The organism is Sinobacterium norvegicum, assembly GCF_923077115.1.
GTDB lineage: Bacteria > Pseudomonadota > Gammaproteobacteria > Pseudomonadales > Sinobacteriaceae > Sinobacterium > Sinobacterium norvegicum.
Map to the genome: position 1 here is coordinate 230,220 of NZ_CAKLPX010000004.1, position 57,671 is coordinate 287,890.

General features: G+C 48.7%; 52 protein-coding genes (2 of these 52 cut by a window edge). 37 read left to right on the top strand and 15 right to left on the bottom strand.

What is annotated here, in order from left to right:
- Together gmhB and L9P87_RS15645 are read left to right on the top strand one after the other, a co-directional pair.
- Window positions 1–397: the 3' portion of a D-glycero-beta-D-manno-heptose 1,7-bisphosphate 7-phosphatase gene (gene gmhB / locus L9P87_RS15640; RefSeq protein WP_237445697.1), read on the top strand. The gene continues 209 nt to the left of window position 1, outside the view; only the last 397 of its 606 coding nucleotides appear in the window; the start codon falls outside the window, past its left edge; the stop codon is at window positions 395–397.
- Window positions 369–1,103 carry a lysophospholipid acyltransferase family protein gene (locus L9P87_RS15645; RefSeq protein WP_237445698.1) on the top strand — a complete coding sequence of 245 codons (735 nt, stop codon included), beginning with the start codon at window positions 369–371 and terminating at the stop codon, window positions 1,101–1,103. Before gmhB ends, L9P87_RS15645 begins: the two co-directional genes overlap by 29 nt.
- A gap of 46 nt (window positions 1,104–1,149) precedes the next feature.
- Here the strand turns inward: L9P87_RS15645 and L9P87_RS15650 are convergent, their stop codons facing one another.
- A complete protein-coding gene (locus tag L9P87_RS15650) occupies window positions 1,150–1,611 on the bottom strand; it encodes an Lrp/AsnC family transcriptional regulator (RefSeq protein WP_237445699.1) in 462 nt (153 codons plus the stop codon).
- Between the two features lie 140 nt (window positions 1,612–1,751).
- Here L9P87_RS15650 and L9P87_RS15655 point away from each other — a divergent pair, with 140 nt between their 5' ends.
- A complete protein-coding gene (locus L9P87_RS15655; protein ID WP_237445700.1) occupies window positions 1,752–2,372 on the top strand; it encodes a LysE family translocator in 621 nt (206 codons plus the stop codon).
- Between the two features lie 63 nt (window positions 2,373–2,435).
- On the opposite strand, the gene gyrB is transcribed toward L9P87_RS15655, so the two are convergent.
- From gyrB to dnaA, 4 genes are read right to left on the bottom strand one after another with little or no spacing between them, the layout of a single operon-like run.
- On the bottom strand, window positions 2,436–4,850 hold the full coding sequence (gyrB, locus tag L9P87_RS15660) for a DNA topoisomerase (ATP-hydrolyzing) subunit B (RefSeq protein WP_237445701.1): 2,415 nt from the start codon (window positions 4,848–4,850) through the stop codon (window positions 2,436–2,438).
- On the bottom strand, window positions 4,843–5,967 hold the full coding sequence (recF, locus tag L9P87_RS15665) for a DNA replication/repair protein RecF (RefSeq protein WP_237445702.1): 1,125 nt from the start codon (window positions 5,965–5,967) through the stop codon (window positions 4,843–4,845). The genes gyrB and recF overlap by 8 nt, the downstream gene beginning before the upstream one ends.
- A gap of 49 nt (window positions 5,968–6,016) precedes the next feature.
- Window positions 6,017–7,129 carry a DNA polymerase III subunit beta gene (gene dnaN / locus L9P87_RS15670; RefSeq protein WP_237445703.1) on the bottom strand — a complete coding sequence of 371 codons (1,113 nt, stop codon included), beginning with the start codon at window positions 7,127–7,129 and terminating at the stop codon, window positions 6,017–6,019.
- Between the two features lie 34 nt (window positions 7,130–7,163).
- Window positions 7,164–8,783 (bottom strand): chromosomal replication initiator protein DnaA, encoded by a 1,620-nt coding sequence (gene dnaA, locus L9P87_RS15675; protein WP_237445704.1) that lies wholly within the window; start codon window positions 8,781–8,783, stop codon window positions 7,164–7,166.
- Window positions 8,784–9,220: 437 nt separating this feature from the next.
- On the opposite strand from dnaA, the gene rpmH reads away from it, so the two are divergent.
- The 20 genes from rpmH to glmS all read left to right on the top strand — a co-directional run bounded on the left by rpmH (window position 9,221) and on the right by glmS (window position 28,881).
- On the top strand, window positions 9,221–9,355 hold the full coding sequence (gene rpmH / locus L9P87_RS15680; protein ID WP_083795524.1) for a 50S ribosomal protein L34: 135 nt from the start codon (window positions 9,221–9,223) through the stop codon (window positions 9,353–9,355).
- Between the two features lie 23 nt (window positions 9,356–9,378).
- Complete coding sequence (gene rnpA, locus L9P87_RS15685; protein WP_237445705.1) at window positions 9,379–9,759, top strand: ribonuclease P protein component; 381 nt, start codon at window positions 9,379–9,381, stop codon at window positions 9,757–9,759.
- 23 nt (window positions 9,760–9,782) lie between these two features.
- Complete coding sequence (gene yidD, locus L9P87_RS15690; RefSeq protein ID WP_237445706.1) at window positions 9,783–10,070, top strand: membrane protein insertion efficiency factor YidD; 288 nt, start codon at window positions 9,783–9,785, stop codon at window positions 10,068–10,070.
- A 2-nt stretch (window positions 10,071–10,072) separates the two neighbouring features.
- The gene (yidC, locus tag L9P87_RS15695) at window positions 10,073–11,764 is read left to right on the top strand and encodes a membrane protein insertase YidC (protein WP_237445707.1); all 1,692 of its coding nucleotides are present in this window, start codon (window positions 10,073–10,075) and stop codon (window positions 11,762–11,764) included.
- A gap of 128 nt (window positions 11,765–11,892) precedes the next feature.
- Window positions 11,893–13,269, top strand: coding sequence for a tRNA uridine-5-carboxymethylaminomethyl(34) synthesis GTPase MnmE (mnmE, locus tag L9P87_RS15700; protein WP_237445708.1), 1,377 nt, complete (start codon window positions 11,893–11,895; stop codon window positions 13,267–13,269).
- 605 nt (window positions 13,270–13,874) lie between these two features.
- Window positions 13,875–15,779 carry a tRNA uridine-5-carboxymethylaminomethyl(34) synthesis enzyme MnmG gene (gene mnmG, locus L9P87_RS15705; protein WP_237445709.1) on the top strand — a complete coding sequence of 635 codons (1,905 nt, stop codon included), beginning with the start codon at window positions 13,875–13,877 and terminating at the stop codon, window positions 15,777–15,779.
- Window positions 15,772–16,401, top strand: a complete 630-nt coding sequence (gene rsmG / locus L9P87_RS15710) for a 16S rRNA (guanine(527)-N(7))-methyltransferase RsmG (RefSeq protein ID WP_237445710.1) — start codon at window positions 15,772–15,774, stop codon at window positions 16,399–16,401. Before mnmG ends, rsmG begins: the two co-directional genes overlap by 8 nt.
- Window positions 16,402–16,445: 44 nt before the next feature.
- Window positions 16,446–17,225 carry a ParA family protein gene (locus L9P87_RS15715; RefSeq protein WP_237445711.1) on the top strand — a complete coding sequence of 260 codons (780 nt, stop codon included), beginning with the start codon at window positions 16,446–16,448 and terminating at the stop codon, window positions 17,223–17,225.
- 38 nt (window positions 17,226–17,263) lie between these two features.
- A complete protein-coding gene (locus tag L9P87_RS15720) occupies window positions 17,264–18,160 on the top strand; it encodes a ParB/RepB/Spo0J family partition protein (protein ID WP_237445712.1) in 897 nt (298 codons plus the stop codon).
- Window positions 18,161–18,391: 231 nt separating this feature from the next.
- On the top strand, window positions 18,392–18,799 hold the full coding sequence (locus L9P87_RS15725; protein WP_237445713.1) for an ATP synthase subunit I: 408 nt from the start codon (window positions 18,392–18,394) through the stop codon (window positions 18,797–18,799).
- Between the two features lie 18 nt (window positions 18,800–18,817).
- Window positions 18,818–19,744 carry a F0F1 ATP synthase subunit A gene (gene atpB / locus L9P87_RS15730; RefSeq protein WP_237445714.1) on the top strand — a complete coding sequence of 309 codons (927 nt, stop codon included), beginning with the start codon at window positions 18,818–18,820 and terminating at the stop codon, window positions 19,742–19,744.
- 53 nt (window positions 19,745–19,797) lie between these two features.
- On the top strand, window positions 19,798–20,037 hold the full coding sequence (atpE, locus tag L9P87_RS15735; protein ID WP_237445715.1) for a F0F1 ATP synthase subunit C: 240 nt from the start codon (window positions 19,798–19,800) through the stop codon (window positions 20,035–20,037).
- A gap of 60 nt (window positions 20,038–20,097) precedes the next feature.
- Complete coding sequence (locus L9P87_RS15740; RefSeq protein WP_237445716.1) at window positions 20,098–20,568, top strand: F0F1 ATP synthase subunit B; 471 nt, start codon at window positions 20,098–20,100, stop codon at window positions 20,566–20,568.
- Window positions 20,569–20,576: 8 nt separating this feature from the next.
- Window positions 20,577–21,113, top strand: a complete 537-nt coding sequence (locus tag L9P87_RS15745) for a F0F1 ATP synthase subunit delta (protein WP_237445717.1) — start codon at window positions 20,577–20,579, stop codon at window positions 21,111–21,113.
- 17 nt (window positions 21,114–21,130) lie between these two features.
- A complete protein-coding gene (gene atpA, locus L9P87_RS15750) occupies window positions 21,131–22,675 on the top strand; it encodes a F0F1 ATP synthase subunit alpha (protein ID WP_237445718.1) in 1,545 nt (514 codons plus the stop codon).
- 76 nt (window positions 22,676–22,751) lie between these two features.
- Window positions 22,752–23,612, top strand: a complete 861-nt coding sequence (gene atpG / locus L9P87_RS15755) for a F0F1 ATP synthase subunit gamma (RefSeq protein ID WP_237445719.1) — start codon at window positions 22,752–22,754, stop codon at window positions 23,610–23,612.
- A 48-nt stretch (window positions 23,613–23,660) separates the two neighbouring features.
- Window positions 23,661–25,058 (top strand): F0F1 ATP synthase subunit beta, encoded by a 1,398-nt coding sequence (gene atpD, locus L9P87_RS15760; protein ID WP_237445720.1) that lies wholly within the window; start codon window positions 23,661–23,663, stop codon window positions 25,056–25,058.
- A 31-nt stretch (window positions 25,059–25,089) separates the two neighbouring features.
- Complete coding sequence (locus L9P87_RS15765) at window positions 25,090–25,515, top strand: F0F1 ATP synthase subunit epsilon (protein ID WP_237445721.1); 426 nt, start codon at window positions 25,090–25,092, stop codon at window positions 25,513–25,515.
- Between the two features lie 127 nt (window positions 25,516–25,642).
- Window positions 25,643–27,010, top strand: coding sequence for a bifunctional UDP-N-acetylglucosamine diphosphorylase/glucosamine-1-phosphate N-acetyltransferase GlmU (glmU, locus tag L9P87_RS15770; protein WP_290368523.1), 1,368 nt, complete (start codon window positions 25,643–25,645; stop codon window positions 27,008–27,010).
- Window positions 27,011–27,051: 41 nt separating this feature from the next.
- On the top strand, window positions 27,052–28,881 hold the full coding sequence (glmS, locus tag L9P87_RS15775; protein WP_237445722.1) for a glutamine--fructose-6-phosphate transaminase (isomerizing): 1,830 nt from the start codon (window positions 27,052–27,054) through the stop codon (window positions 28,879–28,881).
- A gap of 56 nt (window positions 28,882–28,937) precedes the next feature.
- On the opposite strand, the gene elbB is transcribed toward glmS, so the two are convergent.
- Window positions 28,938–29,597, bottom strand: a complete 660-nt coding sequence (gene elbB, locus L9P87_RS15780; RefSeq protein ID WP_237445723.1) for an isoprenoid biosynthesis glyoxalase ElbB — start codon at window positions 29,595–29,597, stop codon at window positions 28,938–28,940.
- A 265-nt stretch (window positions 29,598–29,862) separates the two neighbouring features.
- On the opposite strand from elbB, the gene L9P87_RS15785 reads away from it, so the two are divergent.
- The 10 genes from L9P87_RS15785 to L9P87_RS15830 all read left to right on the top strand — a co-directional run bounded on the left by L9P87_RS15785 (window position 29,863) and on the right by L9P87_RS15830 (window position 42,229).
- Window positions 29,863–30,357 (top strand): GNAT family N-acetyltransferase, encoded by a 495-nt coding sequence (locus L9P87_RS15785; protein WP_237445724.1) that lies wholly within the window; start codon window positions 29,863–29,865, stop codon window positions 30,355–30,357.
- 19 nt (window positions 30,358–30,376) lie between these two features.
- Window positions 30,377–31,384: a DUF2860 family protein gene (locus L9P87_RS15790; protein WP_237445725.1), complete on the top strand. Its 1,008-nt coding sequence runs from the start codon at window positions 30,377–30,379 to the stop codon at window positions 31,382–31,384.
- Between the two features lie 114 nt (window positions 31,385–31,498).
- The gene (locus L9P87_RS15795) at window positions 31,499–32,623 is read left to right on the top strand and encodes an efflux RND transporter periplasmic adaptor subunit (RefSeq protein WP_237445726.1); all 1,125 of its coding nucleotides are present in this window, start codon (window positions 31,499–31,501) and stop codon (window positions 32,621–32,623) included.
- A gap of 7 nt (window positions 32,624–32,630) precedes the next feature.
- Window positions 32,631–35,684: an efflux RND transporter permease subunit gene (locus tag L9P87_RS15800; protein WP_237445727.1), complete on the top strand. Its 3,054-nt coding sequence runs from the start codon at window positions 32,631–32,633 to the stop codon at window positions 35,682–35,684.
- Between the two features lie 108 nt (window positions 35,685–35,792).
- Complete coding sequence (locus L9P87_RS15805) at window positions 35,793–37,268, top strand: ATP-binding protein (protein ID WP_237445728.1); 1,476 nt, start codon at window positions 35,793–35,795, stop codon at window positions 37,266–37,268.
- A 2-nt stretch (window positions 37,269–37,270) separates the two neighbouring features.
- The gene (locus L9P87_RS15810; protein WP_237445729.1) at window positions 37,271–37,948 is read left to right on the top strand and encodes a response regulator; all 678 of its coding nucleotides are present in this window, start codon (window positions 37,271–37,273) and stop codon (window positions 37,946–37,948) included.
- Between the two features lie 118 nt (window positions 37,949–38,066).
- The gene (locus tag L9P87_RS15815) at window positions 38,067–38,612 is read left to right on the top strand and encodes a hypothetical protein (protein ID WP_237445730.1); all 546 of its coding nucleotides are present in this window, start codon (window positions 38,067–38,069) and stop codon (window positions 38,610–38,612) included.
- A 247-nt stretch (window positions 38,613–38,859) separates the two neighbouring features.
- On the top strand, window positions 38,860–39,876 hold the full coding sequence (locus tag L9P87_RS15820; protein WP_237445731.1) for a TIGR03617 family F420-dependent LLM class oxidoreductase: 1,017 nt from the start codon (window positions 38,860–38,862) through the stop codon (window positions 39,874–39,876).
- Between the two features lie 92 nt (window positions 39,877–39,968).
- A complete protein-coding gene (locus tag L9P87_RS15825) occupies window positions 39,969–41,423 on the top strand; it encodes a coniferyl aldehyde dehydrogenase (RefSeq protein WP_237445732.1) in 1,455 nt (484 codons plus the stop codon).
- A gap of 23 nt (window positions 41,424–41,446) precedes the next feature.
- Window positions 41,447–42,229: a DUF2889 domain-containing protein gene (locus tag L9P87_RS15830; RefSeq protein WP_237445733.1), complete on the top strand. Its 783-nt coding sequence runs from the start codon at window positions 41,447–41,449 to the stop codon at window positions 42,227–42,229.
- Between the two features lie 23 nt (window positions 42,230–42,252).
- On the opposite strand, the gene L9P87_RS15835 is transcribed toward L9P87_RS15830, so the two are convergent.
- Window positions 42,253–42,873, bottom strand: a complete 621-nt coding sequence (locus tag L9P87_RS15835) for a class I SAM-dependent methyltransferase (protein ID WP_237445734.1) — start codon at window positions 42,871–42,873, stop codon at window positions 42,253–42,255.
- Between the two features lie 149 nt (window positions 42,874–43,022).
- Between L9P87_RS15835 and L9P87_RS15840 the strand changes: the two genes are divergently transcribed.
- Window positions 43,023–44,180: a helix-turn-helix domain-containing protein gene (locus tag L9P87_RS15840; RefSeq protein ID WP_237445735.1), complete on the top strand. Its 1,158-nt coding sequence runs from the start codon at window positions 43,023–43,025 to the stop codon at window positions 44,178–44,180.
- A 25-nt stretch (window positions 44,181–44,205) separates the two neighbouring features.
- Here the strand turns inward: L9P87_RS15840 and L9P87_RS15845 are convergent, their stop codons facing one another.
- The 4 genes from L9P87_RS15845 to L9P87_RS15860 form a co-directional block, all read right to left on the bottom strand.
- On the bottom strand, window positions 44,206–44,961 hold the full coding sequence (locus L9P87_RS15845; protein WP_237445736.1) for a secretin N-terminal domain-containing protein: 756 nt from the start codon (window positions 44,959–44,961) through the stop codon (window positions 44,206–44,208).
- A gap of 38 nt (window positions 44,962–44,999) precedes the next feature.
- Complete coding sequence (locus tag L9P87_RS15850) at window positions 45,000–45,269, bottom strand: hypothetical protein (protein ID WP_237445737.1); 270 nt, start codon at window positions 45,267–45,269, stop codon at window positions 45,000–45,002.
- 365 nt (window positions 45,270–45,634) lie between these two features.
- On the bottom strand, window positions 45,635–47,260 hold the full coding sequence (locus L9P87_RS15855; protein WP_237445738.1) for a sulfatase-like hydrolase/transferase: 1,626 nt from the start codon (window positions 47,258–47,260) through the stop codon (window positions 45,635–45,637).
- 14 nt (window positions 47,261–47,274) lie between these two features.
- On the bottom strand, window positions 47,275–48,705 hold the full coding sequence (locus L9P87_RS15860) for an MBL fold metallo-hydrolase (protein WP_237445739.1): 1,431 nt from the start codon (window positions 48,703–48,705) through the stop codon (window positions 47,275–47,277).
- 497 nt (window positions 48,706–49,202) lie between these two features.
- On the opposite strand from L9P87_RS15860, the gene L9P87_RS15865 reads away from it, so the two are divergent.
- Together L9P87_RS15865 and L9P87_RS15870 are read left to right on the top strand one after the other, a co-directional pair.
- Entirely contained in the window at window positions 49,203–49,649 is a 447-nt protein-coding gene (locus L9P87_RS15865; protein WP_237445740.1) for a GNAT family N-acetyltransferase, read from the top strand.
- A gap of 25 nt (window positions 49,650–49,674) precedes the next feature.
- On the top strand, window positions 49,675–50,115 hold the full coding sequence (locus tag L9P87_RS15870; RefSeq protein WP_237445741.1) for a GNAT family N-acetyltransferase: 441 nt from the start codon (window positions 49,675–49,677) through the stop codon (window positions 50,113–50,115).
- 283 nt (window positions 50,116–50,398) lie between these two features.
- Here the strand turns inward: L9P87_RS15870 and L9P87_RS15875 are convergent, their stop codons facing one another.
- Complete coding sequence (locus L9P87_RS15875) at window positions 50,399–50,857, bottom strand: hypothetical protein (RefSeq protein WP_237445742.1); 459 nt, start codon at window positions 50,855–50,857, stop codon at window positions 50,399–50,401.
- Window positions 50,858–51,193: 336 nt separating this feature from the next.
- Between L9P87_RS15875 and L9P87_RS15880 the strand changes: the two genes are divergently transcribed.
- Window positions 51,194–51,655: a hypothetical protein gene (locus tag L9P87_RS15880; RefSeq protein WP_237445743.1), complete on the top strand. Its 462-nt coding sequence runs from the start codon at window positions 51,194–51,196 to the stop codon at window positions 51,653–51,655.
- A 74-nt stretch (window positions 51,656–51,729) separates the two neighbouring features.
- Here the strand turns inward: L9P87_RS15880 and L9P87_RS15885 are convergent, their stop codons facing one another.
- The 3 genes from L9P87_RS15885 to L9P87_RS15895 form a co-directional block, all read right to left on the bottom strand.
- Window positions 51,730–54,282, bottom strand: coding sequence for a hypothetical protein (locus tag L9P87_RS15885; protein WP_237445744.1), 2,553 nt, complete (start codon window positions 54,280–54,282; stop codon window positions 51,730–51,732).
- Between the two features lie 193 nt (window positions 54,283–54,475).
- Window positions 54,476–56,695, bottom strand: coding sequence for a TonB-dependent receptor (locus L9P87_RS15890; RefSeq protein ID WP_237445745.1), 2,220 nt, complete (start codon window positions 56,693–56,695; stop codon window positions 54,476–54,478).
- A 478-nt stretch (window positions 56,696–57,173) separates the two neighbouring features.
- Window positions 57,174–57,671, bottom strand: partial view of an alcohol dehydrogenase catalytic domain-containing protein gene (locus tag L9P87_RS15895; protein WP_237445746.1) — the end only. The gene runs 537 nt beyond the window's last position; 498 of the gene's 1,035 nt are visible here — the last part of the coding sequence; the start codon falls outside the window, past its right edge — the gene reads right to left on this strand; it ends in the stop codon at window positions 57,174–57,176.

The following is a 57,671-nucleotide window of genomic DNA, read 5'->3' on the forward strand; positions in this document are numbered from 1 at the left end:
CCTGACTGAGCTGCAACAGATGCACGATAAGATGCAACAGCTACTGGATGAAGTAGGCGGAAACATTGCCGCCATTGAGTTTTGTCCGCACGGCCCTGATGAGGGCTGCCATTGTCGCAAGCCCCTGGCCGGCATGATCGAGAATATCGAGCAACACATGGGTTGCAGTGCTCATCAGGTACCTCTTATCGGCGACAGCCTGCGTGACCTAGAGGCAGGATTGTTACGTCAGTGTCAGCCCGTACTCGTTAAAACAGGCAAGGGCGACAAAACACTTAAAAAAATAATCAATAATGAGCTGTGGGCAGAGCTCCCTGTGTACGACAACCTCAGCGACGTTGTCGACGCCTTATTAACCGGTGAATTTTATGCATCAACAAATCACGCTGGGGCTTAAGCTTCGGTCGATTATTTTCTATTTGGGCTCAGGCCTCAGCGCCCTCTGGTTTGGTACCACAGGAATGATTTTCTTTGGTCTATTACCCTTTAATATACGCCGTCAATACCTGTTGTTATGGAATCGCTTTGTCTGCTGGTGGCTAAAGATAACCTGCGGCATTGATCACCAAATTATTGGCGCAGAGAATATCAGCCATGACGTTGCTGTCGTTTTATCCAAGCACCAAAGTTCGCTGGAAACCATTTATTTGCAATTGATGTTTCAGCCGCTATCGACCATTTTGAAACGAGAATTATTGCGCATCCCTGGTTTTGGCTGGGGGCTGAGCTTGCTCAAGCCAATCGCCATAGACCGGGGCAATCCACGCCAAGCTTTGCGACAGGTAATGGATACCGGCAAGGAGCGATTGGCTGAGGGTATTTCGGTGCTAATATTTCCCGAGGGTACGCGTACGGCGCCTGGTAGCACGGCCAAACACGCTAAGAGCGGCTCTGCACTTGCCGTTGCCGCCGCTGTGCCAGTCATTCCTGTTGCCCATAATGCCGGTGAATTTTGGCCTAATAATAGCTTTGTTAAATTTCCCGGTACGGTTGTTATCTCGGTCGGTGAGAGAATAGAGAGCACCGGCAAGACGGCAGAGCAGCTAAAGGAAGAGGTTCGTCTATGGATAGACAGTGAAAGCGAGGCCATCGCTCAGCGCTGAAGCCCTTAATCCTGTCAAAACCGGCCCAGGCCGGTTTTTTTGTCGCTTAAACGGGCAGGGCAGTGGTGTACTTGATGGTCTCCATGGCAAAGCTTGAGGTCACCTTGGTTATGCCGTCCACCTTCTCCATCAGCTGCTTATAAAACCGGTCAAAGGCTTGAATATCTTTCACCTGAATCCGCAGCATATAATCGAACTCTCCCGTCATCCGATACACCTCCATCACCTCATCAAAATCGCTGACCACCTCAGTAAAACCATCAATCCAACGGTTGCTATGGTTGACGATTGCCAAGGTCATAAACACCGATGTTGGTAACTGTGCCTTCTCAGGATTTACCAAGGCCACGCGCTTAGCGATGATTTTCTCATCCTCTAAACGCTTCACTCGCTTCCAACAGGGGGTTGTCGACAGGTTGACCTTCTCTGCTAATGCAGCCAAAGAAATGGTCGCATCCTGCTGCAGCAAGTTTAAAATTTTTCTATCTACCTTATCTAGAGCAATCATTTCTCTAATCCATACTTTTTATAGAATATTAATCTCTTTGCTTCTAAATTACACCCATTTTAAGAAAATTAATTCTACGGCATCAATCTTACAATAGCGCTTCTGATTACTGCTTATCATAAGATTGTTGGAACAATATCATGTTGGATTTAACGACTATCACAACGTTGCTGGCCGCAGCCTCGTTCTCTTTTGCCGCCTCTGTCAGCCCTGGCATCAATACTTTGATGCTGGCTAATTGTGGAGCCAACCATGGCTTTAGTCGTACCATTCCTATGTTACTGGGTTGCAACATAGGCCTTTGTCTCATGTTGATTCTTGTTGCCTTTGGCGCGGGGCAATTGTTTGTGTTGTTTCCCTGGTTGGATCGGGCATTGTTGTATTTCTGTACCGCGTACTTATTGTATCTCTGTATTCAACTATTGAAGACCAGCAAACCGCAGACAGAGGAGGGCACCAGCACTTCACCTATTGGCTTCCTACAGGCGACCTCGATACAGGTGATCAACCCTGGTATTTGGATGCTGGCGGTCGCCGCGATGGGCTTTACCACCCAGATAGACAGCGGCTCCACCATGGCTGCTATCATCATCTGTGCCGTTATTACCGCAGTAAACCTGCCTGCCATTGCCATCTGGGCAGTATCCGGCTCGGCAATCAAGAAATGGCTTCATTGCCCGCTAAAACTCAAAACGTTTAATACTGTTTTGTCGTTGCTAACCTTTGCAACCATTCCCATGCTTTGGCTTAATATTCACTGAATTTCAGACACAAAAAAGCCGCTACGGAAGCTTTTCAGTAGCGGCTTTTTTTATTTGAACAATCTACACGTCGAGGTTGGCGACACGCAGAGCATTTTGCTCGATGAACTCACGTCTGGGCTCAACCTGATCCCCCATCAGCGTGGTAAATATCTGATCGGCAGCAATGGCGTCTTCAATATTCACACACAACATACGACGAACATCGGGATCCATGGTGGTTTCCCAAAGCTGCTCTGGGTTCATCTCACCCAACCCTTTATAACGCTGGATGTTATAGCCACGCTTGGCTTCTTTCATCAACCACTCGATAGCGTCTTCGATATTACTCACCTCGAGTAATTTTTCACCGCGTTTTATGTATGCGCCGTCCTCTAACAAGCCATCGAGCTTATTTCCCAGCGCCAGGATTGCCTTGTAGTCGTTCGAGCTAAAGAAGTCCTGATTAAAGCTGTAAGTAGTTGGCAGACCGTGAGCCGTAATAGTGACCTGTGGTAACCACAACTCGCGCTCAGGATCCTTAACAGCCAACACCTCGTAGCGGTTAGCACCACTGCGCGTATCAATATCCAGCTTCGATTTTAGGCCGGTACACCATTGATTGACCAGTGATTGGCTCGATAGGGCTGCGGCTGTCAGCGCATCATATTCAACCAATTCGCGCAGTACTTCAGGCGGATATAACTTAGACAAGCGATCAATCAAGGCTGCCACGCTGCGGAACTCACTGATTAAGTCATTTAACGCAGCCCCTGAGATGCCAGGTGCTTCGGCGTTTACATGAAGACTGGCACTGTCCAAGGCACTCTGTGTCATGAAGCTGCTCATCGCTTCTTCATCTTTGAGATACTGCTCCTGCTTACCCTTGGCGATCTTATACAACGGTGGCTGAGCAATGAAAATGTGACCGTTTTCGATTAACTCAGGCATCTGACGGAAGAAGAAGGTAAGCAATAATGTACGGATATGCGATCCATCCACATCGGCATCGGTCATGATGACGATTGAGTGATAGCGTAGCTTTTCGACATTGAACTCGTCTTTACCGATGCCACAACCTAACGCCGTCACAATGGTGCCAACTTCCGCTGAGGAGAGCATCTTATCAAAGCGCGCTTTTTCAACGTTAAGAATTTTACCTTTTAATGGCAAAATCGCCTGATACTTTCTGTTTCTGCCCTGTTTGGCGCTGCCACCAGCAGAGTCACCCTCCACTAGGTAAACTTCTGATAATGAAGGATCTTTTTCTTGGCAGTCGGCCAACTTACCTGGTAATCCTGCGATATCGAGAGCACCTTTGCGGCGTGTCATCTCGCGTGCTTTACGTGCAGCTTCCCTGGCCCGAGCGGCATCGAGCATCTTTTGCACGACTTGCTTCGCCTCATTGGGGTTTTCTACCAGGTAATCGCCAAACTTATTACTCATGGCGTTTTCAACTGCACCCTTAACTTCTGACGAGACTAATTTGTCCTTGGTCTGCGAGGAGAACTTAGGGTCAGGGACCTTGACGGAGACGATTGCAGTTAAGCCTTCACGCGCATCATCACCAGAGGTACTGACCTTGGCTTTCTTAGCCAAACCTTCACGCTCTATATAAGCATTTAAATTACGGGTGAGGGCGCTTCTGAAGCCCGCTAGGTGGGTACCACCATCACGCTGCGGGATGTTATTGGTGTAACAATGAATACTTTCTTGATAGGAGTCATTCCATTGCAATGCAACCTCAACACCAACGCCCTCTACCTCGTGGGTAAAGTGGAATATTTTGTTAACCGTGGTTTTGTTTTGGTTAAGATAGTCAACAAAGGCACTCAAGCCACCATCGTACTTAAAGGTCTCTTCCTTTGCGCTTCGCTCGTCTCTGAGAACAATACAGACGCCAGAGTTCAGGAAGGACAGTTCTCGTAAACGCTTGGCCAACTGCTCAAACACAAATTCTATATTGGTAAATGTCTCCGAAGAGGCCATAAACGTTACTTCGGTACCCGAGCGCGTAGTTTCACCGACGACTGTTAGTGGCGCCTGTGGCACACCATGTACATATTGTTGTTCGTGTACTTTGCCATTACGGCGAATTGTCATCTTAAGGGATTCTGACAAGGCGTTAACCACCGATACACCAACACCGTGTAAGCCGCCAGAAACCTTGTAAGTATTATCATCAAACTTACCGCCCGCATGCAGCACCGTCATGATAACCTCAGCGGCGGAGACGCCTTCTTCATGGATATCGGTTGGAATACCACGGCCATCATCTTCTACGGTGATCGATTCATCAGGGTGTATTGTGACCGTTATCTGTTCACAGTGTCCGGCCAAGGCTTCATCAATCGAGTTATCGACAATTTCAAACACCATATGATGCAAGCCGCTACCGTCGTCAGTATCACCGATATACATACCTGGACGCTTACGAACGGCATCTAAGCCTTTTAATACCTTAATACTGGACGAATCGTAGTTTGTTTCTTCAGTCATTACTGTCTCCGCATATACCTTCTTCTGAAGGCTCAGGCTTCACGCTTCCTTGTTCCACGTGAAACACTTGTAAATCTTTCGCCTTATCGAAACAACCGACGATACTCGCCTTGTCGATACAGGTTATAAAAACCTGGGCACCTTGTTCTACAAATAAATCACAGACAGCCTGCCTGTGATTACTGTCAATCTCGGCAGGCAGGTCATCTAATAAATAAATACAGTGATGACTCTTGCTCTGCTTGTAGTGCAACCCTTGGGCTATTTTTAACGCCGCCGCCACAATCTTTTGCTGGCCGCGAGAGAGTAAACTTGACGCCTCGACACCTTGATGCCGAATTTTAATATCTGCCCTATGGGGGCCATACTGCGTATAACCAAGCTGTGTATCGCGTTCGACGGTGGTGGTTAGCACATTGGATAAATCGATCTGACTATCCCAACCTCGTCGGTACTCAAGCTGAATATCAGTGCACTCTGTTAACCGTGCCAATACTTGATTAAAAACCAATACAAACTCATTAAAATACCGCTCACGGCAGTTATCTATAGTAACAGCGTAACGCGATAATTCCTCGTTCCAAATAGCCAGTTGTGCGTTATTTATACCAGAGCCCTGTCTTAGCAACGAGTTTCTCTGCTTAAGACAGCGCTGGTAAGCTCGCCAAGCGTCAAAAAACGAGTGTTCCACGTGGAACACTCCCCAGTCTAAAAACTGCCTACGCACCTTAGAGCTACCATCCAGCAAACTGAAAATATTCGCATCCATGACCAACACAGGAAATATACCGGCCAACTGAGACACGGTGCGAACAGTTTCACCATCAATACGGATCAACGGCTCCCCTTTTAGAGAGCGCTGAATACCCACATTGCGGGTTATGCCATCACTGCTATGAAACTGTGCATGGACTGTTAAGCTCTGCTGACCTCTTTTAACAACAGGCCTGACAATATTCTGCCGGAAAGATCGCGCCAACGCGACCATATGTATCGCCTCTAAAACACTGGTTTTACCACTGCCGTTGGCGCCATAAAGCAGATTAATCTGCTTAAAAGGCGCCAATGTCTGTTGCTCAATATTTCGGATATTGTTGATATAAAGCTGATTAAACAACAGTCGCACCCATCAACAAACGACACCGCTTAATAACAATAGCCACGACTTACAAACGCATTGGCATGATGACATAAAGCGCATCACACAATTCGTTGGCCACAGATTCTTCAATCTTGGCCGAGCTATTAGCGTCAACCAACGACAATTTGACATGGGCACAGTTGAGGACGGTTAATACATCCAAGATATAACTGACATTGAAACCGATCTCGATTGGCGCGCCGTTATACTCCAGACTGACAACCTCTTCAGCCTCTTCCTGTTCAGGGTTGTTGGCAACAATATTAACTGTATCAGAGGCCAGTTTTAAACGGACACCGCGATACTTTTCATTTGACAAGATCGCTACACGAGACAACGCTTGCTTGAGCTCAGCTCTGTCAGCATTAGCAATATTAATCGCCCCCTGGGGCAGCACTCGCTGATAATCAGGGAATTTGCCATCAACCAATTTAGTGGTGAAGGTGAAGTCCGCCGTCTTCGCTCGCAGGTGATTATCACCGAGCGTGAGCTCAATCTCGTCATCCTCACTCATGAGCAAACGAGCCATCTCCAGCACCCCCTTACGAGGCAGGATAACTTGCCGATCAATCTCGACATCGAGGCTGCGCTTCAAGGTACACATGGCCAGCCGGTGCCCATCTGTGGAAACAGCCTTGAAAACATTATCCTTTAACTCCCACAGCATGCCATTAAGATAATAGCGAACATCCTGCTGAGCCATGGCAAAAGCTGTTGATTCAATTAACTTTTTCAACTCGCCCTGGGTTAAAGTAAATTGGGTGTTACCCGGCTCATCATCGATAGAGGGAAAATCAGTAGCCGATAGTGTTGATAGGGTGAAACGACTGCGGCCACTCTTAACGATGGCGCGCTGGCCATCAACGGCAAAATCAACCACGGCACCATCTGGCAAAGACTTGCAGATATCCACCAGCTTCTTGGCAGGCACTGTTACCTGTCCATCTACAAAGGCTGCATCGAGATGAACACGACCATCTAACTCAACCTCAAGATCGGTACCGGTTAGGGACAAGACGCCATTTTCGATACGCAGCAATACGTTGGATAAAATAGGTAGAGTTTGACGGCGCTCAACTACACCGGCCACTAAATTCAGTGGCTGCAATAAAGCTTCACGGGTAATAGTAAATTTCATGAGATTTTTATAGTCCTCGTGTCAGTAGGCACAATTAAGTAGTAAGTGAACGTAAAAGGTTTTGATAATCTTCCTGAATATCGTTATCAGCACCACGTAGTTCTTTAATCTTTCTGCAAGCATGCAAAACAGTTGTGTGGTCACGACCACCAAAGCCATCACCTATTTCAGGCAGAGAGTGGTTGGTTAATTCTTTCGATAAAGCCATGGCCATCTGCCTCGGCCTGGCAATAGAGCGAGTGCGACGCTTTGATAGAAGGTCGGCAATTTTTATCTTGTAGTATTCAGCAACAGTGCGCTGAATATTATCGATACTGACCTGCTTATCCTGCAGTGCTAATAAGTCCTTTAAAGACTCCTTGATCAGTGTGATATCTATTTTACGGGCGGTGAAATGCGCGTTAGCAATAACCCGCTTTAAGGCACCTTCAAGCTCTCGTACATTGGAGCGAATACGCTGAGCGATGAAAAACGCTGCCTCTGGTGGCAAATCAACCTTGGCCTGCTCCGCCTTCTTCATTAATATGGCAACCCGCGTTTCCAGCTCAGGTGGCTCTACCGCCACTGTCAGCCCCCAGCCAAAACGAGACTTCAACCTCTCCTCTAAGCCTTTGATTTCTTTCGGGTATCTATCACAGGTCAAAATCATTTGCTGCCCCCCCTCAAGCAGCGCATTAAAGGTATGGAAAAACTCCTCCTGAGAACGGTCTTTACCAGCAAAGAATTGAATATCATCGATCAGCAACGCATCGACGGAGCGATAAAAGCGCTTAAATTCGGTGATTGCATTTAATTGCAGCGCCTTGACCATATCTGCGACAAAACGCTCTGAATTTAGATACACCACCTTGGCATCGGGGTTTTTCTCAATAATGGCATTGCCAACGGCGTGCATCAGGTGAGTCTTACCCAAGCCGACGCCACCGTACAAGAATAATGGGTTGTATGATCCACCCGGGTTCTCTGCCACTTGCGAGGCTGCTGCCCTGGCAAGCTGATTCGATTTACCCTCAACAAAAGTGTCGAAGGTGTAGTGCTCAACCAGATAACTTTTATGTTTTAAGCCGCCCTCAACCTCGACCTTACGACCGCCGGTGCTGATTTTAGGTTGCCCGATAATCGCGGGGGCAACAGGCACAGGAATAGTGTCACCAGACCCTGGCGGCGAGGTAAACAGCTGCCCCTGCTGGGCTGACGCATTAGCTTCAGGCTCTGCTGGCGCGGCCACTGTGTCAGGCTGTCGGCGTCTTGGTGGCGGGGGGGGCATAGGGCTGGGACGATGCTGAGAGTCGGCCTCTGACGATGGGGCACTCGATGTAAAACTCGGCCTCGGGTCAGTCTGCGCATATCGATTAGAGCTTCGTGTTGTTGCCCGACGTCGACGACCGGTAAATTTGGGTATAGCCGCCGCCTGCCCACCAATTTCAACCAAGACATTACCGATGGCTCCATCGCTGATATCGCCAACCAACTGAGTGATTCGTGATAAAAACTTATCGCTGACCCACTCTTTGACAAAACGATTAGGTGCCAATAGACACAATTCGCTACTGGTTGACTCTGCTTGTAATGGTTTTATCCAAGTATGAAACTGTTGCGAGGACAACTCTTCCTCGAGCACAGCTAGACTTTGGTGCCAAACATCTACCGGCAATGTAAATTCCCTTGCGTAAATAACAACCTACGCGACTAAAAAATTAAAATTCAGCCAAATACTTTAGCAGATGACACCCCCCTTATCCACAACATTCACAAGCTATTAACAAGTATTTATTTCCCTTTCTATTCAATAAGTTAAGATATTAAATCATGGCTTGCAATGGTATTAATATCGCGGCCTGCAAAATCAATAATGACGCCGACACAAACACACCGTGTGGATAGATTGTTAACAACCGGATGTTGACAAAAAAATCGGCATTTAGACGTCTTTAACCATAATAATCGTTGTAATCATTGAGCAAATTCAATACAATTCGCCGTCTTTAAATCCGGTCAGATTATCTGATCAATAATTGAACAATATGTTGTTGGCTAAACAATGTTTTTTGTTCGTTTAATTCAGCAACTTAATATAGAAAGGGTGACGTCATGAAACGTACTTTTCAACCTAGCGTACTAAAGCGTAAGCGCACCCACGGTTTCCGTTCACGTATGGCTACTAAAAGCGGTCGCGCTTTGATCAACCGTCGTCGTGCGAAAGGCCGTAAGCGCTTAGCCGCTTAATATAGTAATAGGCACCAGCAATCGTGGCAGCTTGCCCTGAGAAAACCTACGGGTTTGGTAGAGAACTACGATTGCTAACCGCTTTAGACTATAAAACTGTTTTCGACGACGCTCAGTTAAAAGTGGCCTGCCCACAATTGCTGATTCTAGCGCGTCGAAGCAGCTCCCCCCGCCCACGCCTGGGCCTGATCATCGCCAAAAAAAATGTTAAACTTGCCTGCACACGCAACCGCTTGAAACGTTTACTGCGCGAAAGCTTTCGTCATCAACAACACCAACTGCCCGAGCTGGATATTGTCGTCATGGCTAGACGCGGTCTTGCTGATATGGACAACTCACAGGTTCACAAGTTAATCGACAAACAATGGAAACGCCTCTGTAAGCGTACCGCTCAATCCACTTAGAAATTTAACGAAGAAAACATGCTATGAAAAAAATAGCGTTATTATTTATTAAATTTTATCAGTATGTCATCAGCCCAATCATCGGGCCAAGATGTCGTTTCTATCCCACTTGCTCAGAATATGCACAACAGGCCATAGAAGATTATGGTGCAGTGAAGGGATCTTTTTTAGCAATTAAACGGATATTACGTTGCCACCCGTTCCATGAAGGTGGTTGTGACCCCGTCCCACCTGTACAATGTTCTCCATCTGAAGACTCTTGTAGTAAAGAGACGTCATCACCCACTCACTCATCAACGAATCACGACTAGCTATGGATTTTATTCGATACGGTCTTATTGCGGCCATTGCAGCCATAGGCATTATGCTTATGAACGAATGGGTACAATTTTCAGACCAAAAACAAACCGAAGTAGCTTCCGCTCGCAGCAGCCAAGCTATTATTGATACGCCGACAAATGCCAGCGTGCCGACAATTGTGCAACCCAGCAACAGCGAAGAGATCCCCTCTGCTGTTCCCTCAGCGGAACCGCAGGCAGTCGAAGCTGTTACTCTACCGGCACAGCAGCAGAGCCGTTACACCTCAGTAACCACCGATGTCTTTAATGTTGTGATTGATCAGCACGGTGGTGATATTGTCTCGGTCTCCCTGCTCAATCACCTCGAAACACAGGGTGAAAACGGCAAGCCCTTCCTACTACTAGAACGAACAGCGCAGCGTACCTACGTCGCCCAAAGTGGTTTGATCGGTCAAAATGCCACCGATACTAACAAGGGTCGCCCCATGTTTAGCTCTGCACAATCGAGCTACGACCTAGGCAGTGCCGACCAACTGAATGTCGACCTAACCTTGAACCAAGACGGTGTGTTGATCACCAAACGTTTCAGCTTTAACCGTGATAGCTACCTGGTCAATGTCGATTACCTGATTGATAACCAAACTAGCAACAGCTGGAACGCCACGCTTTATGCACAGCTTAAGCGTGACAACTCTGTCGACCCGGGTGCCAACTCTTCAGGCATGGGTATGGCACCATTCCTCGGTGCAGCCACTCGTACCAATGATGACAAGTTCCTCAAGTTTACCTTCAGCAAGATGAAGGACGAGAAATTCAGTGCCGACGTCACCAATGGCTGGTTATCGATTGTTCAACACTACTTCATCAGCGCATGGATTCCACCGGCTGAGGGTGAATTTAAATTCACCACACTGGTTACCCGCGACAATATGAACATCATTCGCTTCAGTGGTGAGAACACAACGGTAGCACCTGGCCAGCAGGGTACTATCAGCTCTTCTTTCTATGCTGGTCCCAAGGATCAACCCACCCTGGCAGCTATTGCCCCCGGCTTAGATCTTACCGTCGATTACGGTTGGTTATGGATGGTAGCGCAGCCGCTGTTCAAGGCGTTGATTTTTATTCATGACATCGTTGGTAACTGGGGCTTTTCAATTATCGTCCTGACTATCTTCATTAAACTGTTGTTCTTTAAACTCTCTGCTGCCAGCTATAAATCGATGGCGCGAATGCGTAAATTTGCCCCTAAAATGGCGCAAATTAAAGAGCAGTACGGTGATGATCGCCAGAAGACATCACAGGCAATGATGGAGCTTTACAAGAAAGAGAAAATAAACCCTCTCGGAGGCTGCTTACCGATATTGATTCAGATGCCGGTATTTATCGCGCTGTATTGGGTTTTGATGGAAAGTGTCGAACTGCGTCACGCACCTTGGATATTGTGGATCCACGATCTCTCGGCGATGGACCCATACTATATATTGCCGGTATTGATGGTCGCCAGTATGTGGTTCCAGCAGACGTTGAATCCACCGCCACCGGATCCGATGCAGGCAAAAATCATGAAAATGATGCCATTTATGTTTGGTATCTTCTTCCTCTGGTTCCCGGCTGGTCTGGTTCTTTACTGGGTGGTAAACAACACCTTGTCGATTGCCCAGCAGTGGTATATAACCAAGAAGATTGAGTCAGGCGAAATCAGCTAGCCTCACTCAGCATAAAAAGCCGCCGTAAAGCGGCTTTTTTTATACAACAAGGAAACAGAGCGGCTGATTTTAACGATGAAAACGACTAATATTCAGCCATTAATATGCCGAACTACCGATGACAGACTATGACTACAGCCCTCGACAACGACACCATTGCAGCACTGGCAACAGCACCAGGACGTGGCGGTGTTGGTATCATTCGCATTTCCGGCCCCAAGGCCAAGGCCATTGCACAACAGATGAGCGATAGTCCGCTGACCCCACGCTATGCACATTACGGCAGTTTTTACGAAGTTATTCACCACACTAAGCAGCCCCTTGATCAAGGGTTAACATTGTATTTTCCCGGGCCAAACTCCTTTACCGGTGAGGATGTCGTCGAACTACAGGGGCATGGCGGCCCCGTCATTCTCGACTGCCTGTTGCGAGAAGTTATTAGCCATGGCGCACGTTTAGCTCGTCCAGGTGAATTTTCTGAACGCGCCTATCTTAACGATAAGATTGACTTAGCCCAGGCCGAGGCCATAGCCGATTTGATTGACTCGGCCTCAGAACAAGCGGCACGTGGCGCTTTAAGATCCCTGCAAGGTGAGTTCTCTCAACGTATCAACACCCTGTTGCAAAGCCTGATCAATCTTCGTATCTATGTCGAAGCAGCCATCGACTTCCCCGAAGAGGAAATTGATTTCCTCGCCGACGGTAAGGTTGCTAACGACTTAGCCTCTGTGCAAAAAAACCTTACCGAGGTTATGCAGCAGGCCAGGCAGGGCAGTTTATTAAGTGAAGGCATGACCGTAGTCATTGCCGGCAAACCCAATGCAGGTAAATCAAGCTTACTCAATAGCTTGTCAGGCAAGGAAAGCGCCATCGTCACCGATATTGCCGGAACCACACGGGACGTGTTACGGGAGCAGATACAGATTGACGGCATGCCTCTTCATATTATCGATACAGCCGGGCTGCGTGAAAGCGCCGATGTGGTTGAGCAAATAGGCATCGACCGCGCCTGGTCAGAAATTGAAAAAGCCGACCGAGTCTTACTCGTTGTCGACAGTACCGACACCGAAGAGACAGACCCTCACCGCCTCTGGCCAGACTTTTTCGACAAGCTACCAGACAGCTTAAAAGTCACGGTGATTCAAAACAAATGCGACCTGAGCAATATGGCGGCAGAGCTTCACAGTGGCGATAATACTGTGATTAGGCTGTCTGCCAAGGACGGCATTGGTATCGAGCTGCTACGAGACCACTTGAAACAAATCATGGGCTTCCAAGCAGGTGGCGAGGGCAGTTTTACTGCCAGACGCCGACACATCACCGCATTAAATACCGCAGAACAATACTTACAAACAGGCGCGGATCAACTGCTTGGCTACGGTGCTGGTGAACTATTAGCAGAAGATTTACGCCTGGCACAGAATGCTATCGGTGAAATCACCGGCCAATTTACCCCTGACGACCTACTGGGGAAAATATTCTCCAGCTTCTGTATCGGTAAATAGTCTTACCGGTAAAGCCCGCCTGCTTGATCCACAGTGCTAACACGGATGTTGTGCACTGACTTATACTCAAAACTGACAACTTACCCTCGCCTTACCCACACACTATCAATAACTTAATGAATTAATATAGATCCCCATTATTAGTACAGACCTTGTTAACAACACAGCTGTGAGTAAACCAAGAACAACATGTATACAAAGAGAGAAAAATACTTATCCTTTTTTTCACTAGGGTTTGCTGTGCACAAGAGGTGATTATTTATAGGATGAAAACAGGCTGAAAATAGAAAAATTAGGGCTGACTGTATAACTCAGGTATTTATCCAGTGCTTATCCGATAACTATAGACCGCTAATACAAGCATTTACGACCGACTTATAAATCACCTAAATATTTGATTTAAATGATTAAAAAACAGTTACCCAGTGAAGTTGGCGCCCTTAATAATAGTAATAATAAAAAGAAAATATATATATAAGATATATGTATAGATATTTAATTAAAGATTAAGAGATTTAATAGAAAGCTAGTTTTGCTCAATAACCAATAACTCCTTATAATTGCCACTCTTTGAAAATCATCGCTAACTAAGCAGGTTAATTACAATGGACTACCCAGAACGTTACGGCGTAATCGTCATCGGTGGCGGGCACGCAGGTACAGAGGCCGCTCTTGCTTCTGCCAGAATGGGTGTCAAAACATTGTTATTAACCCATAACATTGAAACCCTAGGAATGATGTCTTGTAACCCGGCCATTGGTGGGATTGGCAAGAGTCATCTGGTAAAGGAAATTGACGCCCTCGGTGGGGCCATGGCAACGGCAACGGATTTTGGTGGTATTCAGTTTCGTGTATTAAATCAACGCAAAGGCCCGGCAGTAAGGGCTACTCGGGCCCAAGCTGACCGCGCACTGTATCGAGCGGCGATTCGAAACATCCTTGAAAACCAGCCAAACTTACAAATATTTCAACAGTCAGCTGATGATTTAATTGTTGAGGGAGATAACGTTCGTGGTGTTGTCACCAATACTGGTATTCGTTTCCATGGTGACACCGTCGTCTTAACTGCTGGCACCTTTCTCGGCGGAGTGATTCACGTTGGCATGCAAAACAGCAGCGGCGGCCGAGCGGGAGATCCACCGTCAATAGCCTTGGCCCACAGACTGCGTGAACTGCCATTTAGCTTCGACCGATTGAAGACAGGTACGCCACCACGAATCGACGCCAAAACTGTCGATTTTTCTGAATTGCAGGAGCAGTGGGGGGATAAGCCCGATCCGGTAATGTCCTACCTAGGGCATGTCAGTCAGCATCCTGAGCAGGTGTGTTGCTGGATTACTCATACCAATGAGAAAACCCACGATATTATCCGAGGTGGCCTCGATCGCTCGCCGATGTACTCCGGTGTCATCGAAGGTGTTGGACCCCGTTACTGTCCTTCGGTAGAGGATAAGATTCATCGCTTTGCCGATAAGAATTCACATCAAATATTTATCGAACCGGAAGGGCTTAATACCCATGAGTTATACCCCAATGGTATATCTACCAGCCTACCGTTTGATGTACAGATTAACTTAGTTCGCTCGATTAAAGGCTTTGAAAATGCCCATATTACGCGGCCGGGCTACGCCATCGAGTATGACTACTTCAATCCGCAAGAATTGAAATTTAACCTTGAAACCAAACACATGAACGGCCTGTTCTTTGCCGGTCAGATTAACGGTACCACCGGTTATGAAGAGGCCGGTGCGCAGGGCTTGCTAGCCGGTTCTAATGCCGCTTTGATGTCACAGGGGAAGGAGGGCTGGTGCCCACGTCGCGATGAGGCTTATCTCGGTGTGCTGGTCGATGATTTGATCAGTATGGGAACAAAAGAACCCTACCGCATGTTTACCAGTCGTGCGGAATATCGCCTGCTGTTACGTGAGGATAACGCCGACTTACGCCTGACGGAGAAGGGCCGTGAGTTGGGCTTGGTCGACGATGTCCGTTGGGCCGCTTTCTGCGAGAAGCGTGAGGCTATCGAGCGCGAATCTACCCGTCTGAGCCAAACCTGGGTGCATCCCAAGGTCGAGAATATCGAACAGGTCAATAATACCCTAGGTCAGCCACTGACACGGGAATACTCTCTGCTGGAATTATTGCGCCGCCCCAACTTAAGTTATCAACAGGTCGTCGAGCTCGCCGATAACACGGTGGTAGATCCACAGGTTGCTGAGCAGGTTGAAATACAGGTGAAGTATGCCGGTTATATTGAGCGTCAGCAGGAAGAGATTACTCGTCTGCGTCGTTATGAGAACACTGAATTACCTGAATCCTTTGATTATCATGGGGTTGAAGGTCTTTCGAACGAAATGAAGCAGAAGCTGACAGAGGCTAGACCAACCTCTCTGGCGCGGGCCTCGAGAATACCTGGCGTCACACCTGCTGCCCTATCGCTGTTGTTGGTGTACCTAAAAAAACAAGGCCATCTGGTCAAGGCTCAAGCTGGGGATCAGGCGGTTGGATAAACAGTTACGGCAACAGTTAGAGTCAGGTATTAACGGCCTAAATCTCGACTTACCCACAACCACGGTCGATCAGCTGATGGCATATCTGCAGTTACTGATGAAGTGGAATAAGGCCTATAACCTGACGGCTATTAGAAACCCTGTAGAGATGGTGGATAAGCACATCTTAGACAGTCTTTCGATGGTGCCTTTTATCCATAGGCAGCGCAATCTTGATGTCGGTACTGGCGCAGGATTACCCGGCATGATCTTGGCGATAGTCTACCCCGACCTTGACTTCACTCTGCTCGATACCAACGGTAAAAAAACACGTTTTTTGGTGCAGGCCAAGGCCGAGCTAAAACTGGCTAATGTGACGGTAGAGAATCGCCGCGTTGAAACCTGGCATCCCGAGGAGTTATTCGACGTTGTTATGTCTCGAGCTTTTAGCTCGATTGAAGACATGGTCAACTGGAGTCATCACCTGTTATTGCCCGATGGCAGTTTTATGTTGATGAAAGGTGTTCATCCCAGTGATGAACTCGACAGTCTTCCCAAAGGCTTTGAATTGTTAACAAGTGAATATTTAAACGTTCCAGGGCTTGACGGCGAGCGCCACCTATTAGAGATTAAACGTTCGTAAAAATTTGTACCGTATCACCGGTTCTCAATCATAAGGATTTTCACTTGGCTCGAATCATTGCCATTTCCAACCAGAAAGGCGGCGTCGGTAAAACCACGACGACGATTAACTTAGCCGCCTCCTTGGCTGCGAGTCAGCAGCGAGTCTTGCTGGTTGATCTAGACCCTCAGGGCAATGCCACCATGGGTTGTGGTATCGATAAGGCCGAGGTTGAGCACTCTGTTTACGATGTTCTTGTCGATAAAATGCCGATATCACAAGCGAAACGGTTCTCAGAAGCTGCCGAGATGGATATATTGGCATCGAATGCCGATGTTACCGCGGCAGAGGTCGAGCTGTTATCTGTCGATGATAAAGAGAAGCGTTTGTACAATGCGCTGATGGCAGTAAACAACGATTACGACTTCGTGATTATCGATTGCCCACCGAGCTTAAACATGTTGACGCTAAATGGCCTTGTTGCGGCCGATGGTGTCATCATCCCAATGCAGTGCGAATATTATGCCCTAGAAGGGTTGTCTGCACTGTTGCAAACCATTGAGCAGATTCGCGATGTAATCAATCCACGGTTGGCGATAGAAGGGGTTATTCGTACCATGTATGACCCCCGTATGAGCTTAACCACCGATGTGTCTGCGCAGCTTACTGAGCATTTTGGCAGTTTAGTTTATCGTACTGTCATCCCTAGAAACGTGCGGTTAGCCGAGGCTCCCAGCTATGGTCTGCCGGCGCTTAAATATGACCGTTTATCGAAGGGAGCTGTGGCGTATATGGCGATGGCGAGAGAGTTACTGCGACGTCGAGAAAAGCAGCAGGCCGCATAGAGCCAGCCCCCGTGACCAATAACAATTAGGCTTCCCCGATGGCAAAGAAATTTGGTGGTTTAGGTAAAAACCTAAACGCCTTGATGAAAGACAGTAAAACAGCGGCAATTATTCACGCCGACAGTGAGATACCCACAGCGTCGGCGGCGACGGAAATCGTCGACGGTAGTTTGAAAAAATTACCTATTGAGTGGATAGAGCGCGGTAAGTATCAGCCCCGCCGAGACATGAACCCTCAAGCGCTGGAAGAGCTGGCCGAGTCGATTAAGGCGCAGGGTATCATGCAGCCTATTGTGGTTCGCCCCATTGGCACGCAGCGCTATGAAATCATTGCCGGTGAGCGACGCTGGCGTGCCACGCAGTTGGCGGGGTTGGCCACCATCCCGGCGCTGATTCGAGAGGTACCGGACGAGGCCGCCATTGCGATGGCGTTGATCGAGAATATTCAGCGCGAAAACCTGAACCCTGTCGAGGAGGCGGTGGCATTTCAGCGGCTGCGCGATGAATTTGGTCTGACTCAGCAAGAGGTCGCTGACTCGGTGGGTAAATCACGGGCTGCGGTGGCCAATCTATTGCGTCTATTAACCCTTCGCGATGATGTCAAAACCCTGCTTGAGCACGGGGATCTCGAAATGGGGCATGCCCGAGCTATATTGGCCTTAGACAACGAGCAGCAAGCAATAGCCGCCCAGCAAGTTGTCAGCAAGGGGATGAGCGTTAGACAAACGGAAGCCTTGGTTCGCAGTATGTTAGCCGGAAGTAATACCTCGGATACAGCGACGGCTAACGCCGATATTATGCGCCTGGAAGAATCGTTGTCGGAAAAGGTCGGTGTACCTGTCACGATACAGCATGGGGCGAAGGGAAAGGGTAAGTTAGTGTTGAAATATAACAGCCTGGATGAACTCGATGGTATTCTGGCGCACATTAAGTAAAATTACTTACCAATCAATAGATTGTGATGCTATGTAAGTGTTTGTTAAGTATTTATTGGTGTCTCATTTATTAAATGAATAACCGTTAACACGATAAACTACTATCGGGCTAACGGTTTATATTGAACCTAGGGGCGATTGTTTCTATAATCCGACGCCGCTAGTAGTTGGAAAACACGTGGGTGTTAACAACTGTTTGGTATAAAAGAGTCGTTTTTAGAGGGCGTAGTCATGCAATCATCACCCGCACGTCGCGGTGCAGCGATTGCCCGGCCACCCATTCTGAAGATTTTTTTGCTAGAAACAGCGTTTCTTTTACTGCTTACCGCAGCCACATTATGGTTATGGGGAGTTGAAGCGTCTATTTCAATGCTTTTAGGTGGATTAACTGCGATTATCCCGCAGCTGTATTTTGCCTATCAAGCATTCCGCTTTTCTGGAGCAAAGATGACTCGGCAAGTTTCTCAGGCGTTTTATCGCGGTGAAGCAGGTAAATTTAGTTTAAATTTCCTGATGTTTGCCGCGATTTTTATGCTTGTTGATAAAGTGAATGTGTTTGCATTGTTTGCCGGCTTCACATTACTGCAAATAGGCAATTGGGTGGGTGCTGCAGCTATGCTATCGCAGCGCTCTAAATAATGGTTCGAGAGAAGACTCATGGCAGCTGAAGGTCAAAGTAGTTCAGACTATATTATCCACCACCTTACCAATATGACGTATGGCAAATTGCCTGCCGGCTATGTTGGTACTGATGGCGAAACCCTGGCGCAGGACACCTGGACTATGGCACATAGCCCAGCAGAAGCGTCGGCAATGGGGTTTAATGCAATCCACGTCGATTCGATTGGTTGGTCTATCGTATTGGGTGTTTTATTCTGCTGGTTGTTTAAACGTGCAGCAAATAAGGCGACCAGCGGTGTACCCAGTGGCTTTGTAAATTTCGTTGAGATGATCGTCGAGTTTATCGACGGTGCTGTTAAAGATACCTTCCACCACAAGAGCAGGTTTATTGCGCCCTTAGCGCTGACCATTTTTGTGTGGGTATTCTTGATGAACGCAATGGACTTGGTACCTGTCGACTGGTTACCAATGTTGGCAGCTTGGATCAGTGGCGACCCGCACCTGTACTTCAAGGTTGTGCCATCAACAGATCCGAACGTAACGCTAGGTATGGCTTTCACCGTCTTTGGCCTATTGATTTTCTTCTCTGTTCAGCAGAAAGGACTATTAGGTTTCGTTAAAGAGCTTACCTTCCACCCGTTCGCACCACCAACAAAGGGCTGGACCATTATTCTTGCCCCGGTGATGATTGCCATCAACTTTACGCTAGAAATTATTTCCTTGATCAGTAAGCCTATCTCTTTAGGTCTGCGATTGTTCGGAAACATGTATGCCGGTGAAATGATCTTTATCCTAATCGCTATTATGTTCGGCGCTGGTTGGGCTTTGGGTCTGTTTGCAGGTGTTTTACAGTGGGCGTGGGCGGTATTCCACATCCTGGTTATTACGCTACAAGCGTTTGTCTTCATGGTGTTGACGATTGTCTATATGGCAATGGCGTTCGACGTTGATGAAGAGCACTAAAAAATTTTTTAACCCTTTTTAATTTAAATGTTCTAAAACTTAGGAGAAAAACAATGGGCTTAGCTCTAATCGCTGTTTCACTACTTATCGGTCTTGGTGCTCTTGGTACTGCAATCGGTTTCGCTCTACTAGGCGGTAAGCTACTTGAAGGTTCTGCTCGTCAGCCTGAAGTTGCACCAATGCTACAGAGTAAAATGTTCCTTATCGCTGGCCTATTGGATGCTGTTCCAATGATCGGTGTTGGTATCGGTATGTACATCTTGTTCGTAGTTGTTCCTACTCTAGCCGGCTAATCTTTTGTTAATTGTTCACTCAATTAGTAAAAGCCAACCACTGACAACAGAGGTGACGGTGTGAATATAAACGCTACGCTAATAGGTCAATCAATTACCTTTTTGGTCTTTGTGTTCTTTTGCATGAAGTATGTTTGGCCTGTGATCACATCTGCTATGGCAGAGCGTGAAGAAAAAATTAAGAGTGGTCTTGAAGCTGCTGACCGTGCCGATAAAGCTCTTGAGCTGGCACAGGAAGAAGCAGGCCTGAAGTTGCGTGAAGCAAAACAGGAAGCCGCTGCAATCATTGATTCTGCTAATAAGCGTGGATCTCAGATTGTTGAAGAGGCTAAAGACCAGGCGCGTGCAGAAGGTGAACGCCTGAAGGCTTCAGCGGAAGCTGAAGTTGAGCAGGAACTAAACCGTGCGAAAGAAGAGCTTCGCTCTCAAGTCGCCGTACTCGCCATTGCCGGTGCAGAGAAGATCCTTGGATCACAAATCGATGCAGCAGCAAACGAAGAGTTAGTTAATAAGTTAGCGGCAGAGCTATAGGGGGCGTCATGGCAGAATTGACAACCCTAGCTCGACCTTATGCCAAGGCTGCGTTCGAATACGCAGCGGCAAACGGTGAGCTCGACAACTGGTCGAAGATGCTGGGCGTGGCAGCGGCAGTAACAGGTGAAGAACCTGTTGTTAAGCTACTGGGCTCTCCTTCTTTGACAACTGCACAACAGCAGCAGTCATTTGTCGAAGTATGCGGCGACGCGTTATCTGAACAAGCACAGGCTTTTATTGCAGTACTTGCTGAGAACAAACGTCTGGTTTTATTGCCAGAGATCACAGCACTGTTCGACGGTCTCAAAGCCGAACAACAGAAAAGTGTTGATGTTGAAGTCACCAGTGCTTTCGAACTCGATAGCGCTACTACTGAAAAACTGGCTAAAGCTCTGACTTCTACGTTGAATCGTGAAGTATCGGTCTCCACCGCTGTTGATAACAGCTTAATTGGTGGTGTGGTGGTTCGCGCAGGCGACACTGTTATCGATGATTCGATCCGTGGCAAGCTCAGTAAACTAGCCAAAGCAATGAACTCTTAGGAGTTGAGGGATATAGCATGCAGCAATTGAATCCTTCTGAAATCAGCGAAATTATTAAATCTCGCATCGACAGCCTCGATGTGAAATCAGAAGCCCAGAATGAGGGCACTATCGTCAGCGTATCTGACGGTATTATTCGTATACACGGCCTCGCTGACGTGATGTACGGTGAAATGATTGAGTTTGAAGGTGGTGTCTTTGGTATGGCACTTAACCTCGAGCGCGATTCTGTCGGTGCAATCGTTCTTGGTGATTACCAAGACTTGCAGGAAGGTCAGACTTGTAAATGTACAGGTCGTATCTTAGAAGTCCCCGTCGGTCCTGAACTACAAGGCCGTGTGGTTGACACGCTGGGTAACCCAATCGATGGCAAGGGACCAGTAGACACTAAGTTGACTGCTCCTGTTGAAAAAATCGCCCCTGGCGTTATCGAACGTAAGTCAGTAGATGAGCCAGTTCAGACTGGTTATAAGTCTGTTGACTCTATGGTGCCAATCGGCCGTGGTCAGCGTGAGCTAATCATCGGTGACCGTCAAACTGGTAAGACTGCATTGGCTATCGATGCAATCATCAACCAGAAAGGCACAGGCGTAAAGTGCGTCTATGTTGCCATCGGTCAGAAGCAGTCAACTATTGCCAACGTTGTTCGTAAGCTAGAAGAACACGGTGCAATGGAGCACACCATCATTGTTGCCGCTGGCGCATCCGATCCAGCAGCAATGCTGTATTTGGCTCCGTTTGCCGGTTGTGCAATGGGTGAGTATTACCGTGACCGCGGTGAAGATGCACTGATTGTCTATGATGATTTGACCAAGCAGGCTTGGGCATATCGTCAGATTTCCTTGCTTCTTAAGCGTCCACCAGGACGTGAAGCATACCCTGGTGATGTTTTCTATCTACACTCGCGTCTACTTGAGCGCGCCTCACGTGTAAACGCTGAGTACGTAGAGAAGTTCACCAACGGTGAAGTAAAAGGCCAAACTGGTTCTTTGACTGCACTACCAATTATCGAAACTCAAGCGGGTGACGTTTCAGCTTTCGTACCGACCAACGTAATCTCGATTACCGATGGTCAGATCTTCTTGGAAGAGAGCTTGTTTAACGCCGGTATTCGTCCAGCGATGAACGCAGGTATCTCTGTATCTCGAGTCGGTGGTGCCGCTCAGACCAAGATCATCAAGAAGTTGGGCGGTGGTATCCGTCTAGCCTTGGCTTCCTACCGTGAACTTCAGGCTTTCGCCCAGTTCGCCTCGGATCTCGATGATGTAACACGTGCCCAGCTAGAACACGGTACAGCGGTTACTGAATTGATGAAGCAAAAGCAGTATGAGCCACAGTCGCTGGCCGACATGGGTGTCATTCTGTATGCAGCCAACGAAGGTTTCCTCAATGGTTTAGAAGTTACCAAAATTGGTGATTTCGAAGCAGCATTGTTGTCATACATGCGTTCAGAGCACGCCGATCTTATGTCTAAGATCGACGAAACTGGTGCATACAGTGACGACATCGCAGCCACGTTTAAGTCTGCTCTTGAGAAATTCAAGAACACACAAACCTGGTAATGACTATGCGCTGTTACGAGCTAACGCCTAGCGGCGCATATTCTGGCTTCAACATAAACCAAAAAAGGCAAGCATAATGGCTGGCGCAAAAGAGATACGTACTCAGATAGCGAGCATCCAGAGCACTCAGAAAATTACCAGCGCGATGGAAATGGTCGCTGCGAGTAAGATGAAGAGAGCTCAGGATCGTATGGCGGTAGGTAAGCCGTACGCCACTCGTATTCGTGCTGTGGTTGGGCATATTGCCAACTCCACACCTGAGTACCAGCACACTTTTATGACCGAGCGTGATGTAAAGCGAGTCGGATACATTGTTGTATCTTCCGACCGTGGCCTATGTGGTGGTCTGAACATTAACCTGTTCAAGCAAACAATGGCTTCTATGAAGTCGTTCGCTGATCAGAATGTTGAGATTGACCTCTGCGTAATCGGTTCAAAGGCTCAGGCCTTTTTTAACAGCTACGGCGGCAACGTTGTTGCCTCAGTCAAAGACCTCGGTGATGCACCGAAGGCCGGTGACTTAATCGGCGCTGTGAAAGTGATGTTGGACGCCTTCAGCGAAGGCACGATTGACAAACTTTTTGTGGTTTCTAACAAGTTTGTTAACACCATGACCCAGACTCCAGAAGTTGAGCAGTTACTGCCGCTTCAGGCGAGTGATGAAGATGCATATCAACATCTCTGGGATTACATTTATGAGCCCGATGCAAAAGAGCTCCTAGATGGGTTGTTAACTCGCTACCTAGAGTCACAGGTGTACCAAGGTATTGTTGAAAACCTAGCCTGTGAACAGGCGGCACGGATGATTGCGATGAAGGCGGCGACCGATAATGCCGGCGACATCATCGATGACTTGCAGTTGGTTTACAACAAGGCTCGTCAGACAGCAATCACCCAAGAGTTGTCAGAAATCGTTAGTGGTGCGGCGGCTGTATAGGCCCCACATGACTAACACCCGACTTGAGAAATTAAAGAGGATCCGGAAATGAGTAACGGACATATCGTACAAGTAATTGGTGCGGTTATCGACGTTGAGTTCCCTCGCGATTCTGTACCCAAGGTATATGATGCCTTGACAGTAACCGAAGCTAATTTGGTTCTGGAAGTACAGCAGCAGATGGGTGACGGCGTCGTACGCGCAATTGCCATGGGTTCTTCTGAGGGCGTTAAACGCGGCTTAGAAGTATCTAATACAGGCAATCCAGTCCAGGTACCAGTGGGGCAAGAAACTCTTGGCCGTATCATGGACGTACTGGGTAACCCTATTGATGAATGTGGCCCAATCGGCGAACAAGAGCGAGCCTCTATTCACCGTAAAGCACCTTCTTACGCAGAGCAGGCAAGTTCTAACGAATTGCTTGAAACTGGTATCAAGGTTATCGACCTAGTATGCCCGTTCGCTAAGGGTGGTAAGGTTGGTCTGTTCGGTGGTGCCGGTGTTGGTAAAACCGTCAACATGATGGAGTTGATCAACAACATTGCGAAGGCACACTCAGGTTTGTCTGTATTCGCCGGTGTTGGTGAGCGTACTCGTGAAGGTAACGATTTCTACTACGAGATGGAAGAATCAGGTGTTGTTGACCTGAAAGAGCCGACTAACTCGAAAGTAGCAATGGTTTACGGTCAGATGAACGAGCCACCAGGAAACCGCTTACGGGTTGCCCTGACTGGTTTGACCATGGCTGAGAAATTCCGTGACGAAGGTCGTGACGTACTGTTGTTTGTTGACAACATTTACCGTTACACCCTTGCGGGTACTGAGGTATCAGCACTGCTGGGTCGTATGCCTTCAGCGGTTGGTTACCAGCCTACGCTGGCGGAAGAGATGGGTGTTCTTCAGGAACGTATCACCTCAACCAAAGTAGGTTCTATCACATCTATCCAAGCGGTATACGTACCTGCGGATGATATGACTGACCCGAGCCCAGCGACTACCTTCTCACACCTAGATGCTACCGTATCTTTGAGCCGTGATATCGCTTCTAAGGGTATTTACCCTGCGATCGATCCACTGGCGTCTACCTCTCGTCAGTTAGACCCACTGGTTATCGGTCAAGAGCACTACGATGTTGCCCGTGGCGTTCAGTCTATCCTTCAGCGTTACAAAGAGCTGAAAGATATCATCGCCATCCTAGGTATGGACGAACTTTCTGAAGAAGACAAGCAGGCGGTTAACCGCGCTCGTAAGATTGAGAAGTTCATGTCACAGGCGTTCCACGTTGCCGAAGTATTCACCGGTTCTCCTGGTAAGTACGTCGCATTGAAAGATACCATCGCAGGCTTTAAAGCGATTCTTGCAGGTGATTACGATCACTTACCAGAGCAGGCTTTCTACATGGTTGGAACTATCGAAGAAGCAGCAGAAAAGGCCAAGACTTTTTAATTAGAGTCTGAGTCTTATAGAGGCAAAGCATATGACGATGACTATCCATTGCGATATTGTTAGCGCAGAAGAAGAGCTTTTTTCTGGCCTTGCTGAAATGGTAGTGGCGTCAGGTGAAATGGGTAATTTGGGGGTTGGCTATGGCCACTCTCCGTTACTTACTCGCCTGATACCAGGCCCAATTCGTGTTGTTAAGAACGGCGGTGAAGAAGAAGTCTACTACATCTCTGGCGGTTACCTTGAGGTACAGCCTGGTGTGGTATCGGTTCTTGCAGACACGGCAATTCGAGCACACGATGTTGATGAAGCGGCAGCGAATGAGGCTATTAAACAGGCTCAGGAAGCTATCGCTGACCAGGCGGGTGATTTCGATTACTCGCAGGCGGCAACACGCTTAGCTGAAGCAACTGCTCAGTTACGCACAATCGAACAGATTAAGCGTAAGATGGGCAAGTAATTAATTTTACTGCTTTAGGACAAATGAGGTGGCTTAGGCCACCTTTTTTTATGCCTGAAATTCTTATTTAGCCAGTAAACAGTTACACTTAGCAGTTATTAATTTTGTGAATATGGAAGCCAACACCGTGAATCTAGATATAGTTATTCTCGCCGCCGGCCAGGGCACGCGAATGAAGTCGGCACTGCCGAAGATCTTACACCCGGTGGCTGGTAAGCCGATGGTTGGCCATGTTATCGATACCTGCAAGCAGATTGGTGCCCGCAAGCTCAATGTTGTTGTCGGCCATGGCGCCGATAAAGTACGGGCACAGTTCAGTGAAGAGACGTCAATTAACTGGGTTGAGCAACTACAACAGTTGGGCACCGGGCATGCGGTACAGATGACGATGGATCATCTCAGTGATGATTCTGTCGTACTGATCTGCTATGGCGATGGCCCGCTGATCAAGGCTGAAACTTTTAGCGCCTTAGCCAACGATGTGTCAGAGCAATCGATGGCGCTGTTAACGGTGATAATGGATGACCCCACCGGTTATGGCCGTATTATGCGTAACGACAGCAACAGTATCGTGGCCATCGTTGAGCAAAAAGATGGCAATAGCGAGCAGTTAGCAGTTAAAGAGATCAATACCGGTGTGATGGCAGTCCGTGGCAAGCAGTTGAAGCGTTGGCTGCCACAATTATCCGATAATAACGCCCAGGGGGAATATTACCTCACCGATATTATCGCCATGGCCGCCGCCGATGGCATTGAGGTTATTGCCAGTCACCCGGATTCTGTCGATGAGGTTATGGGGGCAAACAACCGTGTTCAGTTGGCCGAATTAGAGCGCTGTTATCAGCGCTTACAAGCAGAGCAGCTGATGATTAATGGTGCGACCTTGTTTGATCCAGCCAGAGTCGATGTCCGCGGTACGGTGACAACAGGCACAGATGTTACCATCGATGTGAACTGTGTATTTGTCGGTACCGTCAGCATTGGCAACAATGTGGTGATTGAGCCCAACTGTTTCATCACCGATAGCACAATTGGTGATAACACGGTAATAAAGGCCAACAGCGTATTGGAGCAGGCCGTGGTTGGTGAACACTGTGATATAGGTCCTTTTGCCCGTCTGCGCCCCGGTACAATACTGGCTAACAAGGCCAAGATAGGCAACTTTGTCGAGACCAAGAAAGCACGAATTGGCGAGGGTTCAAAGGTCAATCATCTGAGTTATATCGGTGATGCAGAAATCGGCAAATCAGCCAATATTGGTGCTGGCACCATCACCTGTAATTACGATGGTGTGAATAAATCGAAAACAGAGATAGGGGATAATGCATTTATCGGCTCAAATTCCTCGTTGGTGGCGCCGGTTAAGATTGGTGCCATGGCCACCGTGGGGGCGGGGGCAACGGTGACCAGCAATGTGGGTGAACAAGAACTAGCCGTGGCCAGGGCCAAGCAGCGTAATATCAGCAATTGGCAACGTCCGGTGAAAAAACCATAAGCAGCCAAGCCCTGTAACAGAAAGTGTGAAAGGAAAAAAGTATGTGTGGAATAGTTGGCGCGGTAGCGAAAAGAGAGGTCAGTGATATTCTTGTCGAGGGTTTACGACGTTTAGAGTATCGCGGCTATGATTCTGCCGGCGTGGCAGTGCTGAATAATGGTCAAATTGGTGTCACCAAGCGTCTTGGCAAGGTGGAGGTATTGTCTCAGGCACTGACTGAATCACCGCTGGGCGGTGGTACCGGTATTGCCCATACACGCTGGGCCACGCACGGTAAGCCGAGTGAAGAGAATGCCCACCCGCATCTGTCGAAAAACAGAATAGCGCTGGTTCATAATGGCATTATTGAAAATCACGAGCAGTTGCGTGAACAGTTAACGGATGCTGGTTATGTGTTTCAATCGCAGACCGATACAGAAACTATTGTTCATCTTGTTGACAGCAAAATAGCAACAGGACTCGATCTATTAGCCGCGGTCAAGGCCTCTATTAATGAGCTGGATGGAGCCTTTGGTCTGGCGGTTATCAGCCTGGCTGAGCCGGACAAAATCATCTGCGCCCGCTCGGGCAGCCCACTGGTCATTGGTGTCGGTATTGGCGAGAATTTTATCGCCTCCGATCAATTGGCGCTACGCCAGGTCACCGACCGCTTTATCTATCTCGAGGAGGGAGATATTGCCTGTGTTAACAGCAATGGCTATCTGATTTGGGATGAGGCCGATGAACCGGTGATTCGCGCCACGGTTTCTATCAGCGATAAGCTCGATGCTGCCGACAAGGGCGAGTACCGACACTATATGCTGAAGGAAATCTATGAGCAGCCGAAGGTGATTAAAAACACTCTACAGGGCCGCATCAGCAAGGATAAGATTTTGGAGCAGGCCTTTGGTACCGAGGCCAAAGCGATTTTGGATCGGGCAGAGCACGTACAAATCGTCGCCTGTGGTACCAGCTATCACTCGGGCCTGGTAGCGCGATACTGGCTGGAAGAAATTGCCGGCGTCCCCTGTAGTGTCGAGGTGGCCTCAGAATTTCGTTACCGCAAGTTTGTCGTGCCTAAAAACAGCCTGTTTGTCACCATCTCGCAGTCTGGAGAAACCGCCGACACCTTGGCTGCCTTACGCCTGGCGAAGACGCTGGGTTACGCCTCGTCGCTGGCGATCTGTAATGTGGCGCAAAGCTCGCTGGTGAGAGAGTCTGACCTGGCCATTATGACCGAGGCCGGCCCAGAGATTGGCGTGGCGTCGACCAAGGCCTTTACCACCCAGCTGGTTGCCTTGTTACTGGTGACCATTGCCCTGGGCAGGCGCCATGGTTTGACCGCCGAAGCCGAGGCCGAAATGGTTGCAGCCCTGCACAGTTTGCCTGAGGCGATAGAGAGTACGCTGACCTTGGACGCCGAAATCAAGCGCAAGTCCGAGCACTTTGCAGACAAAAATCACTCATTATTCCTCGGTCGTGGTGCCCAGTATCCGGTTGCCATGGAGGGGGCGTTAAAGCTCAAAGAGATATCTTATATTCACGCCGAGGCTTACCCTGCGGGTGAGTTGAAGCATGGTCCTTTAGCACTGGTCGATGCCGATATGCCAATTGTCGCGGTGGCGCCGAACAACGAATTGATCGAAAAGCTCAAGTCTAACCTTGAGGAGGTGGCTGCCCGTGGCGGCGAACTCTTTGTCTTTGCCGATGTGAACACAGGCCTGAGCTCTGGCCCAGGCTTGATCAGCGTGCACATGCCGACAGTCGCCTCGGTGATTGAACCGATTATATACACGGTACCACTGCAGCTGCTGTCTTATCATGTTGCCGTGCTAAAAGGCACCGATGTTGATCAACCACGCAATTTGGCTAAATCGGTCACCGTTGAATAGTAGTAATCAACAGGCTTACCCCCAACCTGTTTCAGTGGCTGGGGGTAAATTGGCTATCAAGCCAGGCGGATAACGCCTTGGATAAGCTTAGAGATACCGATATAGACATCCGATAACTTGGCGCTGTCATCCATATAAGCCGGGGTGGTGACAATCTTGTTGGCCTCGTCGATAACACAGTCGGTGGTGGCGCAATGCTGATGTTTGGCGCCGAGTTTCTCTAGCTCTGCGGCGGTTTCCTGATCGTCGCCAATGGTCAGCGTCGGGTTGTGCTCGCCAACCGCGAGGGCGATAAAAGCTGGGGCTATACAGATGGCACCAATAGGCTTGGCCGCGGCTTTGAAGGCTTTGACTATGTCTAACAAGCTGTCATCGACAGACGCGGCGCTGCCGTCGAAGGCAAAAGAGCACATGTTCTTTGCGACGCCGAAGCCGCCGGGCATTACCAGGGCATCAAAATCTTTGATATCTAACTCAGCAATATCCTGAATATCACCGCGGGCGATACGCGCCGACTCCAACAGTACATTTCTGCTTTCTCCCGTGACCTCCTCGCCCTTGAGGTGATCCACCACATGGTGTTGCTGCTTGTTAGGGGCAAAGATCTTATACGGGACGCCAGCGGTATCGAGGGCCAACAGTGCCAGTACTGACTCTCTGATCTCGGCGCCATCGAGATATCCGCAGCCCGATAGTATTACGGCGATATTGTTCATTAAGACTCTCCATTGATTGTTAGGGATGTGACAATATTTGGTCTAAATTATAACCACCGGATAGCCTGAGTACAGCAAACTAAACCCATAAGGATGAGGGAGAATTAGTCGGAATTTCAGCTGGCTATAGCAGTGATACATATCAAACTCAGAAGTGGTTGGAATCTGTTATGGTAGCGTAACAGTACAGCCATACTATAAACAGGCCGCCAGCTTCTGCAATGTTGGTAAACCCGCTTCTTGATGATAACTACCGTGAATGACTATGACTCTGATAACAACTCTGATTGCTGACTACCATAACCCTGACCATGGCAAAGCCATTGTTCAACTATTAAATAACTATGCGCTGGATGAATTTGGCGGAGCAGAGCCGTTGTCTGAATACTGTCAACAAAACCTGCCGGCTAAACTGGCTGAGTATCCATTGGCGTTCACGGTGTTGGCCTATGATGGTAAGACCGCAGTGGGCTTGATTAATTGTTTCCAGACCTTGTCTACTTTTGCCTGCCAACCATTAATCAATATACACGATGTCACTGTTGATCAGAGTGCTCGGGGCAAGGGCATTGCCACGATCATGCTGGAGAAAGTTGAGCAGGTGGCAATTGAGCGCGGTTGCTGCAAGTTAACGCTGGAGGTATTGACCGGCAACCCAATTGCTCAGCGTGCCTATGAAAAATTTGGCTTTGCAGGATATGAGCTCGGTGATGAACACGGTCACGCGTTGTTTTGGCAAAAGAAACTGGCACAAAAGTGACCAACATCGAGGGGGTATAATGAATCAATTGATAACAATTGCCGTCACTCTGTTACCTCTGTCGGTATATGCTTTGGAACCACTGCCGAAAGAAACAGGTACCAGTGGATACCTCATTGTGGGCGCCGGCGCTGTGTCGATGCAAACCAATACGATTGCCGGTACTCGCTTTAATGAAATCGCCGACAGCAGTATTGATGACCTCGGCGCGGCGAGCAGCACCTCCTATGGTCAGGCTATCTTATCCGGTGAGGTGAAATACACCTGGGCGGAGACACAAACGCAGGTCTTCGTGGGTAATATCCTCGAAGATCGCCTGCGATACGATTTAAAGCAGCAGGCCGGTATTCGCCAACAGATCAGTACTGTTGGCTTATTCGGTGTCTCGGCAACCTATTCCGGTCTTGAGATTAATGTCTGGGAAGACCCGTTTGACACCAGTGGCGAGCGCAGTGATACGCGACGTATTAGCAATGGCTATGAGGTCACCTGGGATCGTATTTTCAAGTCGCCATTTCAAATAAGCTACGAGAGTACTGAGGTCGATATTCAAGATGAAAGCAGCGGCGAGTCCTTACTCAGCGCTGATTTTACCGTTGAGGATCAGGCTATGCTGGATCGCAACGGTAGGATGGATGAAATAGAAGTCAGTGTTTTGTTACCCTTGGCCAAGGGGCATCTACTGGTGCCACAACTTGTCTATACCGATGACCAGCGTGACGGCGAAGCGATGTCGAATCAGCGTGTCGGTGCACAGCTAACGTATATTTATAAAAACCTGCCCTGGACCTGGGTGACCAATGCGCAATACAGCTCGGCGGAGTACGATCAGGTCAACCCTGTATTCGATACCAGCCAGGATACCGTGTCCTATGGTTTTACCTCTAATCTATATTATGAGGAGCCCTTCGAGATGAAGGACTGGAAGGCGCTGCTGAGCATTGCCTATTATGAGGAGGACTCAGATATCGACTTTTATGACAGCGAGGTCAACAGCGTCAATCTGGGCATGATGTATTTCTTTTAGCCAACTTACAGCTAAGATATAAAGAATAAATATAAGATATTGTTAAGCATTAGGTTCGGATAAAGCATCACTTTAACCGAGCCTAGGTCACTGGATAACACTAAGGATAGTTAAATGTCACGCAAAATGAGCATTTTCACCGCCGCCTTTGTGGCACTTGTCGTGGTACTCATATTTGGCTTTCAACACGTTAAGCAGGGCATTATTGCCGATAAGCTGGCTGACTATAGCCCGCCGCCGGTCAGCGTGACCACGGTGTCTGCCAGTACCGATGTTTGGGTGAAAGAGTTGCAGGCGGTGGGGGCTATCGTTGCCTCGCAGGGGGTTAATGTCACGCCCCAGGTATCGGGGCAATTGTTGTCAATTAACTTTAGTTCTGGCGAAAAAGTCGAGCAGGGGCAGCTGCTAATACAGTTGGATGACAGCCTGACCCAGGCAGAATTAGAAAGCTCAAAAGCCAGTTTGCAGTTATCTGAAGTTGACTATAAGCGAAAAAAAGAGCTGCGTAAGACCAATAATATTTCGCAGTCTGACCTCGATAGGGCAACGGCAAAACTCGCCCATGATAAGGCCAGTATTAAAGGTATTGAGACAACCATTGATTACATGGCAATCAAGGCACCTTTTTCTGGTGTCGTTGGTATCAGAATGGTTAACCTCGGTGATTATTTGACCCCAGGGCAGGCCATTATTTCGTTGCAAAACCTCGACGTTTTATTCGTTGACTTCACTACACCGGCGACAAATTTACCGTTATTGAAAATGGGTGAAGAAGTCAAGGTTTATAGCGATGCGTTTAAAGGGAGTGAATTCAGTGCCAAGATTATTGCCATCGACAATATAGTCGACCAAGAATCTCGCAATATCAGTGTTCGAGCGCTGCTTGATAACAGCGGCGGCGACTTTTTACCCGGTATGTATGTGACCGTAAAAGTGGAGACTGAGCAGAAAAATGAGATTATTCCGCTGCCCAATGTGGCGGTCAGTTATTCGCTCTACGGGGACTCAGTTTTTACGTTGACTAAAACCGATGAAAAGAATGCCACCGGCGAATTTTATATTTATATCGCAGAGCGAAAAACAATTGATGTGGTGATGTTTAAAGCAGATCGGGCAGGGGTATCGGGGGATATTCAACCGGGGGATATTGTGGTGACTTCTAATCAGCAGCAACTAAAAAATAAAGCCCGCGTCATCGTAAATAATGATGCCAGTAAACAATCATCTGCCGGGGAGTAATTAAACAATGAAGTTTACCGACTTATTTGTTCAGCGCCCGGTATTGGCTACGGTGATCAGTCTGGTTATTTTGGTGCTGGGGCTTAAAGCCTTTGAGGATTTACAAATCCGTCAATACCCGGTGATGGAAACTGGCATTATTACCATTGCTACCACCTATCCCGGTGCCAGCCCGACCAATGTCCAAGGCTATGTGACACAGCCGATTCAGCAAATGGTAGCGCAGACAGAGGGTGTCGATTATATGCTGTCAGAAAGCACCATGGGCATGTCGACGATTACACTGTACTTAAAGCTGGATTATTCCACAGACAAGGCATTGACTGAGGTGTTGTCACTGGTACAACAGGTTAAGTATCGATTACCCCAGGGTGTACAGGATTCTTCAATTTTGAAATCTAGCTCACAATCGCCGGTGGTATATATCTCCTTTGCCAGCGAGGGTCTAGAGGCCCAACAAATATCTGATTTTGTCAGTCGTGTCGCTCAGCCCATTTTTTCTACTGTCAACGGTGTTAATAATATTCAACTTCTGGGGCAGAAAGACTTCGCTATGCGAATATGGCTAGACCCACTAAAAATGGCAGGAAATGGCATTTCGGCTGAAGATGTTGAGAATGCAATCAAGAAAAATAATGCCGTCAGTGCCGCTGGTCGTTTGAAAAATAATCTTATTGAAATAAATATTAATGCCCACACTGATTTGCAGGATATTTCACAGTTTGAAAATATTGTTGTGCGTCAGAATAAAGGAAAGTTTATCAAGATCAGTGATGTCGCCACAGTCGAATTGGGCTCGGATAACTATGACGACATGGTGTTTTCAAATGGTAAAAAGAATATCACCGTTGCAATATCAAACACCTCCGACTCCAACCCTCTGGATGTTATCAAAGGGATTTATGGTGTGATGGATGACGTCATCGGCAGCTTGCCGCCGACGATGACAGCCACCGTTATCTATGATTCGACCGAGTATATCACCGCCTCAATCGACGATGTTTTACATACGTTTGTTGAAGCCTTGGTCATTGTTATTATAGTTGTTTTTATGTTTCTAGGCGCATTCAGAGCCATTCTAATCCCAATTATTACTATTCCACTTTCGATTATTGGCACACTGTTTTTGATGTTGTCGTTGGGTTTTAGCATTAATTTATTAACTCTGCTGGCCATGGTGTTGGCAATATCCTTGGTAGTCGATGATGCCATTGTGGTGGTAGAGAATACCTTTCGTCATCTCGAAGAAGGGGCGGCGCCCTTCGATGCTGCGGTACTGAGTGCCCGAGAAATTGCCGGCCCGGTCATCACGATGACGATTACCCTGGCAGCTGTTTATGCCCCCATTGGGTTTATGGGAGGGTTAACCGGTAAGTTATTTACTGAGTTTGCCTTTACCTTGGCGGGATCAGTTATTATTTCAGGCATCATAGCCTTAACCTTGTCGCCAATGATGTGTTCAAAAATGTTATCGAAAGAGTCTCTCGAAACACCGTTGGTGAAGAAGATTGATACTGTTTTAGAAGCATTAAAAAACAAATATAACAAGCTGCTTTCGTACCTGCTTGATAATCGTGCCTTTGTTTGGCCGGTGGCTGCGACAATTTTAATTTCGTTGGTCTATATGTTTGTTAACACCGCTCAGGAGTTGGCGCCGCAAGAAGATCAAGGTGTTGTGTTGGCAATGGGAACCGGCCCTAATTATGCTAATACCGATTATGTGTATAAATACAGCAACCCCATAGTGGAGGTGTTTACCAAAAACCCAGAAACAAAAATGACGATGGCGGTTAATGGCTATAAGAACAATAGTACTTTCTTTGGTTTGGATGTTCTCAAGCCCTGGGATGAGCGTGATCGTACGGCCCAGCAATTAATTAAAGATATGCAGATAGAATTACAAACCATGCCGGGCTTGCAGCTGTATACATTTTCGCCGCCAGATTTGCCGGGTACACCACAGGGTCTGCCTTTCCAGATGGTTATTAAGTCGCCAATTGATAGCTATGAAACCATGTATCAATATGCAGAGAATTTAAAGGTTGCAGCTGAAAAAAGCGGTAAATTTATTTTTTCAAAAAATGATTTAAAAATAAATAAACCACAAATTGAAATAAATATTGATCGAGATAAGGCTGCGCAATTAGGTGTGACGGCAAGTGCAATCGGTGATGTACTAAAAGTATTCTTAAGTGAGGGTTTTATTAATTATTTCTCGTTGAATGGTCGGAGCTATCAAGTCATCAGCGAGGTGAAACAACTGGACCGCTTAGATCGAAAGGCGTTAGAGAATTACTATGTTAAATCGGTCAGCGGTGCGATGGTGCCAATGTCTTCTATTGTCTCCGTAAAGCAGACCATTCAACCTTCAGCGGTGAATCAGTTCCAGCAGTTAAATAGCGCGATGATAGAGGGGAAGATGATGCCTGGCGTCAGTATTGGTGAGGCCTATGCGTTTATGCAGGCCAAGGCCAAGGAGATATTGCCGGCGAGTTATACCATCGACTCCTCTGGCCAATTGCGCCAATTTTTACAGGAGGGCCAGTCGTTGCTGGTCACTTTTGCCCTCGCTTTTATAATTATCTTTCTGGTTTTGGCGGCACAGTTTGAAAGCTTCCGAGACCCCTGCGTTATTCTCACCACCGTGCCGCTGTCTATTTTTGGCGCCATGCTGCCACTCTATTTTGGCGTAGCCACGTTGAATATATATACCGAGGTAGGTTTGGTGACACTGGTGGGCTTGATCAGTAAGCACGGTATTTTGATTGTCGATTTTGCCAATGGTTTGCAGCGTCAGGGTATGGATCGGCGAGAGGCCATATTGGAAGCCGCGTCTATTCGCTTAAGGCCAGTGTTGATGACAACGGCAGCCATGGTTGTCGGGGTATTACCACTGGTGACTGCCAGTGGCGCAGGGGCAGAGAGTCGCTTCTCTATTGGCTTGGTGATTAGTGTGGGCATGACAGTGGGAACATTGTTTACCCTCTTCATATTGCCGATGATATATAGCTACTTTGCTGAAGATCATGCCAATAAGGTTGAGCATGCACTGCCAGCTTAGGAAAAAATAATAGACTAAGGAAACAATGTGGAAGTGGTGGCATGGCTATGTCTATTGTTGTCATAGTCTATTACTCTAAAGCTGTCGATCCTTTAAATACGCTATCGTATGTTTGTTAAAAAATTAAAATACCGCCTTCTATTGACGATTCTTTCGATTAATACGTTGATGCTGATTGTTACCATTGGGCTCAGCACTGTCAGTCTTGATCGTGGTTTTCTCGATTATCTTAACCAGTCCCAAGCTTCGAGGGCAGAGAAACTTGCTGCCAATCTCTCCGGCTACTATCACACTCATCATTCGTGGCAGCGCTTTGCCGACAGCAAGCGTGAGTGGATGAAATATATCTATCGCTTCTCTGATGTAGAAGGTCATGCCAAATCGCAATTCAGCCCTGATGGTAAAGAGCATGATACGGGCAGGCTATCGCATCGCCACAAACAACCACGACCAACCGACTTGTTGGGTAAGAGTAATACTCGCTTCCTGTTGCTCGATGAAAAAAAACAGGTGATTGTTGGGCCTTCTCATATCGCGATTGAGGATTTAGTGACCGTGGCTATTGATTTGGATGACCATGCCGTCGGTTACTTAGGCTTTCGTCAGCATACAGAGCTCGCCAGTAGCATTGACCGTTTATTTATTAATCAACAGCGAAATAATTTTATTTTTATTGCCCTGGGTATATTTATTACCTCTATTATCATGGCCTTTTTTATCGCTGGGCGATTATCGAGGCCACTGAAGTCGATGGCAGAGGTGACCAAGAAAATTGCAGCTGGTAATTATCAGGTACGAGCAACCGGCAAGGGCGGTGAAGAGCTAAACACCTTATCGAATACTATTAATGTATTAGCCGAGTCGCTGCGGCAAAGCCAGTTGGGCAGGCAGCGCTGGGTGGCGGATATTGCCCATGAGCTACGGACTCCGCTGGCTATTTTAAAAGGTGAGATAGAGGCCATGGTCGACGGTGTCAGGCCGATGAACAAAATGAATTTGGAATCGCTGCAGCAAGAGGTCAGCCACTTAACACTGTTGGTAGATGACTTAAAAGAATTATCAAATGTCGATCAAGGTGCGCTGAATTATCAGATGATGGACTGCAATGTCAGCGAGATATTATCCTCTGTTTTGTTGTTGGCACAGCAGGAAAGAAAGGCTGTCATCGATGTGCAATACAACGCTATTGAAACCCCTGATATCTATGCCGATAGCAAACGGTTAAAACAGCTGTTTAGCAATCTATTACAAAATACACTGCGTTATACCGAGACAGGCGGCAGCCTTCAGGTTGTGGTCAGTGTACATGCCGAGACGATCGAAGTACTGTGGCAAGACTCCAGCCCGGGAGTAAGCGCACAGGATTTACCGCACCTAACAGAGCGTCTCTACCGAGCGGAAAACTCAAGAAATAGAGCGTTCGGCGGCAGTGGCTTAGGTTTGGCCATTGTAAAATCCATCTGTGACGGGCATGGCTTTACCCTGACCCCCAGTCACTCCCTCTTGGGTGGCCTATGCTGGCAGTTGGTAATCCCTCTTGGTGACGTGGTGGATGACAATCAAAAAAATCATAGGGGGGAGTGAACGTGATGAATAAAATCTTAATCGTTGAAGACGAACCCAAGCTTGCGATGTTGCTGCAGGATTACCTGACGGCTGACGGTTATGAGGCGACTATTGTAGAGCGTGGAGATACAGCTGTTGCAGCCTTCGAGCAATATCAGCCGTCACTGGTGCTGCTGGATTTGATGTTGCCAGGGCTGTCGGGTTTGGAGGTCTGCAAACATATACGTCAACAAAGCACAGTACCTATCATTATGGTGACGGCAAAGGTTGAGGAGATTGATCGCCTGCTCGGCCTGGAGTTAGGTGCTGATGATTACATCTGCAAACCCTTTAGCCCAAGAGAGGTGGTCGCGCGGGTAAAAGCGGTATTGCGTCGAACTCAGCCGGTGACACCACCGGTTTCGACATCACCGCTAAGCCTGGATGAGGGCAGTTATGTGGCGCTGTTTAAAAATCAGCGACTCGACTTAACCGCGGTGGAGTTTCAACTGCTAAAGGCGTTGGCAGATAGCCCGGGCAGGATACTATCGCGCAACCAATTGATGTCGGTGATTTACAGTGATAATAGAGTGGTATCGGATCGCACCATCGACAGTCACATCAAAAAGCTACGCAGGAAAATAACCGAGGTTGCAGGCTCGCAAGAGTTGATTCATTCAGTATATGGCGTCGGTTATAAGTACGAGCAATTGGATTAAATTTGCTGACATGTTGCACAGTGTTTGCATATTCCATGCGTTTTTTTTGCAATAAGCCGCGCTAATATTTCAACATCGAAACATCATCGACTGACTCTTAAACCGTATAGGAAAAAATATGAGAAACATTATTTTAGCCACTGTTGTCAGCGCGGTTTTAATTGCGCCCATCGCCGCCATGGCCGGACCAGATCATCACCAGATAAAAAGTGATTTTATCAGCAGCCTAAACCTAACTGAGCAACAACAGGCACAGGTGAAAGAGCTGCAGAAAGAGGCCCGGCAAGAGCGAAAGGCGACGATGGAGCAACATCGCCTACAGCAGCGGCAAGAACTTGCCAAGATATTGAACGAAGATCAATTGGCGAGCTGGGACAAGCAGATGGAGAAACGTGAAAAACACCACAAAGGCCGGGATGGTGACCGTCAAAAGCGTGGCGATTTTTTTCAGTCGCTCAATTTGACCGAGCAGCAGCAGGGTGAGTTAAAGACGCTGATGCAGAATAACAAAGAGCAGATGAAGTCGTTTAGGCAGGCGAAGCAGGGTGAAAAAAGGGCAAAAATGGCCACCATTTTAAGCGCAGATCAAATGCAGCAATATGACCAATTCGTGGCCGACAAAAAGCAACGTCACAGCGACAAGGGTCACGGTGAGAGGCATTAGAGTGAGCAGAACCAAATCGCCCAGTACTGAAAATTAACAAGCCTTGCCCAGCGTCACAGCTGGGCTTTTTTTTGTCAAAAATTAAAGGCTGGTATACAAAGCGCATCTAACGGGTGGGTTTATCTAAACTTTTATCGCCTCTTTTGGCGAACAGTCGTCGGGCAATTGTGGTTACACTGGTGTTCTTATAGTCGACCTAATCGTCAGCAGTGACGGACGGGTTTAACCTTGCAACCCAGGTGTTCACATGCGCGTTTACGGCAATTTAATCGACAATTTAGCCCAAGTGCCCAGCACTATCAAAGAGATAGAGCAGCAGGGCTATACCGCGGCGTTTACCGCCGAGATTAATAACGACCCTTTTTTCCCGTTGCTGCTGGCGGCCGAACACAGCAAGAAAGTGGAATTGATGACATCAATTGCCGTTGCCTTCGCGCGTAATCCGATGACCGTCGCTAATATTGCCCACGATCTTAACCAGTACAGCCAAGGCCGTTTTACCCTCGGCATTGGCTCTCAAATTAAGCCCCACATTACTCGTCGCATGAGTATGCCGTGGAGTTCGCCGGCGGCAAGAATGCGTGAGTTTGTGCAGGCCATGCGTGCCATATGGGCCTGTTGGTATGAGGGGCAGCCTCTGGATTTTAACGGTGAGTTTTACCAGCACACGCTGATGACACCAATGTTTACCGCCGAGGATAAAAACGGTGTTGGCGCTCCCAAGGTTAAGATTGCCGGTGTTGGGCCGCTGATGACCCAGGTTGCCGCCGAGGTAGGTGATGGCCTGATTGCCCACGGCTTTACCACCGCTGAGTATCTTCGTCAGTCGACGATTCCCAATGTGGAAAAAGGCTTGGCTGTACAGGGGCGCAGCCGCGCTGATTTCGATATTTGCTGCCCGGTAATGGTGGCCAGTGGTAGCAACGAACAGGCTTTCGAGCAGAACCTGATGCGGATGAAAAGTCAGATGGCTTTTTACGCCTCTACCCCAGCTTATCGCCCGGTACTCGACGTTCATGGCTGGGGTGATATGCAGCCCCACTTTACCCGGTTATCGAAGCAGGGCGACTGGCAGAAAATGACCGATATGGTCGATGACGAGATGCTTAATGCCTTTGTACTGGTGTGTGAAAACCCCGACGATATTCCACAGCAGCTGGAGCAGCGCTACGGTGGTCTGGTCGACAGTTGGATGTGTACCTATATCGGCCAAGACCAAGAGCAGCAGCAACGGATAGTGAACAAGATACAGAAAGAAATATAATGACAGGGTTTGTGGGCGCTTACTTATTGGCGTGGCATACCAACTGAACAACCAACGTATAACAATAACATAACCCATTAAAGGTGAGACTGATGACAGCGCAGCAGACGATCGAAATAAGTGCACAAGCCATGGCCGCAGTGGTCGACAAGCAACGGTTGGCCTACATCGCCGAAGGGAAGGTGAGTGCCCAAACCCGTATCGAGCGACTCGATCGTTTAATTACCTTGGTACACGATCATAAGGATGATTTTGTCGCCGCAATGAGTGCCGATTTTGGTCACCGCTCCAGCCATCAAACGCTGATGGCCGATGTGTTTTCTAACTTGGAAGTACTCAAGCATACTAAAAAGCATCTCGGTAAATGGATGAAAAACGAGAAGCGCAAGGCGCCCTTCCCAATGAGTCTGTTTGGTGCCAAGGCCCGGATCGAATACCAGCCCAAGGGTGTGGTCGGTGTCTTGGGCACCTGGAACTTTCCGCTGACAACCGTCATTGGGCCGCTGGCCGGTGTCATCGCCGCCGGTAACCGCGCCGCGGTAAAATGTTCTGAGGTGACACCAAAGACTGCCGCGTTGATGGACACGTTATTTAAGAAATATTTCAAAGAGGAGGAGATTGCCAGCTTCCTCGGTGGACCGGAAACCGGTGCCGCCTTCTCTGCACTGAAGCTCGATCACCTGATCTTCACCGGTGCCACCAGCATCGGCCGCCACGTATTATCGGCGGCTGCCGCCAACCTCACACCGGTTACCCTGGAGTTGGGTGGTAAATCGCCGGTTATCGTCTCGCGCAGTGCCGATTTAAAAGAGGCAGCCAAGCGGATTATGACGGGCAAGGTATTGAACGTCGGCCAGGTGTGTCTATCGCCCGATTATGTCTTTGTACCGGTCGAGTTGAAGGATCAATTGGTCGCCGAGATGACTGCCCAGGTGACGGAGATGTTCCCCACCATGGTAACCAACCCGGATTACAGCTCGGTGATTAACAGTCGCCATCAGCAGCGCTTAATCTCCTACCTTGACGATGCCAAGAGCAGGGGTGGCGATGTTCGTGAGATTAACCCCGCCAATGAAGATTTTAGCCAGCAAAAGGGCACACAAAAGCTGCCAATGACCCTGGTAGTCGACCCCACCGACGATATGTTGGTAATGCAAGAGGAGCTGTTTGGTCCAGTTCTTTGTATCAAAAGCTATCAAGATGTTAATGAGACCATCGCCTATATCAACAGTGCGCCACGACCATTAGCGCTATACTACTTTGGCGATAAAAACGGCGCAGAGGTGCGCACCGTGCTGGATAAAACCACCTCCGGCGGTGTTACCATTAACGATGTATTGGTCCACGTCAGCTGTGAAGATATACCGTTTGGTGGTATTGGCCCCAGTGGTATGGGGAGTTATCACGGCATCGAGGGCTTTAAGACGTTCTCCCATGCCCGTGCTGTTTACACCCAGACCAAGATTAATCTACAGGCCCTTGGCGGCATGATTCCACCCTACGGCGAGAAGTGCCACAAGACGCTGAATGGTATGATTAAGAAGTAAATCAGCAATACGAGGTAAAAGCTGTGTCAAAGCTGCAAGACGAAAACCCGATGGGTGTGTTATCCAATGCAGACTACGGCAGCGGTGTCTATCGCCGCCGTATCCGATTGCAGGGCGAAGTTGGCCGGGTGGTTGCCGAACTCGAAGATGTGGCCCACGGTTTTCGTGTTATCGTCGCCCACGACGGACGCCGGGTGACCAATATCACGGCAACTGTGCTGCGGGCTCCCTTCGATACCTGTATTGGTGCGGTGGAACCGATTAAGCAACTGGTTGGTTTAGCCATTGATAACACCGCCCAGCAAATTGCCAAGCAGTCGGATATACCCGCTAACTGCACTCATATTTATGACTTAACCACCCTGGCTATAGTCCACTGCCAGCGTGGTCTGGTTGAGCGAGTATGGGACTTTTCCGCCCCCGATGAGCGGGATGATCAGCCCCAGTGGATTACGGCGCAGTTAAATGGCGAGCCTGTACTGAGCTGGAAGGTGTTGCAGTGGACGGTTACCGAACCGGCAGCGTTGAACGGTAATACGCTGTATCGGGGCTTTAGCGTCTGGGCTGGCTCGCGTTATCAAGGCGATCAGGCCGAGGCGGCTTTCGCCTTGCAGAAAGCGTACTTTGTCAGTCAGTCCCGCCGTTACGATATGAGCAGTATTGCCGGGCGTCCAGCGTCGCAGGACACCACGATGAAGGGTGTTTGCCACACCTATTCACCGGCGGTGATCGACAGCGCCACGCGCCTGGGCGACACCCTGCGTGACTTTACCGACTGCCCAGAGCAACTGTTAACCTTTCAATAGTCTAGGTTCAGCCACCGATTTATTCAGGCGTTATTGATGACCATCAGGGCGCCTTTGGCGTCGACTGGCCGCTGCATTCTCTTGGCCGATACTTGGGCATAGTGCTGATCGGCGCAGTATTCAGCCAGAGCGATAAACGGCTCGCGCTCGGGGTCTGCGTAAACTATCTTCTCAACACCGGCGGCGACTGCCTTGTCTATTAAGGCGCAGTGCACCGGATTAAGCTCGTCCCAAAAGCAGACATCGGCGGCGATAAGCACATCATAAGTGGCCAGCTCTGCCTCAGTAATGTCCTCAAATCGTTGTTTGCGGGTGGTAATCTCGGCTTGATTGGCTGCTGCATGTAGTTGCAAATAGGGGAAAACATCGGCATCGGCGTCAACCGCAGTGACCTCACAGCCAAATCGTTTGTTGAGATAAATCCCCGATAAGCCCCAGCCGCAGCCAATCTCTAACACCTTGTCGCTGGCTTGTAGTGGCTGTCGATTAAAATAAGCCATTAACAGGTAGCAGGCGTCCCACACCTTATCGCCATGAATTGTGGTCGGGTAATCCTGTTTCAGTTTCTTAATCCCCGGATGACTGGGGTTGAGTACTGTGATGCCAAAAACAGTTTGCTGATTGTGATGGCTGGTAATCGACATACGGGTGTGCTCGTCGCTGATGAATTATGGGTGGATTGTATACCTATCGGAAAAAAATTCTATTAGAGCTTAATGGCTAACTCGGGCACAATTCATTATTGCAAAATATGCGGTAAAATATTGGCACGAGAGATGGTAAAGGCAGGATTATGGATTGGTTAACGGTTGCATTAATTGCAGCCATGTCGCAGGGAATTTTGCTCTGCTTTATGATTGTGACATTGAATTTCGGCAACCGGAAAGCCAGCCCCTTATTGGCACTTTTGGTTGGCCTGAACACCATTCCGATGGCGCTGTATACCCTGTCTAAGGCGGATATTAGCCTGCCGCCGCTGTTCTATATTGCGCTGTTATTCTTGGCGTTAAAGGGGCCGGTGTTGTTTCTCTATGTAAGGGCATTAACCGAGGCCGATTTTCATCTTCAACGTAATCAGTGGCTGCACAGTTTAGCCTTGCTCCCGGCAGCAGTCGTATTTATTTTACTGTATCTGCAAAGTGGCAGTGAAAATACCAACCTGATTGGTTTTTTCGGGCAGCAACAGTTACCGATTTTTAATATTTTGGTCAACAGCGTTATTTTGGTTTACGCGGTGTTTTCATTGCTGAAACTGGAGGAGCACAATAAAAAAATCGAGCAGTCATTCTCGCTGGTCGATAGTCGAAACCTCAGTTGGCTGCGGGGCTTAATCGTTTTTATCATTATCGTTGCCGCCTTCCACTTTGGCTTGGATTTAGCCTATATTGCTGGCCTCGTCACCGTCGAGCCTAAATCTTATCTAGTGCTGTTTATGAACTTCGGCGTTATTTTATTTATCGCCATTGGCGGCATGCGTCAGCCGGTTATTTTTACTGACACCGTGCGGGGGGTGATGGCCGATAGTGAGAGCAAAAAGACCAACGATGAGGCGGGGATAGAGGCAAAAAAATACGCTAAGTCAGCCATGGATGAGAGCGTGTTAAGCGAGCTTTGGCGGCAACTGGAACAGCTGATGACCGAGCAGAAACCTTTTTTATCCGACGACTTAACCCTGCCGCAATTGGCCGAGTCAATGGCCCTCAGCCCCCACGATTTAAGTCAGTTAATCAATACTCAATCGGGGGCCAATTTCTACGAGTTGATTAACCGTTACCGTATCGAAGCCGCCAAGCAGCTGTTATCTGATGCCGATCAGCGACAGCGCAAAATGACCGACATCGCCGAGAGTGTCGGCTTTAAGAGTCAGTCGAGTTTTTATAATCAGTTTAAAAAGTACTGCCAAATGACCCCGCGACAGTTTAAACAAGCGACGGAAAAAACCACGCCTTAGCATGCCTTGATCGTCGGTGGTGTGGCTATTGAATATCAACCTTGATATAAATCGTGCCGGCCCCCGCCTGCTGCTGACCGTTGCGGTCGCCATAGCCGTGGCTTTGGCTCTGTTGTGAACCGCTGACCGAACCAACGGCAATCCACTGGCCCAGGCCGCCACTGACTCTGCTTTGTAATTGCTGGCTGTTGATGGTGCCACCCTGTAAGTGGTTACGCTGCTGATCAATTTCGATGGCGACGCTGTCGTCAATGACTCTGGCGGTGGCGTAAAAGCCACTACTCGCCTCAATCACATGAGTCTGGCCGTTAATCACCCGTTGCATGGCCACGGTTTGGCCAGTGGTGATATAGGCGGGGCTGCCCTCGGTGGCTCTGACGCCGTGACCACCGCCGGCACTGCCGCTATAGCTGCGCTGATTGATGGTGGTTGTGGTCGTCGTCGAGGAGCTATTGTGGCGGTCGGGCGAGGTCTCGATGGTTTGTTGGTAGTTGCTGCCGTTACCACCGCCATCGACTTTAACCGCAATCCACAGCTGCCTGCCGGTGGCATCCAGGGTTTTTAGCAGCGTTCGAATTTGGTCTATTTCTGTTGCGGTACCCTTAACAATCAGTTTGTTTTGAAAGTGATTAACCGAGCTCTGCGGTGAGATCACACCGCGCACAATGACGGCAACTTCCTCGGCGCTGACCTGGTTGAGCGTAAAGGTGACCATGTTGCGCTGGGCCACAGCGGTGGATGAGATTAGCAGGAGTAGTAGAAAGAAAAGCGTCTTATTCATTGCTCGTCCAACGGTTAGCTTCGGTTAAAACAGTATAGCTACTGGCAGCGATAGGGGTGGTCGGCAGAGACATAGGGCAGGATGTTGCAGATGTCTCGACTGCCGGCCTCGAACACGTAAACGGTATTACTGTCTTGATAATAGTGGGCAAAGTACAGTTGTTGGTTAACGGTGGACTCGATAATTTCGGTTGGAAAGCCCAGCGCCGAACGCAGGTCAAAGAGTGAGCCGCCCAGGGCTGGTGCTGGCTCGGCAAAGGCACTGCCGGCGAGTAACATCGTTGTCAGGAAGCAGGCAATCTTGCTCATATAAATCCTTGAATACCACTCTGGTTGTCGACAATAGGTCGCTGTTTGGCAGAGCAAAACAGTGGCCAATAAATAATTGTCGAAAATATTAACAGTTACTGGTCGCGAATATAAGTTTATATATTAATGTTTTATCTAAAAACTTAGTAGTGGATGGCAGAATCTCTGTGATCTACTTCCGTATTCTTGAGCTAACTGTTTGACAAAGTTGCATGATTTATAAGTGCCTGCCGGAATATATAAAAAGTAAGAATGGCTGGGTATAAAAATACCGACAGAGAAAACTCTGCCGGCAAAGCGTTTTGCCCGCGGGCAAATAACAGTATTGCATAGCCTAGGGGGTCACTATGCAAAGACCTGGTCTGTTAGCTGTTGGGTCGGCAGATGCCGAGCAGCCAGCGCTTGGGCACACAGTCATAGATCAGACGACCATTTTCGCCGTGCATCATATCGAGCGAGCGCAGCGCATGCTTGGGTGGCATACCACGGGCGGTGTCAGCCTGTAAATCGGCGGTGGCATTGGGGTAGCTGACCCAATCCTTTGGCGCTCTCCAGCCTGGTGGTGGCACCAGATTAGAGCGGGTGCCATTGACCGGGTAAAGCATCCGCCACTCGTGGATGTCTGCAGCCAGCTCCTGTACGACATCAGGGTTGGCCTCGGCGAGGTTGTTGTGCTCGTAGGGATCATCCTCTATATGAAACAAGTAGTTGGTGACATCGGCGGATAATAGGCCCTGCTCAATTTGTTGTACCAGCTTCCATTTCTCGTTAAAGGCAGTGGCACTGACCGAGCCGCGAATCGGCGTCTCGGAGGCAAACTTCACGGTGTCGTCAAGCATAATAGTCTTGCCTTCGGTGATCGCTGGCAGCATATTGCGGCCATCGAGCTTGAAGTGGGTGTTGGTCTCGACCGAGCTGGCGGCGGCCAGTGTCGGGAATACATCCATCACCGTAATAATGCTGTTGACCTCAGTCCCGGGCTTGATCTTCTCAGGCCAGCGGATAACCGTGGGGACGCGAATACCGCCCTCGAAGGTATCGCCCTTGCCGCCACGCAGCGGGAAGTTGTAAGCACCGGCACCGGCGTAGGTGGCACCGCCGTTATCACTGAAGAACATCACTATAGTGTTGTCGGCGATACCTTCTTTATCGAGGGTGTCGAGTATCTTATTAATCGATTGGTCCATGGCATCGACCATGGCCGCATAGATGGGGCGCGGGTTGTCCTGCATGGTAATAGCGGCAAGCATTTGGGTGCGATCGGAGTTCTTCGAGCGGCTCTTCTCGGTGTTATCGTTGAGACCCTCATACTTCTTGATCAGCGCCTCAGGTGCTTCCACCGGGGTGTGAGGTGCCAGGAAGGGCAAATAAAGGAAGAACGGCTTGGTCTTGTCTCGGTTTTCAATCCAGCGATTGGCTTCCGCCGCGAGTAGGTAGGTTTCATAACCCTGGTCATCGATGGTGACGCCGTTACGCTGAAAATCACGACCACCCTGGTTTTCAAACGGTGGGAAATACCCGACTTCAGTGTGCAGGTGTCCGTAGAAGTGATCGAAGCCACGGCTGTTGGGGGTAAAGGTTTCCTGGGCGTGACCCAGATGCCATTTACCGACCATGGCGGTTTGATAACCGGCAGCGGAGAACGCCTCCGGCATCATGGTTTCATCGGGGTGAACACCGTTGTTCGACCACGGCATAATCGTGGCGTAGACAATACCGAGCCGGATTGGATCGCGGCCGGTCATCAAGGCGGCGCGGGTCGGCGAACAGGTGGGCGCTGTATAGAAACGCCCCAACTCAGCACCTTCGTCGGCCAAGCGGTCGAGGGCAGGTGTTTCTATCGGTGCACCATGGAAGCCAACATCGGCCCAACCGAGATCATCGGCGACCATGACGATGACGTTTGGCTGCTCGGGGGCTGCCTGGGCGCTGGCGGCGATTAACGCCGACAGTGCCAGCGGGATTAACCGCAGTGTTTTATGCAATAACATCGGATAGCGCTTCCTTATTGTTGTGCTAGTTTGGCTTCGGTGATGGCGATACGGCTCTTTAACCAGCCTGTTTCGCTGAAGTTACTCCCCGTTTTATAGGCGTTTTCAAGCAGTTGCTGTAAGGCGGCCAAACGAACTGCCTCGGATTCGGCGGTGCTGCCAGATCCGCCCTCGGCCATTTCGACCAGGTGCAGCGCCTTAACCGGTTCCTGCTGCGCCAACTTCTGGCCGGCGCGGGCTAACAGCTTGTCGCTACCGCCAGCGAGTTCGGCGACATCAACGTACACCTCACGGGTCGGCACAGGGTAGAGCTCAGTGGTCGACTCGAAGTGGAACCAGGTGCTGTAGTTTTCCCAGATGCTGCGGACGTTCCAAGAAACCTTACCGTGGCCCTGGGTGAGACCTAGCTCCTCGGGTAATTGGATCTCTTCCATTAACTGCCATAACGACTTGCCTGCATTCATGCCGGCAACGGTTTCATCGTGGATGTAGCGGGTGACCTCGCGCATGGCGTATAGATCTTGCTGCAGTTGCTCTTCGCCGACAATCGGGTCGAAGTGGCTGGGCAGAATCAACTCTGGCTTGAGGGCAATCATGGTGTCGAGCGAGTTGATGTACTTGATGGGGTCGCGGAACTTCTCACCACGCAGGGTGAACAGATTCGGTACCATGGGGAATAATGGGCCAAACACGTCACCGGTAAACAGTGCCTGCTCGTTCTCTACCCACATCACGATATTGTCCTCACCCTCGGCCCCCGGAGTTGGCAATACCAGAAACTCGGTGTCGCCGAGAGTGAAGCGGTATTCGTCACCGTCGGCAATGGTAATGTCTGGCACGATGTCACCAAAGGCAAAAATAGAGCCGGCTTCCGGTGGGTGCTCAGGCATAAAGGTATACAGTAGGCGGTTGCGGCCCCAGAAATAGTTTTCGAGGTCTTTCAGGTAGCGCTGGCCCTCGATGAAGTTGCGGTGGGTGATGATTTTGGCGTCGGGGTACTCGTTGCGCCAGAAGTTGGTGGCGCCGATGTGATCCTGATGCGAGTGAGATAGCACGATGTATTTGAGCTCACCCGGTGCGGCCTCCTGCAGTAAGCGCTTCTGTTTGGCACCCTGGGTCGCCAAGCCGGCATCGAAGATGACGTTGCCTTCCGAGGTGGCGACTAAGAAGCTGTTGGCCACGCCCTTGGCGCGATAGATGTTGTTGCCGAAGGTATCGACCTCAATCTCAATGTGGTGTAGGCCTGAGACGGTTTTAACTCCGCCCTCTTCGTTGGCCTCGGTATTGCTGGCCATATAGCTATCGGCCAAGCCACCGACGATTTCGGCCTTGCGTTCTTCGATGACACGCTGGGTGGTTTCGTTGCCGAACAGTAAACCGACACCGATGCCAACGGCAACAGAGGCGGTAATAGTGGCAATCATTTTAACGGGGAAAGAGCTCATAGGGCACGACCATGTTGTGATTGTTGTTGGTTGAATTTGTTATGTTGGTATTACAGCAGAGTGGCGGTGGTTTATGCTATCGGCCGATGGATTTGCACAAAGGAAAACTATTTCTCCCTCGGGGAAATAAATTTAACCAATAAAATCAGAAGCTTGAAATAATTTGTAAGGCAGTAGAAATTGACGCCTCTGACACTGAGAGGGCGGTAAACAGGCCGATTATTCCTGCTCGCAGCAAAAAATGCTGGGTTGCGCAGAGCTGAAAATACGACGTCAGGGAGCGGCTGGCGGTGGTGATTGTGGTGGTTTTGCGAGGGCGACATAGGCTGGAAATATCACCAGGCAGTAACGCCTTATTTTGGAGGGGAAGCCAACAGCCGCCGATCCGTGTATCATCGGCGGCTAAAATAATGATAACGTGATTACCCCTCGGGTTTGCAGCGGCAAATCTCAGTAGGATTTATTGTCCAACGGGTTGATAACTTTGGAGTTCTCCGGTGAATCTACAATTTAGGCCATATACTGCCAGCGATGAAGAGGCCTGTATGGCGCTGTTTGATGCCAACTGTCCCGAATTCTTCGCTCTCAACGAGCGCAAAGATTACGTCGAGTTTCTCGCCGCCAAGCCGGCAGGCTACGAGTTGTGTCTAAAAAATGGCAGGATTGTCGGCGCCTTTGGCCTGTTCGGCCTCGGTGCTGCCCGTGGCTGTCTCGATTGGACACTGATTAGCCCCGCCTGCCAGGGCGGCGGCATCGGCTCGTCGGTGATGGAGCGGGTCATTGTTGAGGCCAAGGCGGCTCAGATTGCCGTCATCGATATTGCCACCAGTCACAAGGCCTATCGTTTCTTTGAGAAAAAAGGCGCGGTTAAGATTGGCGAACAACTCAATGGCTGGGGTCAGGGCATGCACCGCATCGACATGAAGTTAGCCGTGGGCGTCTAGCCAGGCCTGATGCCAGGGAGGCAGTATGATCGAAGTGGTTAACGCCAATAATATAGAGCAGGTGTTGCCGTTGGTACGCGCCTATCAACAGTTTTATCAGGTGGCGGATATCTGCGACGATAACAATCGCGCGTTCTTTTCGCAGTTTGGCGACACCAACCCCAGTGGTTGTCAGTTTCTGTGTCGTGATGGCGATAAGGTGGTCGGCTTTGCCACTGTTTACTTTACCTTCACCTCGACCCTTGCCAAAAAAGTTGCCGTACTCAACGATCTCTATACCCTAGAGGAATGCCGCGGCAAGGGTGTTGGGCGAGCATTGATCGAGCACTGTCGGCAGTTTGCCGGTGAGGCTGGTGCGGCACGGTTACAGTGGGTAACAGCGACGGATAACACTACGGCGAAAAAGCTCTACGACTCGCTAGACACCGCCAGCCGCGATTGGACGTTTTATACTTATAACACCTAACACATTACTCTAGACGCAGCTCCGTCAGTAACGCCCCGCTGCTCATCATTGTGCACGCCACTCTGTGCGCCCCATCACTCTGCACGCCACTCCGTCAGTCACACCCCGCTCCTGTCGCTGCGCTTTTTGAAGTCGCTGGCAATGACTGACTGCGCGGCTTAGGTTGGGTGTTTGAGGCTGGTGTAAAGACTACCGCGCTTGTTGAAAGGATTTTCCCAAACAATTGCCCCAAAATTGGGAATAGTTTTTACTAAATATTCACCCTAAATATTCCTAGATAGTTCTATAACTCTGATTCGACTCTATTATGAAGATTATTCAAATAATCATGCAACTGATCTTTCTCAAATGCTTGAGAGGTTGAAGCTGATAGCTTTAAGCCTATATGTTTTTCATCGGTATAGATCGTTGCATAAATATTAGCTCCGAAGCTTATAAGATTGGCGGGCGTTCTTGCTTGTACAAATGTAATTTTAGTTGCAGATTTAGGCGGTTCTACCGATACCCATGCTTCTTTATCATCAGATAAATCTTGGGCATCAACCCCAGCTAACACAAGAAGAAAAAAATCATCACCAGATAATCTCTTTGTTTCTGTCGTTTTAGATACCAATTTCGTGGTCCATTTAGATTTATTAATAGCGGATGTTACCGACTTCACTACGTCTTCATGAGATGAGTTAAATTGATAAGTGTAGCTTTCCGCAACTTCCTGTTTGCTTAGAGTTTCAATATTGTTCAAATTGGAGCAACCTGAGCAAAATATTACTAATGCGAAGATTACGTAATTATTTAAAGTTTTCATACTATATATTTTCTCTTTTATAATTATGAACTGGTTTTATCTATTAGATTAAACTATTAACCTGCTGAAAAAAATGGCTTATTTGTTTTTTTACATTGTTTCAGGCTTGTGCGGAAAGAGGCGGAATTACGCGTTTTGTTGTTTTTATACAAAGTGTTGGGTTAGATGTAAACGAAGATCCTAAACCTACAGGGAGGTATTCATGGCGTTCTCTGCGGTGGTATAGTTGGGCGATAGAGCCACTCAATCCACAATAAAAACGAACCACTATTTATGAGCCTTTGGAAAGAACTGTACGATATTGTCGCCAGTGAGCGCAGCCGCTTGCAGAGTAAAGATGCCAACAAGCAGGCAGTGTTGTTTGAGCTAAAAAGCAATTTGGATTTTTTGGCCGATGGCTTAAAGAATGATATCGCGGCGAATAAACTGGTGTTGGGCTTGGAGTGCCAGGCCTTCGATCAGGGTATTACTCGTGGCTTTAGCTTAAACAGCTTGGCCAATAGGAAGGCGAGTGCTAAGACGGTGGCCGGCTTTGCTGAATTTAAAAAATACATCGGCAAGGATAGCGAGTATTTGATCAACAACGCCTATTTAAAAATTGCCTCGTTGAAAAAATTAGTGCAAGCAGATAATAAAAAAGACTACTCATTAAAAGTAAAATCACTGTTTCGTTTTTTAGTCTTCGTTGTTGTTCATATCGAGGGTAGTGTTTTGCAGGCTAAGAAAGGGAAGTGAATTTTTATTGTTGTTCTTAATTTTTAAACAAAAAAAATGGCAGGGTTTCCCCTGCCATCTAACCTACCCAATACTTACTGTGCAGTAAGAATATCGCTAATGCGGGTATAGTGCTCGCCATTGCCATTAATGCTGGCGGCAAAGTAGTTGTTAAACATCAGGTGCAAGGTGTTGTCAGTAACGTTAGCAAACTGAGTCCAGTTGCCTGTGGCGTCAGTAGACTTCATCTTTAGATGCATATTGTACTTCGGCGCACTGATACTATAAGTATCGTGGGTACCGACCAAGGTCCACTCAGGGTCTTCGAAGGTCCAGCTGTCCACGTTAACCACGCTTAGGACATCGCCAGAACAGTCAGCACCAGAGTAAGAGACGCTTTTATCAACACGTACACCGTCCTGAATAACCACCATACCGCGAGCGTTATCGACACGACACTCATCGTTTAGCCAAAGCCCATTCAGGCCTGGGTAATCAGTGCGATGACGGACGAACAAGCCACGAGGTTCTGGATCACCCTCTACAGCGTTGGCTAGCTGACCATCTTCCAAGGCGATAGTGTCTTGATCAACCGTGCCGTCTGGATGGGTATAAGTCACATTGTGAGACTCGTAGCCGCGTGAGTTGATAAAGGTATCGTTCACCTGCATATCCCAGTTTAAGGCAACCGATGGGTTGTTAACCAGTGAGGTATCGAAGTCTGCACACTGACCATCGGAGAAATGCTTGGTCATTAACGCCATGTTGTTACCGTGACGGAAAGTCAGGTTAAGCTGGTACGAGGTACCGTTATTACGCACGTGACAAACGCTGTCAAACTGACCGTTGTACTTGTTACCCTCGTTACGGTTAGTTTTGAAGGTTTGTAAGAAGGTAATCAAATCAGCTCTGTCTTCAGCAGAAAAACTACAACCGAACTCGTGACCCTTGTTAGAGAAAATAGGGTTGGCTGCTAAATGCTCTTCCATTGTTGGGTTGGGATTCTCAGCCGTCGGTATAACCGTGGCGTAGCTGGTGCGATCGGCCGCACAGCCCAACAGAGATTCTAGGCTATCGATAGAGCCATTGTGCAAATAGGTACGATCATCCCACAGTGAGATAAAGCGTGGCGCCTTAACCTTGCGAGTCACCTCACCGGTAACACCAGCAGGGAAACGCTCAGCAATCAGCGCAATACCGTTTTCCCAACCGCCGGCACCGTCAAAGGCATCGGGATCCCAAACAGGGTTGTAGATGTTGGCGTGTTCAGCTTCAACATTCACTTCTGCGTGTGCATACGGACGTGATGTTTCACCGCCTGGGCCGTTGTGACAGCTGGTACAGTTGCTATCGAAAATGGCTTCACCACGTTTTGCCGCTGCGGTATCGAAGCTACGATCTGTCGGTAGCGAAGGCTCGTCGATCGACTCCAGATAGCGAACCAATGGCAGGTAACGGTATTCTTTTACCCAGTAGTTATATTCATCACGGCTCTCAGGGGTATCGGGGTCGCTGACGGTCATGGTGATGAAACCGCGAATGAATTGAATCAGAGAGTAACCACCGCCGTTCCAGCCCAAGCCTTGTTGTTCATTAAAGCCGAACTGCTTGAGTACGTTTGGATCGGTAGGAATGGCGCCATTGTTCATCATGCGGGTCATCGCATGGACACCGTCATCCTGCATTGGGCGAACAAGGAAATCCTGCACACCAGGCCAGGTTGCCCAGTTAACCAATTGCTCTTCCGGGGTGGACTGGATAGAGGCGAGGTCTTCAGGTACAGAACCGGCTAAAATTACCGCATTTACGTCGTTAAGAAATGCATTCTTAGCAACGTCTTGGCCGTATTTCGCATTTGAATCGGCAACCGCTTGAGCCACGCTGGCCATTAAGCCATCGGGATCATGGGCTTCACCTGGAATACCCAATAAGGTCGACAAAGGCAGCTGACCTTGAGCCGCCGTCATGCGCGCATAATCAAAATCGGTAGAGGCAATACCGACGGCAAAATTACCATCGTCCATCTGCTTGAAGTGACAAGAGCTACAGGTGAATGAGTAAACTTTAATGGCGTCAGCAGGGTCGGCTGCATTGCCAAAATCACCACTACTGTGGGCAATGCCGACAGGTAGCTGGCGGGTGCCAATCTCTGGGTTTGATGCCGGTGCTGGAATTGTTGCCACGGCATTCGGGTCTTCATACATACCGAAGTTAGACATGCCTGGACCCATGAAGTCATCGAAGTACTGGAGCATCCAGTCAACCATAACCTGTGGCGCACCCGTGGTGTCGAAGTGGCCGTAGAAATATTGATACTTACCGCATGACAGCAGCGTTTGACGGTCGTAAGTATCAACAAAGTTGTCGATGATGTAGATTTCACGATCCGATAAATCGGCTAATGACGCCTCTTCATCGCTGATGCCGCTCAGTACATCGGCATTATCGATGAGGTATTGATCCAGGTCGGCTTGATATTGATCACAGGCAGGCTTGGTCACGTCCCACTCAATAACCGTTGCCAAATCAGGCCCCACGTCATTGGTGAAACCGTTATAGGATTGATAACCCGGCAGAACATCTGCGTGGGCGGTATTCCAACTGAGCAGTGCGGACACTGCTAGCAGGACAGGTGTTTTTTTTAACATGATGTAACCCCTAGTTTTTATTTTTTTAAAATGTCCCTCCTGTACCAGCTTTATGACTCAGGACATTGGTTTCCAGCATAAGTACTAATATCAACTGTGGTTCCTTCACTTAAGCACTTTTATGGAACAAGTAAGCCCCCAACCCTAATGCGTTGGAGGCTTTAACTAAAACTCCTTTACTAACTTTTTAACATTAGAAATCAGCAACAAGCTCTACACCGAAGTTACGCGGCGCATTGTATTGACCAAAGGCTGCGAAAGTTGGAATGACCACGACGCGGGCGTAGCGTTCATCACTCAAGTTACGGCCGTAGGCGCTGATTCTGTAGTTCTCAGCAACCGTCAGATCGATACTGGCGTTATGAATACCCATTGCCTCAACTTCACCGCGAGGGTCGTTGTCGATAACGGTTTGGTAGTCATCTGTCCAGCGATAGCTGTAGTGGAGGCCAAGCTCACCAAAACCAACATCCTGGTAATAATCGGCGCCTGCGGCAAAGGTATATTCAGGTGCGTTACGCAATTCTAAATCAGAGTTGTCGGTAGGCTCTTCAATAGCGCCACCGTCAATGTCTGCATAGAAGTCTTTAAAGCTGGCATCCAAATAACCGGCGTTGGCATAAACACTTAAGCTGTGTGTTAGCTGCGCCGTTGCTTCAAGTTCAACACCTTGAAGTACAGCATCTGCGGCATTTCGTATTACGGTGTTAGCGCTTTGGCCAGGCACAGAGACTATGACGTCCTCTTGCTTGTCTTGATAGTCGCCATAGAACAAGGTGCCGTTTAGACGTAAACGGTTATTCCACAGCTCAGTCTTTACACCGGCTTCCCAGCTGTTAACCGTCTCTGGGTCGTAACCGTCGGCATCAGGCACGGTTGAACGAGCGAAGTAACCACCGCTGCGGAAACCTTCCGAGTAGGAGACAAAGGCCATCACGTCATCGGTAAAGTTATACTGCAGAGCAACCCGTGGCGAGAAGTTGGTCCAGCTTTGGTCAAACTTTTCTTCAGGGCCATCTGGGGTAATAGGAGTACCGTCAGCCATCTTAATGCCAGCAGCATAAGTGGTGATTGTTTTCTCTTCATCGGTATAACGGCCACCCAGGTTTAGTATCAAGTCCTCGGTAATGTTCCAGTCGACGTTAGCAAACAGTGAGGTGGCGGTGTTGGTACCGGAGTTATCAAGGTGTTGAGTTGCTCCCGGTGGCATGCCAAACCAATCCCACATCTGGTAGCTGGTCTGATTCTGTTTATAATCAGAGTCCCAGTAGTAGGCACCAAAAGTAGCGAAGATGTTATCGGTCAGCTCACCAGAAGCACGGAACTCCTGGCTGAACTGGCTGTATTCGCTGCCGGTGTTGACATACATAAACTCAATTGAGTTTGCGTCATACTCGAGGCGGGCATCCTCATCGCGGCTTACCGCACCGGTAATAGACGTTAAGGTCCAGTCGGCGACGGTCCAGTTCATGGTCAATGCGGCAAAGTCATTGGTGGCAGAAGCGCTGTTAGGGCCATTGGTCGAGCTATGGTCTTCATCGCTGTTAGGATCTGACTCGGCACAACCTTCAGGCATTCCGGCAGTAAGCGCTGGAAGCATACATGCCAGCTCGCTCATTTCATTGAAGTTTGAGAAAGCACCCCAGTCAGAATCATCTTCGATACGTTCGAGTGTTAAAGCAATATCGAAGTTATCACCGATATCGAATGCCGCAGTGGCACCAAATTGCTGAAAATCAGTACCGCCAACATCACCACCATAGACGTCGTTTTCGATGTAGCCATCGCTTTCAGACTTGGTGGCAAAAAGTTTCAATCCACCGGCTTCGGTTAAAGGCAGGTTAACCACGGCCTTGGCTTCAAGCAGGCCAAAGTTATCGGCACCGACTTTGACCTTGGCGCCAAATTCTTTGGTTGGCTCGCTACGAACGATGTTAAGAGCACCACCGACGGTGTTCTTACCGAACAATGTGCCCTGGGGGCCACGGAGTACTTCAATACGCTCGATGTCGAAGTTGTCCATCAGCTGACCGGCGGCGGTACCGATGTAGACACCGTCTAGGATAACGCCGATCGGTGGATCCAAGCTCTTATCGGGTTCCTGGAAGCTAACACCACGAATAGAGATTGAGGCTGCACTACTGGCCGGCGTCATGTCGATAGACACGTTGGGCACGTAATTTTGTAGATCTTTTATATTTCGAACCGCTGAGTTATCCAGCTGAGTTGTAATAGCGGTAACCGATACCGCGACATCCTGCAAAGATTCCTCACGCTTACGCGCGGTGACGATCACCTCTTCAAGTGCAATTTCACCCTGCTGTGCGTAGGTGTTCGAAGAGAACGCCCCCACAGCAGACACAGCACTGGCCAAAGCCAGCATTGCTGAAATGTTATTTTTTATTTTTATCATTTCCATCTCCATACGAATTTCAAATACTACCGCTTGTTTAATGCATCTCCGGGTCGATTGATTGACCGCTGCTTTTACTTTTTTTGGAGACTCCCCCTTCCTGTTTTTTAATTCTGTCGGATGACAATACCACCAAACGATTAAAACAAACAGTACAGATTGTTTTATAGTAAAAGCAAAATTGTATAAATTGCAACCAGAAATTGAAAGAAGTTGTAATTTTTTTCGATTTTCGCGCAGCAATCAGGTGGGCAGGAGAAAAACCGGCAGCCAGAGCGAGCAGGCAGGCACAGGTGACGCCCACAGCTCCCTCTAGGCGGGCTGCCCAGAGGGGGGGGATAAAATAAACGGATCGGATCGAGTTTGAGAATTTTGCTTCAATCGAACCGGATAATGAGAATTGATGCTAACGTTTTTGCCAAATGAAAAAGCAGGTGGTCCTTTGTCGAGTGACAAAAACGCTTTGATTCACCCCCAATTAATCCATTTTGGCGATGACCTTACACTGATCGCTGGGGGTTTTAAGCGCCTCAAAGGCGTCGGGCAGGTCGTCCAAACTGACCACATCGGTAATCATCGGCGAGACGTCAATACGGCGATTAGCCAGCATTGCGATCGAGGTTTCAAAATCGTCTTTATCGTAGGCAATGGCAAATTGAATATTGAGTTCTTTGATTAAGCCAAAGAACGGCATAATCGCATCGGGCTTTTCGCAGACACCGACCGGAATAATTTTTCCGCCATAGGGGGCCATCTCAATACATTGCTGCAGCAGGCCTGGCGCGCCAACACACTCAAAGATAATATCAGGCGGTGCGCCTGCCACATCACAAAACTGTGTTAATAAATCTTCCGCTCCGGCGGTCAAATCGGGCTTGATGACGGCGGTGGCTCCCATCTTCTTGGCCAGCTCGGCCCGGCTGTCTGCTAATTCGCTGACGATGATGTCGCGGGCGCCAAAAAACTTAGCCCACAG

What these genes read in the sequence shown, in the direction of transcription:
- L9P87_RS15645 (WP_237445698.1), top strand. Translation starts at nt 369, where the DNA reads ATGCATCAACAAATCACGCTGGGGCTTAAGCTTCGGTCGATTATTTTC.
- L9P87_RS15650 (WP_237445699.1), bottom strand. Translation starts at nt 1,611, where the DNA reads ATGATTGCTCTAGATAAGGTAGATAGAAAAATTTTAAACTTGCTGCAG.
- L9P87_RS15655 (WP_237445700.1), top strand. Translation starts at nt 1,752, where the DNA reads ATGTTGGATTTAACGACTATCACAACGTTGCTGGCCGCAGCCTCGTTC.
- gyrB (WP_237445701.1), bottom strand. Translation starts at nt 4,850, where the DNA reads ATGACTGAAGAAACAAACTACGATTCGTCCAGTATTAAGGTATTAAAA.
- dnaN (WP_237445703.1), bottom strand. Translation starts at nt 7,129, where the DNA reads ATGAAATTTACTATTACCCGTGAAGCTTTATTGCAGCCACTGAATTTA.
- rpmH (WP_083795524.1), top strand. Translation starts at nt 9,221, where the DNA reads ATGAAACGTACTTTTCAACCTAGCGTACTAAAGCGTAAGCGCACCCAC.
- yidD (WP_237445706.1), top strand. Translation starts at nt 9,783, where the DNA reads ATGAAAAAAATAGCGTTATTATTTATTAAATTTTATCAGTATGTCATC.
- yidC (WP_237445707.1), top strand. Translation starts at nt 10,073, where the DNA reads ATGGATTTTATTCGATACGGTCTTATTGCGGCCATTGCAGCCATAGGC.
- mnmE (WP_237445708.1), top strand. Translation starts at nt 11,893, where the DNA reads ATGACTACAGCCCTCGACAACGACACCATTGCAGCACTGGCAACAGCA.
- mnmG (WP_237445709.1), top strand. Translation starts at nt 13,875, where the DNA reads ATGGACTACCCAGAACGTTACGGCGTAATCGTCATCGGTGGCGGGCAC.
- L9P87_RS15720 (WP_237445712.1), top strand. Translation starts at nt 17,264, where the DNA reads ATGGCAAAGAAATTTGGTGGTTTAGGTAAAAACCTAAACGCCTTGATG.
- L9P87_RS15725 (WP_237445713.1), top strand. Translation starts at nt 18,392, where the DNA reads ATGCAATCATCACCCGCACGTCGCGGTGCAGCGATTGCCCGGCCACCC.
- atpB (WP_237445714.1), top strand. Translation starts at nt 18,818, where the DNA reads ATGGCAGCTGAAGGTCAAAGTAGTTCAGACTATATTATCCACCACCTT.
- atpE (WP_237445715.1), top strand. Translation starts at nt 19,798, where the DNA reads ATGGGCTTAGCTCTAATCGCTGTTTCACTACTTATCGGTCTTGGTGCT.
- L9P87_RS15745 (WP_237445717.1), top strand. Translation starts at nt 20,577, where the DNA reads ATGGCAGAATTGACAACCCTAGCTCGACCTTATGCCAAGGCTGCGTTC.
- atpA (WP_237445718.1), top strand. Translation starts at nt 21,131, where the DNA reads ATGCAGCAATTGAATCCTTCTGAAATCAGCGAAATTATTAAATCTCGC.
- atpG (WP_237445719.1), top strand. Translation starts at nt 22,752, where the DNA reads ATGGCTGGCGCAAAAGAGATACGTACTCAGATAGCGAGCATCCAGAGC.
- atpD (WP_237445720.1), top strand. Translation starts at nt 23,661, where the DNA reads ATGAGTAACGGACATATCGTACAAGTAATTGGTGCGGTTATCGACGTT.
- L9P87_RS15765 (WP_237445721.1), top strand. Translation starts at nt 25,090, where the DNA reads ATGACGATGACTATCCATTGCGATATTGTTAGCGCAGAAGAAGAGCTT.
- glmS (WP_237445722.1), top strand. Translation starts at nt 27,052, where the DNA reads ATGTGTGGAATAGTTGGCGCGGTAGCGAAAAGAGAGGTCAGTGATATT.
- elbB (WP_237445723.1), bottom strand. Translation starts at nt 29,597, where the DNA reads ATGAACAATATCGCCGTAATACTATCGGGCTGCGGATATCTCGATGGC.
- L9P87_RS15785 (WP_237445724.1), top strand. Translation starts at nt 29,863, where the DNA reads ATGACTCTGATAACAACTCTGATTGCTGACTACCATAACCCTGACCAT.
- L9P87_RS15790 (WP_237445725.1), top strand. Translation starts at nt 30,377, where the DNA reads ATGAATCAATTGATAACAATTGCCGTCACTCTGTTACCTCTGTCGGTA.
- L9P87_RS15795 (WP_237445726.1), top strand. Translation starts at nt 31,499, where the DNA reads ATGTCACGCAAAATGAGCATTTTCACCGCCGCCTTTGTGGCACTTGTC.
- L9P87_RS15800 (WP_237445727.1), top strand. Translation starts at nt 32,631, where the DNA reads ATGAAGTTTACCGACTTATTTGTTCAGCGCCCGGTATTGGCTACGGTG.
- L9P87_RS15805 (WP_237445728.1), top strand. Translation starts at nt 35,793, where the DNA reads ATGTTTGTTAAAAAATTAAAATACCGCCTTCTATTGACGATTCTTTCG.
- L9P87_RS15815 (WP_237445730.1), top strand. Translation starts at nt 38,067, where the DNA reads ATGAGAAACATTATTTTAGCCACTGTTGTCAGCGCGGTTTTAATTGCG.
- L9P87_RS15820 (WP_237445731.1), top strand. Translation starts at nt 38,860, where the DNA reads ATGCGCGTTTACGGCAATTTAATCGACAATTTAGCCCAAGTGCCCAGC.
- L9P87_RS15825 (WP_237445732.1), top strand. Translation starts at nt 39,969, where the DNA reads ATGACAGCGCAGCAGACGATCGAAATAAGTGCACAAGCCATGGCCGCA.
- L9P87_RS15835 (WP_237445734.1), bottom strand. Translation starts at nt 42,873, where the DNA reads ATGTCGATTACCAGCCATCACAATCAGCAAACTGTTTTTGGCATCACA.
- L9P87_RS15840 (WP_237445735.1), top strand. Translation starts at nt 43,023, where the DNA reads ATGGATTGGTTAACGGTTGCATTAATTGCAGCCATGTCGCAGGGAATT.
- L9P87_RS15845 (WP_237445736.1), bottom strand. Translation starts at nt 44,961, where the DNA reads ATGAATAAGACGCTTTTCTTTCTACTACTCCTGCTAATCTCATCCACC.
- L9P87_RS15850 (WP_237445737.1), bottom strand. Translation starts at nt 45,269, where the DNA reads ATGAGCAAGATTGCCTGCTTCCTGACAACGATGTTACTCGCCGGCAGT.
- L9P87_RS15855 (WP_237445738.1), bottom strand. Translation starts at nt 47,260, where the DNA reads ATGTTATTGCATAAAACACTGCGGTTAATCCCGCTGGCACTGTCGGCG.
- L9P87_RS15860 (WP_237445739.1), bottom strand. Translation starts at nt 48,705, where the DNA reads ATGAGCTCTTTCCCCGTTAAAATGATTGCCACTATTACCGCCTCTGTT.
- L9P87_RS15870 (WP_237445741.1), top strand. Translation starts at nt 49,675, where the DNA reads ATGATCGAAGTGGTTAACGCCAATAATATAGAGCAGGTGTTGCCGTTG.
- L9P87_RS15880 (WP_237445743.1), top strand. Translation starts at nt 51,194, where the DNA reads ATGAGCCTTTGGAAAGAACTGTACGATATTGTCGCCAGTGAGCGCAGC.
- L9P87_RS15885 (WP_237445744.1), bottom strand. Translation starts at nt 54,282, where the DNA reads ATGTTAAAAAAAACACCTGTCCTGCTAGCAGTGTCCGCACTGCTCAGT.
- L9P87_RS15890 (WP_237445745.1), bottom strand. Translation starts at nt 56,695, where the DNA reads ATGATAAAAATAAAAAATAACATTTCAGCAATGCTGGCTTTGGCCAGT.